Origin of the sequence: Nocardioides sp. (genome assembly GCF_036274455.1) — a bacterium.
GTDB lineage: Bacteria > Actinomycetota > Actinomycetes > Propionibacteriales > Nocardioidaceae > Nocardioides.
This window is the reverse complement of record NZ_DASUFR010000077.1, coordinates 1-44,442: the sequence shown is the minus strand read 5'-3', so window position 1 is coordinate 44,442 and position 44,442 is coordinate 1. Positions and strand designations below refer to the sequence as shown.

The 44,442-nt window shown below is 72.8% G+C and carries 36 protein-coding genes; 29 read left to right on the top strand and 7 right to left on the bottom strand.

Annotated features, from left to right (window positions below):
- Positions 1–125: 125 nt before the first annotated feature.
- The gene (locus tag VFV89_RS07685; protein WP_329705333.1) at positions 126–731 is read left to right on the top strand and encodes a sigma-70 family RNA polymerase sigma factor; all 606 of its coding nucleotides are present in this window, start codon (positions 126–128) and stop codon (positions 729–731) included.
- The gene (locus VFV89_RS07680; protein WP_329705332.1) at positions 715–1,173 is read left to right on the top strand and encodes a hypothetical protein; all 459 of its coding nucleotides are present in this window, start codon (positions 715–717) and stop codon (positions 1,171–1,173) included. Before VFV89_RS07685 ends, VFV89_RS07680 begins: the two co-directional genes overlap by 17 nt.
- Here VFV89_RS07680 and VFV89_RS07675 read toward each other — a convergent pair.
- A complete protein-coding gene (locus VFV89_RS07675; RefSeq protein ID WP_329705331.1) occupies positions 1,164–2,609 on the bottom strand; it encodes a S8/S53 family peptidase in 1,446 nt (481 codons plus the stop codon). The two genes, VFV89_RS07680 and VFV89_RS07675, sit on opposite strands and share 10 nt — an antisense overlap.
- A gap of 78 nt (positions 2,610–2,687) precedes the next feature.
- Between VFV89_RS07675 and VFV89_RS07670 the strand changes: the two genes are divergently transcribed.
- Positions 2,688–5,273 carry a CHAT domain-containing protein gene (locus tag VFV89_RS07670; RefSeq protein WP_329705330.1) on the top strand — a complete coding sequence of 862 codons (2,586 nt, stop codon included), beginning with the start codon at positions 2,688–2,690 and terminating at the stop codon, positions 5,271–5,273.
- Positions 5,274–5,316: 43 nt separating this feature from the next.
- Positions 5,317–7,338, top strand: coding sequence for an acyl-CoA dehydrogenase (locus tag VFV89_RS07665; protein WP_329705329.1), 2,022 nt, complete (start codon positions 5,317–5,319; stop codon positions 7,336–7,338).
- Positions 7,339–8,007: 669 nt separating this feature from the next.
- Here the strand turns inward: VFV89_RS07665 and VFV89_RS07660 are convergent.
- Complete coding sequence (locus VFV89_RS07660) at positions 8,008–9,261, bottom strand: alpha/beta hydrolase (protein WP_329705328.1); 1,254 nt, start codon at positions 9,259–9,261, stop codon at positions 8,008–8,010.
- Between the two features lie 120 nt (positions 9,262–9,381).
- Between VFV89_RS07660 and VFV89_RS07655 the strand changes: the two genes are divergently transcribed.
- The 6 genes from VFV89_RS07655 to VFV89_RS07630 all read left to right on the top strand — a co-directional run bounded on the left by VFV89_RS07655 (position 9,382) and on the right by VFV89_RS07630 (position 14,432).
- Positions 9,382–9,600: a hypothetical protein gene (locus VFV89_RS07655; RefSeq protein WP_329705327.1), complete on the top strand. Its 219-nt coding sequence runs from the start codon at positions 9,382–9,384 to the stop codon at positions 9,598–9,600.
- 40 nt (positions 9,601–9,640) lie between these two features.
- Positions 9,641–11,794 carry an acyl-CoA dehydrogenase gene (locus VFV89_RS07650; protein ID WP_329705326.1) on the top strand — a complete coding sequence of 718 codons (2,154 nt, stop codon included), beginning with the start codon at positions 9,641–9,643 and terminating at the stop codon, positions 11,792–11,794.
- Positions 11,791–12,297 carry an FAS1-like dehydratase domain-containing protein gene (locus tag VFV89_RS07645; protein WP_329705325.1) on the top strand — a complete coding sequence of 169 codons (507 nt, stop codon included), beginning with the start codon at positions 11,791–11,793 and terminating at the stop codon, positions 12,295–12,297. Before VFV89_RS07650 ends, VFV89_RS07645 begins: the two co-directional genes overlap by 4 nt.
- Complete coding sequence (locus tag VFV89_RS07640; RefSeq protein WP_329705324.1) at positions 12,294–12,698, top strand: Zn-ribbon domain-containing OB-fold protein; 405 nt, start codon at positions 12,294–12,296, stop codon at positions 12,696–12,698. The genes VFV89_RS07645 and VFV89_RS07640 overlap by 4 nt, the downstream gene beginning before the upstream one ends.
- A complete protein-coding gene (locus tag VFV89_RS07635) occupies positions 12,695–13,081 on the top strand; it encodes a MaoC family dehydratase (RefSeq protein WP_329705323.1) in 387 nt (128 codons plus the stop codon). The genes VFV89_RS07640 and VFV89_RS07635 overlap by 4 nt, the downstream gene beginning before the upstream one ends.
- 187 nt (positions 13,082–13,268) lie before the next feature.
- Complete coding sequence (locus VFV89_RS07630; protein WP_329705322.1) at positions 13,269–14,432, top strand: lipid-transfer protein; 1,164 nt, start codon at positions 13,269–13,271, stop codon at positions 14,430–14,432.
- Here the strand turns inward: VFV89_RS07630 and VFV89_RS07625 are convergent.
- Together VFV89_RS07625 and VFV89_RS07620 are read right to left on the bottom strand one after the other, a co-directional pair.
- Positions 14,422–15,156, bottom strand: a complete 735-nt coding sequence (locus VFV89_RS07625; RefSeq protein ID WP_329705321.1) for a dienelactone hydrolase family protein — start codon at positions 15,154–15,156, stop codon at positions 14,422–14,424. The two genes, VFV89_RS07630 and VFV89_RS07625, sit on opposite strands and share 11 nt — an antisense overlap.
- A 55-nt stretch (positions 15,157–15,211) precedes the next feature.
- Positions 15,212–18,334, bottom strand: a complete 3,123-nt coding sequence (locus VFV89_RS07620; RefSeq protein ID WP_329705320.1) for a M14 family metallopeptidase — start codon at positions 18,332–18,334, stop codon at positions 15,212–15,214.
- Between the two features lie 137 nt (positions 18,335–18,471).
- Between VFV89_RS07620 and VFV89_RS07615 the strand changes: the two genes are divergently transcribed.
- From VFV89_RS07615 to VFV89_RS07605, 3 genes are read left to right on the top strand one after another with little or no spacing between them, the layout of a single operon-like run.
- Complete coding sequence (locus VFV89_RS07615; RefSeq protein ID WP_329705319.1) at positions 18,472–19,683, top strand: DUF480 domain-containing protein; 1,212 nt, start codon at positions 18,472–18,474, stop codon at positions 19,681–19,683.
- Positions 19,680–20,564 (top strand): alpha/beta hydrolase, encoded by an 885-nt coding sequence (locus tag VFV89_RS07610; RefSeq protein WP_329705318.1) that lies wholly within the window; start codon positions 19,680–19,682, stop codon positions 20,562–20,564. Before VFV89_RS07615 ends, VFV89_RS07610 begins: the two co-directional genes overlap by 4 nt.
- A 32-nt stretch (positions 20,565–20,596) precedes the next feature.
- Positions 20,597–21,730, top strand: coding sequence for a glycosyltransferase (locus tag VFV89_RS07605; protein ID WP_329705317.1), 1,134 nt, complete (start codon positions 20,597–20,599; stop codon positions 21,728–21,730).
- Here the strand turns inward: VFV89_RS07605 and VFV89_RS07600 are convergent.
- Positions 21,723–22,604, bottom strand: a complete 882-nt coding sequence (locus tag VFV89_RS07600; RefSeq protein WP_329705316.1) for a MaoC/PaaZ C-terminal domain-containing protein — start codon at positions 22,602–22,604, stop codon at positions 21,723–21,725. The genes VFV89_RS07605 and VFV89_RS07600 overlap by 8 nt on opposite strands.
- On the bottom strand, positions 22,604–24,301 hold the full coding sequence (kstD, locus tag VFV89_RS07595) for a 3-oxosteroid 1-dehydrogenase (RefSeq protein ID WP_329705315.1): 1,698 nt from the start codon (positions 24,299–24,301) through the stop codon (positions 22,604–22,606). Before kstD ends, VFV89_RS07600 begins: the two co-directional genes overlap by 1 nt.
- A 97-nt stretch (positions 24,302–24,398) precedes the next feature.
- Here kstD and VFV89_RS07590 point away from each other — a divergent pair, with 97 nt between their 5' ends.
- From VFV89_RS07590 to VFV89_RS07575, 4 genes are read left to right on the top strand one after another with little or no spacing between them, the layout of a single operon-like run.
- A complete protein-coding gene (locus VFV89_RS07590; protein WP_329705314.1) occupies positions 24,399–25,160 on the top strand; it encodes an SDR family NAD(P)-dependent oxidoreductase in 762 nt (253 codons plus the stop codon).
- Positions 25,157–26,071 carry a DMT family transporter gene (locus VFV89_RS07585; RefSeq protein ID WP_329705313.1) on the top strand — a complete coding sequence of 305 codons (915 nt, stop codon included), beginning with the start codon at positions 25,157–25,159 and terminating at the stop codon, positions 26,069–26,071. The genes VFV89_RS07590 and VFV89_RS07585 overlap by 4 nt, the downstream gene beginning before the upstream one ends.
- A gap of 43 nt (positions 26,072–26,114) precedes the next feature.
- The gene (locus VFV89_RS07580; RefSeq protein WP_329705312.1) at positions 26,115–26,780 is read left to right on the top strand and encodes a hypothetical protein; all 666 of its coding nucleotides are present in this window, start codon (positions 26,115–26,117) and stop codon (positions 26,778–26,780) included.
- Positions 26,781–26,799: 19 nt separating this feature from the next.
- Positions 26,800–28,809 carry a bifunctional phosphatase PAP2/O-acyltransferase family protein gene (locus VFV89_RS07575; RefSeq protein WP_329705311.1) on the top strand — a complete coding sequence of 670 codons (2,010 nt, stop codon included), beginning with the start codon at positions 26,800–26,802 and terminating at the stop codon, positions 28,807–28,809.
- Here VFV89_RS07575 and VFV89_RS07570 read toward each other — a convergent pair.
- Positions 28,753–29,949, bottom strand: coding sequence for a helix-turn-helix domain-containing protein (locus VFV89_RS07570; RefSeq protein WP_329705310.1), 1,197 nt, complete (start codon positions 29,947–29,949; stop codon positions 28,753–28,755). The two genes, VFV89_RS07575 and VFV89_RS07570, sit on opposite strands and share 57 nt — an antisense overlap.
- A 129-nt stretch (positions 29,950–30,078) precedes the next feature.
- Between VFV89_RS07570 and hpnC the strand changes: the two genes are divergently transcribed.
- From hpnC to hsaC, 12 genes are all read left to right on the top strand, one after another.
- Entirely contained in the window at positions 30,079–30,957 is an 879-nt protein-coding gene (gene hpnC, locus VFV89_RS07565; protein WP_329705309.1) for a squalene synthase HpnC, read from the top strand.
- Positions 30,954–31,832: a presqualene diphosphate synthase HpnD gene (hpnD, locus tag VFV89_RS07560; protein ID WP_329705308.1), complete on the top strand. Its 879-nt coding sequence runs from the start codon at positions 30,954–30,956 to the stop codon at positions 31,830–31,832. Before hpnC ends, hpnD begins: the two co-directional genes overlap by 4 nt.
- A complete protein-coding gene (gene hpnE / locus VFV89_RS07555; protein WP_329705307.1) occupies positions 31,832–33,163 on the top strand; it encodes a hydroxysqualene dehydroxylase HpnE in 1,332 nt (443 codons plus the stop codon). The genes hpnD and hpnE overlap by 1 nt, the downstream gene beginning before the upstream one ends.
- Positions 33,160–34,200: a polyprenyl synthetase family protein gene (locus VFV89_RS07550; RefSeq protein WP_329705306.1), complete on the top strand. Its 1,041-nt coding sequence runs from the start codon at positions 33,160–33,162 to the stop codon at positions 34,198–34,200. The genes hpnE and VFV89_RS07550 overlap by 4 nt, the downstream gene beginning before the upstream one ends.
- Positions 34,197–36,104: a squalene--hopene cyclase gene (gene shc / locus VFV89_RS07545; RefSeq protein WP_329705305.1), complete on the top strand. Its 1,908-nt coding sequence runs from the start codon at positions 34,197–34,199 to the stop codon at positions 36,102–36,104. The genes VFV89_RS07550 and shc overlap by 4 nt, the downstream gene beginning before the upstream one ends.
- Positions 36,101–37,573: a 4-hydroxy-3-methylbut-2-enyl diphosphate reductase gene (gene ispH, locus VFV89_RS07540; RefSeq protein ID WP_329705304.1), complete on the top strand. Its 1,473-nt coding sequence runs from the start codon at positions 36,101–36,103 to the stop codon at positions 37,571–37,573. The genes shc and ispH overlap by 4 nt, the downstream gene beginning before the upstream one ends.
- The gene (gene hpnH, locus VFV89_RS07535) at positions 37,570–38,574 is read left to right on the top strand and encodes an adenosyl-hopene transferase HpnH (protein ID WP_329705303.1); all 1,005 of its coding nucleotides are present in this window, start codon (positions 37,570–37,572) and stop codon (positions 38,572–38,574) included. Before ispH ends, hpnH begins: the two co-directional genes overlap by 4 nt.
- A gap of 3 nt (positions 38,575–38,577) precedes the next feature.
- Complete coding sequence (locus VFV89_RS07530) at positions 38,578–40,353, top strand: 1-deoxy-D-xylulose-5-phosphate synthase (RefSeq protein ID WP_329705302.1); 1,776 nt, start codon at positions 38,578–38,580, stop codon at positions 40,351–40,353.
- A gap of 329 nt (positions 40,354–40,682) precedes the next feature.
- The gene (locus tag VFV89_RS07525) at positions 40,683–41,258 is read left to right on the top strand and encodes a DinB family protein (protein ID WP_329705301.1); all 576 of its coding nucleotides are present in this window, start codon (positions 40,683–40,685) and stop codon (positions 41,256–41,258) included.
- 81 nt (positions 41,259–41,339) lie between these two features.
- A complete protein-coding gene (gene hsaA, locus VFV89_RS07520) occupies positions 41,340–42,518 on the top strand; it encodes a 3-hydroxy-9,10-secoandrosta-1,3,5(10)-triene-9,17-dione monooxygenase oxygenase subunit (protein ID WP_329705300.1) in 1,179 nt (392 codons plus the stop codon).
- A gap of 1 nt (position 42,519) precedes the next feature.
- Positions 42,520–43,395: a 4,5:9,10-diseco-3-hydroxy-5,9,17-trioxoandrosta-1(10),2-diene-4-oate hydrolase gene (hsaD, locus tag VFV89_RS07515; protein WP_329705299.1), complete on the top strand. Its 876-nt coding sequence runs from the start codon at positions 42,520–42,522 to the stop codon at positions 43,393–43,395.
- A complete protein-coding gene (hsaC, locus tag VFV89_RS07510) occupies positions 43,392–44,297 on the top strand; it encodes an iron-dependent extradiol dioxygenase HsaC (RefSeq protein WP_329705298.1) in 906 nt (301 codons plus the stop codon). Before hsaD ends, hsaC begins: the two co-directional genes overlap by 4 nt.
- Positions 44,298–44,442 lie beyond the last annotated feature (145 nt).

Sequence of the window (44,442 nt, the reverse complement as noted above, 5' to 3'; positions counted from 1 at the left end):
GTGATGGGTGTCACCGTGGAGTTGCCTGCGTGGGGGAGGCGAACCTGATGTATCCGGGGGGCGGGTCCGTGCGTCCGTAGGTCATGAACCTCTGCGGAGCCGTCCCAGGCGCGGAGGAGACGCTCATGCCGCAGCCGATCGAGGTGGAGCAGCTCGTCGAGGCCGCGCGCGACGGCGACTCCGCCGCGTGGAACGCCCTGGTGGACCGCTACCTCCCACTCGTGACCGCGGTGATCCGCCGCCTTCGTCTCTCGCCGGCCGACGCCGACGACGTCAACCAGACCGTGTGGCTGCGTCTCGTCGAGCACCTCGACGGGCTGCGCGAGCCCCGGGCCCTGCCGGGCTGGCTGGCCACCACAGCGCGCCACGAGGGGCTGCGGGTGATCAAGCGCCGGGCCCGGGACCTGCCGACCGACCCGGCCGGCCACACCTTCGACACCGCCGAGGTCTTCGACATGGGCGAGTCGCTGGAGGAGGACCTCCGGGCTGCTGCCCTGCGCGAGGCGATGGGGGAGCTGTCGGAGAAGCACCGCGAGCTGCTGCTCATGCTCCTCGTCGACCCGCCCCTGTCCTATGACGACATCAGTGCCCGGCTGGGGATCCCGCGGGGCAGCATCGGACCGACCAGGGCACGAGCCCTGGCCCAGCTGCGCAGGTCTCGGGCGTTGCGCGACTGGGCAGACAACACGCCCGTACGTGAAGGAGGTGCTTTCGATGTCTTCCTCGACTGACGACGAAGGGCTCATGGAGGAGCTGGCCCGGGCGATGGCCCAGGTGAGCGAGGTCCCCGAGCATCGACGGGAGGCTGCGCGAGCCGCCTTCTCGTGGCGCACCATCGACGAGGAGCTGCTGGCCCTGACCCACGACTCGCTGGAGCTCGCGGACGCGGCCGTGCGTGGTGCTCTCGACGTACGCACCCTCGGCTTCGAGACCGACGGGCTCTCGTTGGAGATCGAGGTGGACGGCGACCAGGTGTTCGGGCAGGTCCTCGACGCGGCGGTCGACGAGGTGCTCGTGGAGTCGGTCGGGGAGGGCACGCAGACCAGCCCCGTCGACGCCTCAGGGGTCTTCTCGGTGGTCGTGCCGGCCGGTCCGGTGCGGTTCGGGGTCCGGGTCGACGGCGTGCTGCGGCGTACGCCGTGGATCGTGCTGGTGGCCGGCCCTCAGGGCTGAGCCGGGAATTGAGCGGCGCGGACGGCCGCCACCTTCCTCGCTCTCAGCGAAGGCATCCGTGGCAGCGCGGCGAGCACCGTGTCGCGTGCTCGCTTCGCACTCCGATCCGCAGGCTGCTGCCGGCTGATCTCGGCCGCGATGAGACCGGTGATCAGCGGCGCCGCGAACGAAGTTCCGCTCCAGCGTGCTCGCCAGTTCTCGAACCTCCGCTCGTCACGCTTGTCGGGTGTTTCGTGACAGTGGTAGGTGCCGTTCGGAAACGCGTTCACCAGGTTCCGACCGAGCGCGAAGACGTCCGCCGAGTCGCCCCAGTTGGAGAAGCTCGACACCGACCCGTCGTGGTCGAGTGACCCGACGCCGGTCGCCCACTTGAACGACGCCGGCCAGAACTGCCACGGGCTGGAGTTGTTGCCCGCGGCGGCCACCAGCACCAGGTCCGGCACGGGATCCCGGGACCTCAGCTCAGCACGCCAGTCCTCGAAAGACCGGGACGGCAGGTTCAGCCGGGTCGGACATCCGGCCGACATGTTGATCACGTCGGGGAGCTGCTCGTGGCCCAACGCGTCGTAGAGGTCGTCGACCAGCTGCTGCTCGAACACCCCACCCCCGGGCGCGTTGCGGTCGATGAGCAGGGGAAGCACCCGGATCTCACACTGCGGTGCCATCGATCTGACCACGCCGGCGACGAAGGTGCCATGGCCCGCGTAGGGACGCAGCTCGTGCGTGACTTCGTCGTCCCAAATCCCGTCGGGCTCCGGGTCTCCCACGACGTCCGGGTTGGTCAGCCAGTCCCACGGCAGGTTCTGCGGTATCGGCTGGATCGCATGCGGGTCCGCTGCCGGGTCGTACCACCCCGTGTCGATGACCAGCACGCGGACGCCGGCTCCCGCGTTCAGAGTTCCGGTCTGCGGCGGCCAAAGGCCGATGACGGCGGTCTCCGCCGGCTCAGTGGCTGGACAGATGCTGCCCTTCGGACAGATGTGCATCAGATGGTCGGGGGTCGCGAACCCCGGACCCAGTTCTGGGTCGTCGTCCATCTCGGCCAGCGTGGCGAGCAGGTCCTTACCGTCCGGAGCCGGCTCGGTCCGCGGGGGCAGCGGGAACCGCCGGGAGAGGCCGCCGCGCGGCTGCGGCTCGCGCGCCGGGAGGGCGCCGTAACCCGGGCGGCCCTCGAACCACCGGACCAGGCGGCTCACCGCGTCCTCTTCGTCCTCGTCCGGGCTGTATTCGGGGTCGAACTTGGGACTCTGGGGATCGGCGCGACGGTCGGCAGGCGGGAGCAGCACGTGGTCGGCACTGCACATGAAGTTGAAGTCGGCTGGGTCGTCCGTGTCGACGATGATGCTGTCTCTATGGGCCTTTTGGAGAAGGGCGAACTGGTCACGGGTTCTCTGCCGTGCCGTCTCGATGAGGTCGTCGCCGGGCGTTAGGGTCATGGCTGACTCCCTTTCGCGACAACTCTGGGTTGACTGTGCAAGTTAGCGGTCATGCGGCTGGTGAGGGAAGGGGCCGCCATGCCCAACAGTCTCGAGATCGCGGCGGCAGACGACCTGCTGCGGGTGGCGTTGGCGGACCCGGCCGAGGCCGTGGCCCGCGCACAGGAGCTCGCGACGGTCCACGCCGACCCGTGGACCTTGTCAGTCGTGGGCCAAGCCCGTGGCATCGTGCTTCGCGACGAGGGCCACACTGCCGCGGCGGTCCGGGAGCTGCGGTCCGCACGTGCGCTGGCCAGACGCAGCGGCGACCCGGACCGGCTCGCGGACGTGCGCGCCACCCTCGGGACTGCCCTGGCTCTGGACGGCCAGACACGGTCCGGGCTGAACGAGCTGGACCAGGCCGTGCTCGGAGCGGTGGGTCGGCAGGTGATCGCCCGCTGCCTCATGCGCCGCGGCCACATCCTTGCCGTCGTGCTGGGCCGCCACCGTGAGGCGCTCAGGGACCTCCGCAACGCCCTGCGCACCGCCCGCGCCCTTGGCGACCGGCTTTGGGTGGCGCGGACGCTTGTCACGACTGCATTGCTCCACCTCGACACCGGCGATGTGGTTCGGGCCGAGCGAGCCTTGCATGAGGCCCACGGGATCTTCGAAGACGAGGGCGAAGAGCTGCTCGCGGTGCAGGTCGTGCACGACCAGGGGTACGTCGCGTTCTGCCGCGGAGACCTGCCTGTCGCACTGGCGCTCTTCGACCGCGCGGCCGCTGGGTACGCCCGCTTCGGTGACGTGCCGGTCGAGCTCGGCCAGGACAGGTGCAAAGCGCTCATGGCCGCGGGGCTTCCGGATGAGGCCTGCACAGTGGCGCGCGAACAACTGGCACGAGACGCTGTCCCCCCGGCCAACCGGGCCGAGCTCGAGCTGTCCCTGGCCTTCGCGGAGCTGGCTCGAGGAGACACCGGGGCCTCGTCTCAGGCGGCCCGCTCCGCACGAGACCGGTTCCGGCAGCAGGGGAGGGAAGTGGCCACGGCGCGGGCCCAGTTGGTCGTGCTCGGATCACGCCGCCGTGCCGGCTTCCGGGGGACAACGCTGGCACATGACGCCACCCTCGTCGCCCACCGACTGGAGGCCGCGCGCTCGGAGGACGCGCCGGTCGCCTGGCTCCTGGCCGGTCGCGCGACCGTCGACACCGGGCGCGACGCCACACCGCTCTGGGACGCCGCGGGCCGCTACCGGCGCCATCCGTCCGGCCTCGTGCGCGCGACCGCATGGCTGGCCAGGGCGCTCGACCAACAGCAACGAGGGAGCGACCGTGGCGTCTGGCACGCCTGCCGCCAAGGTCTCGATGCGCTGGATGACTATCGGACCACGCTCGGTAGCACCGAGCTTCGGGCGCTGGCGTCCGTCCAGGGCGACGAGCTCGCGCGCTTGGCGCTGTCCCGTGCGGCGGACTCCCGGCCGCGCGCTCAGCTGTGGTGGTGCGAGCGGTGGCGCGCCTCAGCACTGGCCGCTCCGGGGACACCGCTCCCGAAGGACCGAGAGCTGGCCGGGCTGTTCGCGGCGCTGCGGGCGAACGACCGGAAGCTGGCCGAGGTTCGCGACGAGGAGGAGCCGAAGGAGAAGCTCGAGCGCGAGCGGGCCAGGCTGGAGAAGGCGATCCAGCATCGACGCCGGCTGGTCGGGGCGAGCAATGGCGAGGTGCAGGTCCGAGCCGGCGTGGACGTGGCACGGCTGGTCGACGAGGTCGGTGACGCGGCGTTCGTCGAGCTCTTCGAGGTCGACGGCACGTTGCGCGCCGTCACGGTCACCCGTGGGAAGGTCCGCGCGTTCGTCGTCGGCAGCGCGGCGGAAGCCACTGCCGCGGTCGACTCGGCGCGTTTCGTCCTGCGCCAAGCCGCGCGGGGCAGGCCGGTTCGACTCGCCGACGCCGGAACCCGGCTGCAGGGGGCTCTCCTCGGTCCGGTGGTCAGGCTGCTGGCGTCGGGCCCGGTCGTCGTCTCGCCGTCTGCGGCACTGCACGCGGTGCCCTGGGGACTGCTTCCGGCCTTGGCGGAGCTACCGGTGTCGGTCGTGCCGACGGCGGCGTCCTGGCTGCGAGCCCGCGCGAGCCGCGCCAGACGCTCGGGCCGGGTGCTCGTGGTCGGCCCCGGACTGGTCTCGGGCGGCGCGGAGGTGCCGATCGTGGCGGCGGAGCATCCGGGCGCAGTTGTGCTCCGCGACGGCGCCGCGACCGTGGACGCGTGCCTGCGTGCCATGGACGGAGCGGCGCTGGTGCACGTGGCGGCGCACGGCCGGTTCCGTGCCGACAACCCGATGTTCTCGGCGCTCGAGCTGGACGACGGACCTCTGACCGTCCACGACTTCGAGCGGCTACGCCGTGCGCCGCGACGGTTCGTGCTCTCGGCGTGCGACTCGGGCGTGCTGGTCCCGGTCGGCGCCAACGAGCTCCTGGGCCTGGCCACGGCGCTGATGTCGATGGGCACGGCCGGAGTCCTCTCCAGCGTGGCGCCGGTGAACGACGAGGCCACCGCAGAGCTGATGGTGCACGTGCACTCCGGCCTCGACGACGTCGACGACCTCGGCGTCGTGATGCAGCGGGTCCGCGAGCGCTCGGCCGGCGACGTGGTCAGCCAGGCGACGGCTGCCGCCTTCGTCGCACTGGGAGTCTGAACCAGCTAGAATTGAAACACGTTCTAGTTTCGGAAGGACACGCATGTCGATCGGGATCTCCGAGGAGCATGTCCAGCTCGCGCGCAGCCTGCGCGAGTGGGCCGCCTCGCTCGGCGGCCGCGCGGTCGTCCGGGACGCCGAGGGAGACGCCGAGGCGACCTTCGCCGACACGTGGAAGGCCTGCGTCGAGATGGGCGTGGCGACGATCGGCCTCCCGGAGGAGTACGGCGGCGGAGGTGGCTCGGTCCTCGACCAGGCGGTCGCCCTCGAGGCGTGCGCCCATGAGCTGGTGCCCGGACCGCTGCTGTCGACCGCGGTGGCGAGCCTGGTCGCCCCGGACCCCGGGCTCGGCGCCGGCGCAGCGGTCGCGATCCCGTACCCCTCGGGCGTGGTCGGTGACCTGGCCGGCGCCACGCACGTTCTGGGCCCGGACGGCGCGCTGCGAGAGATCACCTCGGCACAGCCCCGGCTCGGCATCGACCTGAGCCGCAGGTTCGGGTCGGCGACCCCCGCGACCGAGCCCGACGAGCGGCTGCACCGCACGACCCTGACGCTGGCGGCGGCCGAGGCCGCGGGCGTGGCTCGATGGTGCCTGGAGACGGCGGCCGAGCACGCCAAGGTCCGCGAGCAGTTCGGCCAGAAGATCGGGGCCTTCCAGGCGGTCAAGCACCTGTGCGCGGAGATGCTCGAGACCGCGGAGGCCGTGACAGCGGCGGCCTGGGACGTCGCCTCGGCCGCCGGCGGGAGCGACGACGGCCAGTGGGCCTTTGCCGCCGACGTGGCCGCGGTGACCTGCTTCGACGGCGCAGTAGAGGTCGCCAAGTCGTGCATCCAGGTCCTTGGCGGGATCGGGTTCACCTACGAGCACGACGCGCACCTCTACCTGCGGCGGGCCCTGGCCCTGCGCGGGCTGGCCGGCGACGCGGACGCGGCGGCTCTTCGCCTCACCGGCCGAGCGGTCGCGGGCGCGCGACGGCTGGTAGAAGTGGACCTCGGGGGTCGCGACGAGGGCATCCGGCCCGGCGTGCGCGCCAGCGCTGAACGGATCGCGGGCCGGCCCGAGGCCGAGCGCCGGGCCGCGCTGGTCGAGGCCGGCTACCTCACCCCGCACTGGCCCGCGCCGTACGGCCTCGGCGCCGACGCGGTCACCCAGGTCGTCATCGACCAGGAGCTGGCCCGCGCCGGCGTGACGCGGCCGGACATCGTGATCGCAGGCTGGGCTCTGCCGACCATCCTGGAGCACGGCGACGACGCCCAGCGGGAGCGGTTCGTGCTCCCCTCGCTGCGCGGCGAGCTGGTCTGGTGCCAGCTCTTCTCCGAGCCGGGGTCGGGCTCCGACCTGGCGTCGCTGCGCACCCGGGCCGAGCGCGTGCACGGGGGGTGGCGGCTCACCGGGCAGAAGGTGTGGACCTCGGTGGCCCAGCGGGCCGACTGGGGCATCTGCCTGGCCCGGACCGACCCCGACGTGCCGCCGCACAGCGGCATCTCCTACTTCCTGGTCGACATGAGGTCGCCCGGGATCGAGGTCCGGCCGCTGCGCGAGATCACCGGGGAGGCGCTGTTCAACGAGGTGTTCCTCGACGACGTGTTCGTCCCCGACGACTGCCTCGTGGGCGGGCTCGGCGACGGCTGGCGGCTGGCCCGGACCACGCTGGCCAACGAGCGGGTGGCGATGGCGACGACCCGGCTCTCCAGGAGCACCGAGCGGGCCCTCGTCCTGGCCGCGGACCTGGACCTCACCGAGACCCAGCGGGCCCGGGTGGGGCGGGCCGTGGCGCTCTCCACGGTATGCGCGCTGCTCGGCGTCCGGACCACCCTGCGCTCGCTGGCCGGTCGGAGCCCCGGCGCGGAGTCCTCGGTGGCCAAGCTGCTCGGCGTGCGCAACCGCCAGGACAGCGCCGAGCTCGTCGTCGAGCTCCAGGGCGACGGACTCGTGGCCCCGTCCGCCGATCAGCGCGAGGACGTGTGGGAGCTGCTCAACACCCGGTGCCTGTCGATCGCGGGCGGTACGACGCAGATCCTGCGCAACGTGGCCGGCGAGCGGCTCCTCGGGCTGCCGCGCTAGAACCGAGTGAGCACCCCTTGAGCTCGCCGGTACCGGCGGCGGGTGCGGGCGTGGCGCAGGGCGCGGCGCAGGTCGTCGTCTATGAGCGGTCGGATCAGCCGGTTGGTGGTCTCAGGAGACGCAGAGAACGGGGGCATGCGCACAACCTGACGGAGGAGCCACGCCTTCGGCATCGGGGCAACCACCCAGGTGGCGCGGCGGGGACCACGTAGGGCGGTCACCGGGTCACGCCGTGCCGGCGGCCGGCCGGCGCTGGTCTACCGGCGGGCTCGTTGGCGACGGGCGCGAGCGCGGATGCGGGCGTGGTGCCGGGCCCTGGTGAGGCGCTCGTCCTCGGACGGGCCGAGCAGGCGGACGGCCAGGGATGGTGCTGCGGCGAATGGGCTCATGGTTGGAGACTGTTCCTAAGACGTGGTGCGGGGCATCGGGCGCATTCCCTATCGGGAGTGACCGGCATCCTCAGATCCGAGTGAGGATGCGCTGGGTGCGCCTGCGGCGACGGATCCGGGCTCGACGGAGGGCACGCAGGGTGTCGTCGTCGAGGCGCGGTCGAAGCGTCCGGACGGTGACGGGGGCGGGGTCGGCGGAAGGGGTCATGCTCCCGAGGATCCTCCTGAGCTACCCCTAAGCACATCAGGTTTTCACCCGACGCCGACCCTGACGCCCACCTCAGGGCGTGGCCGGGTCGCGCTCGCGGCGGTACTGGTTCCAGTGCCAGTGCAGGTAGCGGTCGATGGCGCGGACGACGTGCGCCGACCGGACCGACGGGAAGATGTCGAAGGCGTGCTGGGCGCCGGGGAGCTCGGCGTAGACCACCGACCGCTTGGACACCTCGCGCAGCCGGGCCACGAACTGCCGGGCCTGGTCGACCGGCACCAGCGTGTCGTGGGCGCCGTGGAGCACGAAGAAGTCGGGTGCGTCCGGGGTGACTCGCAGGATCGGGCTGGCGTCCTCGTAGACCTCCGGGTCGTCCTGCCAGGTCGTCTGCATCACCCACTTCGCCAGGAACAGGTCGCGCAGCTGGGTGGCCGCCTCGGTCCCGGTCGAGCCGGCGAAGTCGTAGACCCCGTAGTGCGGCACGGCGAGCTGGACCGAGGTGTCGGCGTCCTCGAAGCCGGGCTGCCACTCCGGCGCGTTGGGCGTGAGCGCCGTCAGGGCCGCGAGGTGGCCGCCGGCCGAGCCGCCGGTGATCGCGATGTAGTCCGGGTCGCCGCCGTAGGACGCGATGTTGTCGCGGATCCAGTGGATCGCCTTCTTCACGTCGACGACCTGGGCGGGCCACGGGTCGCGCGGTGAGAGGCGGTAGTTGATCGCGACGCAGACCCAGCCCTTGGCGGCCAGGTGCTGCATGAGCGGGATGCCCTGCTCCTCCTTCTTGCCGAGCATCCAGGCGCCTCCGTGGACCTGGAGCAGCACCGGCGCGTTCTCGACGTCCTCGGCCGGCCGGTAGATGTCGAGCTGGTTGCGACGCCCGGCCGGCCCGAACGCGATGCCGCGCTCGACGCGGATCGGGACCCGCGGGTGCCGGAAGGTGTGGAACGGGTTGACCAGGGTCCGCCAGGGCGTCCGCTGGTCGGCGGGGGTCGGCAGCCGGTCGAGCCGTTCGCCGTACTCGGCGCCCAGCGCGGCGGTGAGCGCCGCCTCGGCGGTGTGCTGGTCGCGCTGGGCCTGGTGGATCAGGTAGCCGAGGCCGGCGGCCGTCGCCCCGGCCAGGGTCAGCGCCACCGGGTCACGGCGCTTCTCGGAGAGGTGGGTCGCGGCGTCGGCCGCGGTGACGGCCAGCCAGTGCGGGGCCAGCTCGGTGGTGATCCAGCCCGCGAAGAACGACGGGACCCCGGCCCGGAACCCCGGCAGGGGCCGGATCGCGTTGGCGGTCAGCGCGGCATAGAGCAGTGCCCGAGTCCGGAACGACGGGAATGACACCTGTCAAACCTACCGGCGAGTCACTTGGCGCCTTGTGGAAAACCCCTGCGAGGTGAACCAGGTGGCTGCGATCCTCGTCACAGGGAAGGTGCAGGTCTGTTCCGCGGGGAGGTGGGCGCCATGATGGACGGCACAGCTGCGGACCGCGCGCTCAACGAGCTCGACGCCGTGCGCGACGCCATCGACGCGGGCCGCTTCCGCGAGGCCGCGCTGCGCATCGAGCTGCTCGAGCGGGACATCGCCGGCCGCGACGCCGCGGTCGTCGACATCTGGCAGCGGCTGCTCGCGGCCGAGCGCTCCCGCATCGACCACTCGTCCGGGGAGTCGCGCCCGGCCTGAGGACATGGTCCTCCGATCTAGAACACGTTACAGTTTTTCCGTGCTCGACAAGTCCGTGCTCGACAAGGCGGAGTCGCTCGCGGCAGTGACGTCGGTCCTGGCCGACGTCCTCGACCGCGACGGCGGCTGGGCCGAGCTCGCCGAGGCCGGACTGCTCGGGCTCGCCGTCCCGGCGGCGTACGGCGGAGAGGGGCTCGGCCTCCCCGAGGTCGGCATCCTGCTCCGCGAGACCGGCGCCCGGGCCCGGCACCTCCCGGTCTGGGAGACGCTGTGCTGCAGCGTGCTCACGCTCGCGCGCCACGGCTCCCCCGAGCAACAGGAGCTCCTCCGCGGCGTCGTGACCGGTGACCGGGTCCTGACCGCGGCGGTGCGCGACCTCGGCTCCACGACCTTCGTCGGCGGCACGGTCACCGGCCGCAAGGTCGCGGTGACCTACGCCGCCGAGTCCACCCACCTGCTCGTGACCGCCCAGCAGGACGGCGCGGCCGTCGTCGCTCTCGTCGACCTGAGCGACCCGGGCGTGACCCTGCTCGAGTCGGGCTCGAGCGCCCGGACCACGACCCACACCGTCGTCCTCGACGGCGCGCGGGCCGAGGTGGTCGAGGGAGCAGCCCGGACGCTGCACGACCTGTGGACGGCCGGCCTCTGCCTCACGGCCGCCGGACTCGTCACCGGCGCCCGCGACCTCACCGCGTCCTACGTCAAGGACCGCACCCAGTTCGGCCGTTCGCTCGCCGAGTTCCAGGCGGTCGCGATGCAGATCGCCGAGGTCCACATCGCCTCGCGCACCCTCGACCTTGCTGCAGGCAACGCCGCCTGGCGGATCGACGAGGCGCTCGACGCCGCGGACGACCTCGCGGTGGCGGCGTACTGGACGTGCACCGAGGCCCCGCAGGCGCTGCGGACCTGTCACCACCTGCACGGCGGCGTTGGCGTCGACCAGACCTACCCGCTCCACCACTACTTCAGCTGGGTCACCGACATCACCCACCTCCTCGACGTCCGGGCCGACGCGGTGCCGGTCGAGGACCCGACCAGCAAGAACCTCGAGCTCACCGCCGACCAGCGCCGGCTCAAGCACGAGCTCCGCGCCTACTTCGCCGGCCTCGCCGGCCAGTACGACGAGCAGGAGCTGGCCCTCGACCGGCACGGCGAGAGCTACCAGCGGATCGTGCGGCAGATGGGCCGGGACGGCTGGATGGGCGTCGGCTGGCCGAAGGAGTACGGCGGCCACGGGCTCGGCGAGGTCGAGCAGACGATCTTCGCCAACGAGGCGCACTACGCCGACGTGCACCTGCCCGCGGTGACGCTGCAGACGGTCGGGCCCACGCTGATCAGGTACGGCAGCCAGAAGCAGAAGGACCTGTTCCTCAGGCGGATCCTCGACGGCGAGGTGCACTTCGCGATCGGCTACTCCGAGCCCGAGGCCGGCACGGACCTCGCCTCGCTCCGCACCACCGCGAGGCGCGACGGCGACCACTACGTCGTCAACGGCCAGAAGATGTGGACCACCGGCGGCCACCAGGCCGACTACGTCTGGCTGGCAGCGCGCACCGACCCGGACGCGCCGAAGCACGAGGGCATCTCGATCCTCATCGTCGACACCACCGACCCCGGCTACTCACACACGCCGATCATCACCGCCGACGGCGCCCACCACGTCAACGCGACCTACTACAACGACGTGCGCGTGCCGGCCGACATGGTGGTCGGGGAGGAGAACCGGGGCTGGAAGCTGATCACCACCCAGCTCAACCACGAGCGGGTGATGCTGGGCCCGGCCGGCCGGATCGAGGGACTGCGCGACCGGGTCCTCGACTGGGCCACCAAGGCGGGGGTGAGCGAGCGGCCGGACGTGGTCGAGCTGATGGGCCGGGTCACGGCGGCGTTCCGGGTCAACGAGCTGCTCAACTGGGAGGTGGCGCGCGCGGCCGAGGCGGGCGAGATCTCCGTCGGCGACGCGTCGTCGTCGAAGGTGTTCGCCGCCGACCGGGTGCAGGGGCTGCTCGACGAGCTGACCCGCGTCGTGCACCGCTACGGCGATCCGGCGGACGACGAGACGGGGCGGTTGATGGCCTACCTCGACGGCCAGAAGAAGCGGAACCTGGTCCTCACCTTCGGTGGCGGGGTCCAGGAGGTGCAGCGCGAGCTGATCGCGATGTTCGGGCTCGGCCTCCCGCGGGTGCCCCGGTGACCGACCGGCACGCCCGGATCATGGCCGAGGCCGAGCGGATCAAGGCGCTCGGCGAGGCATCGGAGTCGGTGGCGCCCTACGAGGTCAACCAGGCAACCATCGGGACCTGGCTGGACGCGATGGGCTACGACAACGAGCGGTTCCGGCACGGCGAGGCACCGCCGTCGATGGCGCAGGTGTGGACGATGCCGGGGCTGGGGCGGAGTCGGCCGCCGGAGGACCCGCTGAGCCGGATGACCGAGTTCCTCACCGCGCAGGGCTACCCCGCGGTGCTCGGGACCAACTGCGAGCAGACCTACGAGCGCTACGTCCGCGTCGGCGAGCGGCTCCGGGTCACCAGCGCCCTGGAGTCGGTGACCGGCCCCAAGAGCACCGCGATGGGCGAGGGCTACTTCGTGACCTCGCGCAACACCTGGTACGTCGCGACCCCGGACGGACAGAGCGAGGTGGTCGCGACCATGCTCTTCCGGGTGCTCAAGTTCGTCCCGAGGGACCGCCCATGACCGTGCGGCCGATGGTCAACCGGGACTCGCAGTTCTTCTGGGACGGCACCAGGGTCGGTGAGCTCCGGATCCAGAGGTGCAACGCCTGCGGCGCGAAGCGGTTCCCGCCCGGTCCGGCCTGCCGGTCCTGCTCGGCGTACGACCGCGGCTACGACGTGGCCGCCGGCACCGGGACGGTCTTCTCCTACGTCGTGCACCGCCACCCGCCGGTCCCGGGCAAGGAGCTGCCGATCGTCATCGCCCTGATCGACCTCGACGAGGGTGTGCGGATGGTGGGCGAGGTGGTCGGCGTGGCCGACGACGAGATCGAGATCGGGATGCCGCTGCGGGTCGACTTCAACAAGATCGACGACGAGCTCACCCTGCCGGTCTGGCGCCCGGCGGTCCGGGAGGGGCGATGAGGACGCTCGAGGCGGGCCAGGTGGTCCCGGAGTGGAGCCTGCCGCTGACGCCGACCACGATCGTCAGCACCGCGATCGCCACCCGCGACTGGCAGGACGTCCACCACGACCGCGACGCCGCGCAGGCCGCCGGGTCCAGGGACATCTTCATGAACATCCTGACAACCAACGGGCTGGTCGAGAAGTACGTCGTCGACTGGGCCGGCCACGACGCGGAGCTGAAGGGGATCGCGATCCGGCTCGGCGCGCCCGCGCACCCCTACGACACGCTCACCTTCAGCGGCACCGTCACCTCGGTCGAGGGCGGCATCGCGACCATCGACGTCGTGGGCCGGGTGTCGCTGGGCGACCACGTGACCGGCACCGTGAAGGTGGCGGTGTGACCGAGCATCCGAGGACCTGCCGGGACCGGACTACCGCTCATCGAGCGCGGGGTGAGGTCCGCTGGGGCTGGACCACCGCTCATCGAGCTTGTCGAGATGTCCGCGGGGTCGGCTCCCAGCCTGCGCTGCGGGGGTCTCGACGGGCTCGACAGGCGATGGCTGCGGTCACGAGCCGGGGTGATGGGGCATGACGCTGTCCGGGAAGGCCGCGATCGTCGGCATCGGCGCCACCGAGTTCTCCAAGCACTCCGGCCGCTCGGAGCTCCAGCTCTCGGTCGAGGCGGTGCGGGCGGCCCTGACCGACTGCGGGCTGACGCCGAACGACGTGGACGGGTTCACGACGTTCACCATGGACACGTCGTCGGAGATCGCCGTGGCCCGCGAGCTCGGTGTGCCGGAGCTGCGCTTCTTCAGCCGGGTCAACTTCGGTGGCGGCGGCGCCTGCGCCACCGTCCAGCACGCGGCGATGGCGGTGGCGACCGGCGTCGCCGACGTGGTGGTCTGCTACCGCGGCTTCAACGAGCGGTCGGGGTCCAGGTTCGGGCAGTTCTCCCTCGCCGCGGCCACCCAGGTCAACACCAACGGCCTCGACAACGCGTGGACCTACCCGATGGGGCTCGGGACGCCGGCCGCGACCGTGGCGATGCAGGCCCGGCGCTACATGCACGACTACGGCGCCACCTCCGAGGACTTCGGACGGGTGGCGGTGGCCGACCGGCGCCACGCCGCCACCAACCCCCGCGCGTTCTTCTTCCAGAAGCCGATCACCCTGGAGGACCACCAGGCCTCGCGGATGATCGTGGACCCGCTGCACCTGCTCGACTGCTGCCAGGAGTCCGACGGCGCGGTGGCGCTGGTCGTCACGTCGGTGGAGCGGGCCCGCGACCTGCGTCAGGCACCTGCGGTCGTCACGGCCGCGGCCCAGGGCAGCGGCGCCGACCAGTACGTCATGACGTCCTACTACCGCGACGACATCGGCATCCCGGAGATGGGCGTGGTCGGCCGCGAGCTGTGGCGGCAGTCGATCCTCGCCCCCGACGACATGCCGATGGCGATCCTCTACGACCACTTCACGCCCTACGTCCTGATGCAGCTCGAGGAGCTCGGCTTCTGCGGCCGGGGCGAGGCCAAGGACTTCGTCCGCGACGGCACCATCGAGGTCGATGGCCGGCTGCCGCTCAACACCCACGGCGGCCAGCTCGGCGAGGCCTACATCCACGGCATGAACGGCATCGCCGAGGCGGTCCGCCAGCTCCGGGGTACGTCGGTCAACCAGCTCCCGGACGTGCCGCACGTGCTCGTCACCGCCGGCACCGGCGTCCCGACCAGCGGGCTGATCCTCAGCTCGTGAGCAGCTTCTCCCGGAAGAACGCCAGCACCCGCTCCACGGCCTCGTCCTGGCGGTGCACGGTCAGGGTCGAGTGCTTGCGGCCGGGGAACTCGACGCGGATGAAGGCGTCGCCGATCTCGCGGCTGAGCGTCTCGAACCGGGTGCCCGTCGCCATGTCCTGTGCGTAGCGCAGCCCCAGCACCTGGCAGCCCGCCGCGGCGCGCTCCTTGACCTTGAGCAGGTCGCTGGCGGAGAGGTTGAGGTCCGCGGCCCGGGCCTTGCCGATCGCGAACGGCAGCGACGGCTGGGCCAGCACCGGCGCCGCCACCGCTTCGTCCACCATCATCGCCAGCGCGAAGCCGCCGGTGAGGCACATGCCGAGCGCACCCACACCGGGCCCGCCGAGCTCAGCGTGCAGCTCGCGGGCCAGCGAGCGCAGCCAGTCGGCGATCGGCGAGGTCTGGCGCAGCCTGAGCTTGTTGAACTCCTTGTTGACGCACGCCTGCCGCAGCGACCGCATGGTCGCCACGGCGGAGTCCGGGCTCGGCGCGTGCCCGAACAGGTGCGGCAGGACGACGGTGTGCCCCTGCGCCACCACCTCACCGGCGAAGGTGAGCACGTCCTCGGTGATCCCCGGGAGCTCGGAGATGACGATGACGCCCGGTCCGGTGCCCTTGCGGTACGTCGCGTGCGTGACGCCGCTCGCGGTGTGCTCGCCCGGTTCCCAGCCGTCCATGACGCCCATGCGGCCAGTATTGACCGGGCCGCCCGCTCGGCGTGCGGGCGGCCCGGCTCAAGCGTCAGTCGAGCAGCTGGTCGAGTGCCCGTCCCATCACCGCGTCGCGCTCGTCCGCGGGCACCCCTTCGAGCCCGAAGCCCATCAACAGGGAGTGCGGGGTCGCGATGGTGTTCCCGACCGGGAAGCTGGACGCGTCCGTGGCGATGAAGTTGTTCGCGTTCGGCGCGCTGCCAGTGGGCGGTCCGGTGACCGTCCATCCCTCCAGACCGCTCTCGAACGAGGTGCTGGTGCCGTCGGGGAGCGCGATGTCGTCGAGGAACACCCCGAGGCCCTGGGTGGCCCAGTCGCTGGCGTAGGCGATGGAGATCTCGACGGTCTGGTTGGCGTATGCATCCAGGTCGATGCTCCATTGCTGCCAACCGGCCGAGTTGCCGCTGGTGGCGTTCCACGCGCCTGTGGTGCCGGTGGGCGTGCACGTCGAGAGACCATCCTGGGTCTGGTAGTGGTCCATCTGCGGGTGCAAGGTGCGCCAGCCACCGGAGTTCTCCGCCTTGCAGCTCTCACCGGTGTCCGTCGTCGTGTGCCCGTTGGCGTCCGGCAGCGTCGTCCAGTTGTCCTGGTTCGGCGTCCGGGCCTCCACGAACAGGTGGTCCCATGCCGGCTCGGTGTCGTACGACGTCCAGAACGTCATCGACCCGCCCGCCGCCGGCACCGCGACCTCGCGGGTCAGCCTCTTGTAGGACACATCGGCTATCTGCGAGTAGACGTAGTGGGTTCCGGTGTGCGGCTCGAACGGCCCGCCGGGCTTGTCGTACCGTGCGGACGGCCAGCTCTCGAACTGCTTGAACTCCTCGACCGGGAGGATGCCGCTCGTCGAGATGAACGACGACCGCCGGATGGCGTTCCCTGCCGGGACGGGGTCGTCGAGGCTCCACGAGAGGCCCGCGAACGGGTCGTCGATGCCGATCGAGTCGAACGCGGCACCGTTGTCGTCCAGACCGTCGGCAGGCACGGCCAGGTAGCCGCCGAAGTAGTACTGGAGCACGTCGTGGGTCTGGTCACCACCGCCGAACGAACCCCACAGCGGCAGGCACCGCCGCGGGTCGGTGCCTGGGGGCGGCGCCGGGCTGCATGCGATCTCGCCCTTCGGGTCGTAGACCTGGTTGCCGACGTTGGTGGTGTACTGCTGACCGGCGGAGTCGCCCGCGAAGAGCACCCTGCCGCCCTCGTTCATGTACGAGCGGAACTGCAGGATCTCGTCGAGCGCCAGCAGGTCCACGTTGCCGCCGAGCCGACCGGCCGTGCGAGTCACGAGGTCGTTGCCCGTCTCCCAGATCACCGCGTCGTAGTGGCTGAGCACCCCGAGCGCATCAGGAGCCGAGCGACCGGAGTCGACGTCGTACATGTCGGCGGCCACGCCATTGGCGGCCAGGGCAGCCAGGTAGGTGCCGGCGAAGTGCGGGCCATCGGCCGCCTGTGCCGGCGAGGCGCCGGTGTAGTCCTCGGCGGCCACGACAAGAACGCGGTTTCCGGTCTCCCACACGGCTTGGTAGGTGAAGGAGGCACTTCGCTGACCGCCTCCCTCGAACCAGACCTCGACCGAGTCGCCGGGGTCGGTTCCGGTGACCACACCCCGCATCTGGTGGTAGTAGACGGACGCCGGCTTGTACCTCGACCCGCCCTGCCACTCCGACGTCGGTGCCGACTTCACCGGGCCCCCGTTGATGCGGTAGCGCACCGTCACGGCGCCGAGGCTCCGCTTGGCGATCACGGCGACCGGCTGCGGGTCGCCGTAGGACTTGGTGAAGCTCAACTGGGTGCCCGGGTTGCTCCTCTTGTAGGGGTCCTCGCTGTCGATGTAGAAAGGCTTCGTCGTGATCCCGGTGACCGTCTTCGGGTCGTCAGGGTCGGCCGCCGAACGGGCCACCGACATCGCGAACGGCAGGTTGCGCTCGAACTCGGCCTGGACCAGCGCCTCGTCGTCCGGGAAGACGAAGCTGCAACCGTCGCAGCCCGCGGACAGCTCAGGCGTCCACGCCAGGGTCCCGTCCTTCGCGTGCGCGTAGTCCGTCGTCTCGCCGTTGGTCACGTAGAGCACGTCGGAGCTCAGCCCCGGATGGAACTCGGCGATGGCCGGGTTGTCGAGGTTGCCGGACATTGCGTAGTAGATCGGGTCGTCTGCCGTGGGGGTGCTGGTCTGCCAGCCCTCGGCGTAGAGCAGCCACTGGCCGTTGGAGTGGTAGTTGACCTGGAACTTGAACTTGATCCGGTCGAGCAGCCCGACCATGGCCTGGGTCTCGGGCTCGGACGTGGGCGCAGGGCCGCGGTAGGTGTCGCTCGACGGGATCGACGACGAGCCCTCCTCGTCCCAACCCCAGTGGTTGGGGAAGTTGCGGTTGGGGTCGACGCCGTCGCCGACCTGGGTCACCCCGTCCCCGTTGTTGTCCCGCAGGTTCTTCCGCCACAGCCGCTCGTGGTCGAACGTGTACTGGTAGCCGTCGGGGTTGGCCACGAGGATGAACCAGAACTCGTTCTTCTGGAGCAGCTTCTTGATCTCACGGTCGTTGGCCCGCCACGCGCTGATGAAGTGGTTCATCAGCCGCCGGTCGACCTCGGTGGCGATCCACTCCCGCGCGTGCTGCGTGGCGCTGTACAGGACCGCGGGACGGGCGCCGTCCGGTACCTCTTGCGCACCCTGGGTCAGCTTCACCGCGATGATCTCGCGACCCTGGCCGGTGTGGCCGAGGACCTCGAGCTTCACCAGCTGGGGGTTCTTGCGCGCCACGGCGTAGAGCTGGTCGCGGATGCCTCCGGCCTCGTCGTACGAGCGCCAGACGTTGAAGCCGCCGGCCGCTTGCGCGGCCGCGAACTGCCGGACCGTCTGGCCGCCCTTGATCCGCTTGAGCTTCAGGTCGATGCCGTGTCCCCGGAGCGCCTTGGCCTGGGCCTTGTCCAGGACCATGTCGACCTCGACAGCACCCTCGGTCCGCCGCTGCTCGCTCACGTCGACACCCGCCTGCGTGAGCAGGGACAGCTGGTCCGCCGTCACGGCCGCCGTGTAGACGTCGAGTGGGCCCGGGTCTCTGCCGGCGCTGGGGGACGACGTCCCGGCCGCCGCGGTCAGCCCGGCGCCGAGCGCGACGAGAAGGGCGAGGACGAGGGTGACTAATGACGACCGGCGCATGATCCGACTCTCTGGCAGCAAATTGGCAGGATCCGAGTAACTCACTGTGACATCGCTCACATGTCCCCGCAACGGCGAGATCCGGCGGCGACAGCACCCCGACGAGGTCGAGGTGGGGTTCCTACTAGGTTGACCCCGTGCCTCTCCCCGAGCTCGATGCCGAGGAGCAACGCATCCTGGGGGTGCTCCTCGAGAAGCAGGTGACCGTTCCCACCACCTACCCGATGACGCTGGCCTCCGTCCGCACCGGCTGCAACCAGACCAGCAGCCGCGACCCCGTGGTCGACTACGACGAGGCCACGGTCGAGGCGGCGCTGCGCCGGCTCAAGGACCGCCAGCTGGTCCGGATCGTGTGGTCCGACACCGGCCGGCGGACGTTGAAGTACCACCAGCTGCTGTCCGAGGCGCTGGAGCTGGACGACGCGGAGCGGGCGCTGGTCACCGTGCTGCTGCTGCGTGGGGCCCAGGCACCCGGCGAGCTGAAGACACGCACCGACCGGCTGCACGCGTTCGCCGACCGCGGTGGGGTCGAGGTGGTGCTGGCCGGCCTGGCCGCCCGGCCCGAGCCGCTGGTCCGCGAGCTGCCCCGTCTGCGCGGCCAGCACGACAGCCGCTGGGTCCACCTGCTGGGCGAGGTCCCCGAGGCCGCGGGACCCGTGGCGGTCGCGGCGCCCACCGTCGACCGGGAGAGCGTCCTGTCGTCGGGTGCCGATGCCCGCGACGAGCGGGTGCGGGCCACCTACGACGCGGTCGCGACGGCGTACGCCGACCAGCTCGTCGACGAGCTCGACGGGCTGCCGTTCGAGCGCTGGCTGCTCACCCGCGTCGCTGGTCACGCGGCCGGCGGGCCGGTCGTCGAGGTCGGCTCCGGCCCGGGCCACGTCACGGCGTTCCTCGCCGACCTCGGCGCCGACGCCCAGGGCATCGACATCTCGCCCGCGATGGTCGAGGAGGCGCGGCGGCGGTTCCCGGACGGCGCCTACCAGGTGGGCGACCTGCGCAAGCTGATGCGGCCGACCTCCGCGCCCGGCTGGTCGGCGGTGCTCGCGTGGTACTCCCTGATCCACCTGGCCGCCTCGGAGCTGCCCGACGCCCTGGCCGCGCTGGCCCGCCCACTCGCCGCCGGCGGCTGGCTCATCGTCGCCCTGCACGCCGGCGCCGAGGTGCGTCACGTCGACGAGTGGTTCGGTGTCCCGGTCGACCACGACGTGGTGCAGCACGACCCCGCCGACGTGGCGGCGCTGGCCGAGGCCGCCGGCCTGCGGGACATCGAGTGGTACGTCCGCGGCCCGGTCTCCACCCGCGGAGAGAGCACCCAGCGGCTCTACGTCGTCGGGCGGCGCCCGTGACCGTCACGCACGTCGAGGCCGACGACGGCACCCGGCTCGCCCTCCACCTGCACGGCGAGCCGGACGACACAGGGCCGGACGACGCGGGGCCGGACGACGCAGGGCCGCTGCTCTGCCTGCCCGGCGGACCGATGCTCGACTCCGCCTACCTGCGCGACCTCGGCGGCCTGGCCGAGCAGCGGGCTTTCGCCCGGCTCGACCTCCGTGGCACCGGTGCCTCCGGCGTGCCCGCCGACCCGGCGTCGTACCGCTGCGACCGGCAGGTCGCCGACATCGACGCCGTGCGCCGCGAGCTCGGTCTCGAGCGGCTCGACCTGATGGCACACTCGGCCGGCGCCAACCTCGCCTACCGCTACGCCGAGCTGCGCCCGGAGCGGGTCAGGCGGCTGCTGCTCGTGACCCCCAGTCCTCGGGGGGTCGGCATCGAGACCACCGACGAGGCGCGCACCGCGATGGCCCGGCGTCGCTCGGGGGAACCGTGGTACGCCGAGGCCGCGGCCGCGCTGGAGCGGGTCCAGGCCGGCTCGGTGGACGAGGCCGACTGGCGCGGGATCTCGGCGCTGATGTACGGCCGTTGGGACGACGAGGCGCGTGCGTACGAGGCCTGGATGGATGAGCGGCGGCTGGAGGAGCCGGCCACGGTCTGGGGCGCCGACGGTGCCTTCGAGCCCGGGGCCACCCGACGTGCGCTCGCCGCCCTCGACGTCCCGGTGCTGGTGCTGGCCGGCGGCTGCGACACCGGGAACCCGACTCCGGTGATGGCCGAGGTGGCAGCGCTGTTCCCGCGCGGCGAGCTGGCCGTGCAGGAGGGTGCCGGCCACTTCCCGTGGGTCGACGACCCGGCCGGGTTCGTGGACCTCGTGGCACCGTTCGTGCGGTAGTCACCGCGCTCGCACCTCTGACACAGTGCCTCATGCGCGTGCTGTTCTCCTCGACCAGCGGCCTCGGCCACGTCATCCCCATGCTCCAGCTCGCCACTGCGTTCCGGGACGCCGGCCACGAGGTGCTCTTCGCCACGGCCGCGCAGGCGACGCCGCTGGTCAAGGAGGCCGGGATCGACGCGGTCGCAGCCGGCGCGCACGGCGCGGAGGAGAAGGCGCTCCGCGCCGAGGTGCTCGGCCCGGCCGAGGCCCTCCCCGGCGCCGAGCGTCCGCCGTTCGTCTTCCCCCGGATGTTCGGGTCGGCGCTGACCCCGCGGATGGTCGAGGACCTGCTCCCGCTCGCCCGCGAGTGGCAGCCGGACCTGCTCGTCCACGAGCACGCCGAGCTGGCCGCACCACTGGTCGGGGCGCTCTGCTCGGTGCCGAGCGTCACCCACTCGTTCGGCACCGCGGTGCCGGTCGGCATCCTCGACGACACCCGCGAGCGCCTGGGCGGCCTGTGGCGGGCGCACGGTCTCGACGCGCTGCCGTACGCCGGCTGCTTCCGAAACGGCTACCTCGACATCTGCCCGGCGTCGGTCCAGGCCACCCCGGTCGGCCACATCGCCGAGGTGCACCCGTTGCGGCCAGTGACCGCGTCCGCCTCCCCACGGCCGGCCGAACCGCTCGTCTACGTCACGTTGGGGACGGTGCACAACCGGCCCGGCCTGCTGCGCGAGGTCGTCGCCGGAGTCGCCGGGCTCGGGGTGCCGACCCTGGTCGCCGTCGGACCCGGGGTCGACCCCGCGTCGCTGGGGGACCAGCCCCGCCATGTGCAGGTCGCGGCCTGGGTCGACCAGGCCGAGGTGCTCACCAGGTGCACCGCGGTCGTCTCGCACGGCGGCTCCGGGACCTTCCTGGGTGCTCTGGCGCAAGGCGTCCCCCAGCTCTGCCTACCGCAGGCGGCGGACCAGTTCCGCAACGCGGAGGGCGGTCTCCGGGCCGGGGCCGTCGTGGTGCTGCGACCCGAGGAGTCCACGGCGACGACGGTGCGCGGCGCCGTGGAGCGGGTGCTGTCCGACGACACGCTGCGACGGGGCACGGAGAAGGTCGCGAGCGAGATCGCCGTGATGCCCTCCCCGGCCGCGGTGGCCGGGGCGCTCGCCGACCGGTTCGGGCCTACCTGAGGGTGAGCACGACGTCGCCGAGCACGGGCGCGCCGTCGCGCTCGCCGTCGGCCGCGACCGTGGCGTCGCCGACGACCCGGTCGCCGTCCCGCCAGCCCCGCACCCGGATCGTCTCGCCGGGGTGGACGACACCGGTGAACCTCGCCGCGAACCCGGCCACCCCGGTCGCATCACCACCGAGCAGCGCGGTGGTGAGCTCGCGCAGCACGATGCCGTAGGAGCACAGCCCGTGCAGGATCGGCGCCGGGAAGCCGGCCGCCTCGGCGAAGGCCGGGTCGGAGTGCAGCGGGTTCCGGTCGCCACACAGGCGGTAGAGCAGCGCCTGCTGCGGGGTGATGTCGTAGGCCGTCTCCGCGTCCGGTCCCCGGTCCGGCAGCTCGACGCGCTCGGATGACCCGCGCGGTCCGCCCCACCCGCCCTCGCCGCGCACGAAGATCGACGACCGGGTGCTCCACAGCTCCTCGCCCGACTCCGAGGTGGCGACCCCTTCCTGCCAGATCACCGCAGCAGTGCCCTTGTCCCACACGTCGGTGAGCGTCGTCCGGACCGTCGCCGAGCCGGACGTCGGCAGCGGCGCGTGCACCGTGATCGCCTGCGAGCCGTGCACCACCTGGGACAGGCCGATGTCGCAGCCGGGGAGGTCCAGCGCCGGCGGGTCGGCCTCGTGGAACGTCGGCGCCACCACGCCGAACGACGGCAGCACCTGGAGCCCGGCGCCGTCCGTGGTCCACCGCAGGGCCGCGCTGTCGACGTGGTCGCCGGGACGGGACCCGGCACCGATCGCGAGGTGGTAGAGCAGCACGTCGCTCGACGTCCACGAGAACGACCGCTCGCCGACGGGTGCGCCGATGGCCGCTTCCGGGTCGATCGGCATCAGGCGGTCTCCTGGTGGGCGGCCCGGGAAGCTCCTTGGGCGATGTCCTCCGCGGCCAGGTAGCCGAACGCGAGCGCCGGACCGATCGTCGCCCCGGGGCCGGCGTAGGTGTGGCCCATCACCGCGGCCGAGGCGTTGCCGGCGGCGTACAGCCCCTCGATCACCGAGCCGTCGGGCCGCAGCACGCGTGCCCGCTCGTCGGTGACCAGCCCGCCCTTGGTGCCGAGGTCGCCCGGGACGATCTTGACCGCGTAGAACGGCGCCTTGTCGATGACGTGCAGGGAGGGGTTCGGCTTCACCGTGGGGTCGGAGTAGTACTTGTCGTAGGCCGACTCGCCCCGGTGGAAGTCCTCGTCGACGCCGCGCCGTGCGAAGTCGTTGAACCGCTCGACGGTCTCCCTCAGCGACTCGGCCGGTACGCCGATCCCGGCGGCCAGCGCCTCGATGGTCGACGCCTTCCTGACCACGCCGTGCTCGAGCCAGTGCCCCGGGAAGGGCTGCCGGGGCGACAGGCCGGCGAAGAGGTAGCGGTTGCGGTAGCGCTGGTCGATCACCATCCAGCTGGGCACGTGGCCGACGCCGGTGGCCTCGCCGGCGTGCATCGCGTGCACGGCCTCGACGTAGGGCAGCGCCTCATTCATGAAGCGGAGCCCGGCCTGGTTGACGATGATCGAGCCGGGCAGGTTGCGCTCGGACAGGCAGAACCACGGTCCGTTGGGCAGCGGGATCGTCGGGCCCCACCACGCGTCGTCCATGAGGTCGGTCTGCGCGCCCGCCGCGATGCCCGCGAGGATGCCGCCGCCGGAGTTGAACTGCGAGCCGGTCGTCCAGTCGACCGAGACCGGGTGCGGCTGGTACTTCACCCTCAGCTCGAGGTTCTTCTCGAAGCCGCCGCTGCCGAGGATCACCCCGCGGCGCGCCCGGATCTCGCCGGGCCGGTCGTCGTGGGTGACCCGGACACCGTTCACCCGGCCGTCCTCGAGGACCAGGCCGGTCAGCTCGGTGTCGTAGAGGACCGGCACGCCGGCCTCGAGGAGCCCCTTGCGCAGGCCGATCGCGATCGCGTTGCCCATCGCGTACATCCGCCGCCGGAGCAGGCTGCTCGCCACTCGGTTGAGGAAAACCTTGAGCACGGTCACCGGGCCGCGCCAGGTGCGCAGGCCCAGGCTGAGCTTGCGGAAGTCTGCCTGCGTCACGATCAGGTTCGCCGGCGCCTTGGTGTACTGCGGGTGCAGCCGGCCGAGCTCGGCACCGAGGAACCGCGCGTCCAGCGGGACCGGCTCGCAGGAGCGGCCGGCGGCGCGGCCACCGGGCGCCTCGGGGTGGTAGTCGGAGTAGCCGGGCACCCACCGGAACCGCACCGGCGTGCTCGCCTCGATGAAGTCGAGCACCTCCGGACCGCGGTCGATGTAGGTGTCCCGGCGGACCTTCGGCACGTCGTCGCCGACGATCGAGTCCAGGTAGAGGCGGGCCTGCTCCAGGTCGTCGGGGGAGACCTGTCCGGCCTTGCGCAGCGCGGTGTTGCCGGGCATCCAGACCCCGCCGCCGCTGCGGGCCGTCGAACCGCCGAAGTAGCCGCTGCGCTCCACCAGGACGACGTCCAGCCCCTGCTTGGCCGCGGCCAGGGCGGCGCACATGCCGGCCCCACCCGCGCCCACCACGACGACGTCGGCCTCGTCCGGGAGAGGGCCGCTCATGCCGCGAAACTGTAACAGGTTCTAGTATCGTCGACGCCTTGGAGCCGGGAGTCTCCTAGAGTCGGCAGTGGTGAACGTGCGCGGGAGAGTCGCCCTGGTGACGGGTGCTTCGTCCGGGATCGGCAGAGCGGTGGCGCTGCGGCTGGCCGCCGAGGGAGCGCAGGTCCTGGTGCACGGCCGCGACGCCGCCCGCACCGAGGAGGTCGCCCGGCTGACCGGCGGCAGCCCACTGGTAGCGGACCTGGCCGTGCCCGGCAGCCACGGCGACCTCGCCGACCGGGCCCTCGCGGTGGACGGCAGGATCGACATCCTCGTGGCCGGCGCGGGCGCCGGGTGGTCCGGGCCGTTCGCCGGCATGGGCGACGGTGAGCTGCGGAGGCTGGTCGAGCTCGACCTGGTCGCCCCGCTCGCCCTCACCCGGGCGGTGCTTCCCGGCATGGTCGCGAGGAACTGCGGGCAGATCGTCCTGGTGGGCTCGGTGGCCGGCCGGACCGGCGTGGCCGGCGAGGCGGTGTACGCCGCCGCGAAGGCCGGCCTGGACGCCTTCGCCGAGAGCCTGCGGCTGGAGCTGGTGGGCTCGGGCGTGTCGGTCAGCGTGGTCGTGCCCGGTGCGGTGCGGACCTCGTTCTTCGACAACCGGGGCCGGCCCTACGGCCGCCGCTTCCCCAGACCGGTCGATCCCGAGCGGGTCGCCGCCGTGACGCTGGACGTGGTGCGGCACGGAAGGCCGGAGGCCTGGGTGCCGCGCTGGCTGGCGGTCGCGCCGAGCGTGCGTGCGCTGGCGCCGCGGGCCTTCCGGAGGCTGTCCGCGCGGTTCGGGGAACAAGTCCGGTCGGGAGGCGTTGAGGGACCACCATGAGCACCCAGGGAGTGGCCACGGTTCTCGGCGTGCTGGCCTCGTTCCTGCTCGCCCTGGCCGCATTCCTCCAGCAGCGCGCGGCGCGGACCACGACCCGCCGCGGCAGGTCGCTGCTGGGCAGTCTCGCCAGGCTGATGGGAAGCCTGGTCCGGCACCCGACCTGGCTGATGGGCTGGCTGGTCAACCTGGTCGGGTTCTTCGTGCAGGCGCTCGCGCTGCACCTCGGGTCGGTGGCGTCGGTGCAGCCCCTGCTGGCCACGCAGCTGCTCTTCGCGCTGCCGATGGCCTCTCTCGAGCGGCGTCGCTGGCCGCGGCCGCGGGACTGGGTGTCGGCCGCCCTGATCTGTGCCGGGCTGGTGCTGCTGCTCGGCGTCGTCCAGGTCACCGACCTGGACGGTGCGGCGTCGCGCGCGCGGGTGGTTCTGGCCGTCGTGGCCGTGGTCGCGGTGATCGTGGTGGCGATCCCGCTGGCCGCGCGGCTCGGCTCGCCGAAGGCCGTGCTCCTCGTCGCGGGCAGCTGCTCGGGTCTGTGCTTCGCGATGACCGCGGTGTTCATCAAGCTCACCGCCACCGACCTCGTCGACCACGGCGTCGGCTACACCGCACGGGACTGGGTCGGCTACGCCCTGGCCGCGTCGACGCTCGTCGGTCTGGTCCTCGAGCAGGTCGCCTTCGCCAACGGCCCGCTGCCCTGGGCGGTGGCCACCAAGGAGGCGGTCAACCCGCTGGCCAGCTACGCCATCGGGGTCCTCGCCTTCCCGGTGGTGTTCCCGACCGACCCGGGCACCCTGGCGGCGGTCTCAGGCGCGGGCCTGCTCATCGTCCTCGGAGCCTGGGGGTTGGGCGGGTCGACATCGGTCCGTGACTGGCTGGTCCGCGAGGAGGACCGGCACGAGTACGCGAAGATCTGACGAGGATCTGACGCTGCCGCGATCCGGTGTTTTACTGGTCGGCATGGCCGCGGAAGCCGAGCACGTCATCGATCTCGGCCACCTCCCCGGAGCCGCCCGGCGGGGCCTCCGGCTGCTCCTCGAGACCGTGGTCGTGCCCACGCTCCTGCTCTACGTCTTCATGGTGACCGTGAGCGGCGTAGCCGGGCTGGCCGCCGTGCTCGGGTGGTGCGCGGTGACGGTCGCCGTGCGGATCGCGACCGTCGACCGGGTCCCCGGCGTGCTCCTGCTGGCGATCACCATGCTGGTCGGCCGGACCGTGGTCGCGCTGGCGCTGTCGAGCGTCTACGTCTACCTCCTGCAGCCGGTCCTCGGGTCGGTGTTCATGGCGACGCTGTTCATCGGCAGTGCACTCGTCGGCCGCCCGATCACGCTGCGGCTCGCCCAGGACTTCGTGCACCTGCCGGTGCTGATGACCGAGGACCGGCGGGTCCGCCGGATGTTCGTCCAGGTCTCGCTCCTGTGGGGCGTCTCGCGGCTGCTCGACGCCGGAATGAGCCTCGGGGTGCTCCACTGGGGCGTCGCGGCCGGGGTCTTCTCGCGCGGCCTGTTCAGCGGCCTGCTCACCGCGCTCTCGGTGGCCGCATGCGCCTACTGGGGCTGGTCGCGGCTGCGCCAGATCGAGGGGTTGCGCTTCAGCTTCGGCCACCGCGCGGTGACCGCCACCTGAAGCGTGCTATGACAAACAGGTGAGCTCTGCCGGGTCCGGGAGCAGGGCCGATCGGCCCGGGCTGGCCGGTCAGGTCGTCCTCGGGCTGGCCCTCTTCGGGGTCTACGTCCTCGTGGACTCACTCGAGTCGCCCGAGCGGAGTGCCGCTGCCCGTCACCACGGCCAGCAGCTGCTGCGGCTCGAGGGCCGGCTCCACATCGACATCGAGCACCGGCTCAACGACGCCCTCGCCCCGCACCACGTGCTGTCGACGCTGGCCAACTACGAGTACGCCTGGACCTACCTGCTCAGCACCCTCGCGCTGCTGGCGTGGATCTGGGTGCGCCACCCTCACCTGTGGCGGCCCGTCCGTGACGTTTTCGTCGTGGTCAACCTGCTGGCGATCGCGGTCTTCTGGCTGTGGCCCACCATGCCGCCCCGCCTCCTCGGCGAGGGGTACGTCGACACGGTGGTCCGGGGCACCATCGGGTCGTGGGGGACCGGGGTCGTGGACGCCTCGAACCAGCTCGCCGCCATGCCGTCACTCCACCTCGGCTGGGCGATCTTCGTCAGCTACGGACTGGCCCGGGCCGGCGCGCCGCGGTGGCTGCAGTGGGTGAGCGCGGCACACGTGCTGCTCACGGCGTACGTCATCTTCGCGACCGGCAACCACTACGTGCTCGACGCCGCGGCCGCGTTCGTGCCCGTCTGGGCCGGCGCGGCCTTCGCCTGGTGGCGCTGGTTCGCGCCGGCCGCCCAGGGCGAGGTGGTGCCCGCGAGCGACGCCTTCTTCCTCCACGTCGAGGAGACCGGGGCTCCCCAGCACGTCGGCGGCGTCGTCGTCTTCGAGACCCCGTCGCAACCGGTGCCCACCATGGACGAGTGGCGGACCCTGGTCGCCGAGGCACTGGTGCCCCGGCGCCGGTTCGCCCAGCGTCTCGCGCCACCGACCCGGTGGCGGCGACCCCGTTGGGTCGACACCGAGGTCGACCTCGATTGGCACGTGGTCGAGCGGCACACCGGCGACGGCGAGGCCGGGCTGCGCCGGCTGGTCGCCGAGACGGCGGCGGAGCCGCTCCCGCGCGACCGGCCGCTGTGGCGGTTCGTGGTCGTGCGCGACATCGGCGACGGCCGCCCGGCGGTCTACGTCGTGGTCCACCACGCGATGGCCGACGGCCTCGCCACGGTCGCCCACACGCTGCGCCTGTTCCAGCCCATCCTCGAGCTCCCTCGCCCGCCGTCGCAGCCGGGGGGAGTACGCCGCACGCTCGAGCGGACGGCAGCCACCGTCGTCGGCCTGGCGCAGCTGGCCACGGACGGCGGCGCCCGGAAGCTGCCCTCGGGCTCGGCCCGCCGGCAGTTCGGCGCCTCCTCGGTCGGGTTCGACGACGTGCGCGAGGTGGCCCGGGCCTACGGCGTCCGGGTCACCGACGTTGTCCTCACCCTGGTCGGCGAGGGCATCCGGCAGGCCGCTCCCGCGGCGACCGACCGGCTCGGCGGGAGGCTCCGCGTCGCACTCACCCAGGCGCTGCCGGTGTCCGGCGAGTCCGGGCAGGGCAACGCCACGGGCTCGGTGATGGTCGACGTACCCGTCGACGACAGGCCGCTGGCCGAGCGGCTGGCGGACGTCGCCCGCGCCACGCAGCGCCGGCGCCGGCCGACGAGGCTGGTCGCCTCGCGGTTCGTGGTCTCCACCGGGCTCCGCCTGGCTCCCGAGCCCGCCGCGGCCTGGTTCGCGCGCAGGGTCTACGGCAGCCGGTTCTTCCACGCCGTGGTCTCGAACCTGCCCGGCCCGCCGGCGGCGCTGACGATGCTGGGCATCGAGACCCGGCACGTGCTGCCGATCCTTCCGGTGGCGCCCGGCGCGATGACGTCGATCGGTGCCCTGGCCTGGTCGGGACGGCTCGGGTTCGGGATCGCCGCGGACCCGGCTCTGCTCGACGCGGACGCCGTCGCCGCCGCCGTTCCCAGGGCGCTGGCCGAGCTGCGCGCCTCAGCGCGGGAGTGGCCAGCCGAGGACCAGGAACAGGCGAGCGCGGTCTCGCGGTGAGTCGAGCGCGTCGCCGAAGTGCTCGCGGAGCTGGCCCAGCCGGTAGCGCACGGTCTGGGGGTGGATGCTCAGCTCCTCGGCGACCGCCTGCACGTCGCCCTGGTGGTGCAGCCAGCTGCGCAGGGTGGTGACGAGCCGGTCACGGACGCCGGGCGACACCTCGTCGAGCGGCGCCAGCACCTGCTCACGAAGCACGTTGGTGACCGCCTGGTCCCGCCACACGATGATCGTGTCGAGGTGCTGGTCGACGAAGGCCGGGTCCCCGTGGAGGAGCCCCGCGCCGTGCAGCTCGAGCGCGGTCCGGGTGACCTCGACGGTGCGCGGCAGTGCGTCAGGGGCCACCGGGTAGCCGACCACCGCGCGGGCCCCGCGCAGCTCGCGGCGCAGGTGCTCCCGGTCGGCCGCCGAGCCGTCGTAGGGGACCACGGCGCCGTGCAGCTGCTTCTTGCGGATCGGCAGGACCTCTGCGCCCAGGTGGTCCACGATCCGCCGGGCGGCCTCGTCGTCGGGATCGACGACCGCGATCGCGAGGCGGTCGGGGATGGCCCACCCGGCACGTACGGCGGCCGCGCGGGTCGCCGGGGTGCCGGCCCGGCCGGACAGCAGCAGGTCGGCGAGCGCCTCGCGGTTGCGCTCGAGGGCGCGGGCGTCGTCGAGCTGGGCGGCGAGGTAGCCGCGGGCCGCGGCGAACGAGAGCTGGTTGACGAAGCCGAAGACCGCATCGGCCAGGGTGGCCAGTGACTCGGGCCGCAGGCCGAGCTCCAGCCCGGTGGCCGAGACGTGGCGCCACGCGACGCGGGCGCCGAGCTGGAAGGCCGTGAGCAGCCGGGTGAGGTCGTTGCCCGCCCGCATCTCGCGGCGGCCGATCTGCTCGAAGACCAGCTGCACGGTCGGGTCCTCGGGGCCGATCCCGCGGCCGTCCGGGCCCGGCGACCCCTGCGGCGGCTGTCCGGAGAGCTCGGCCAGCCAGCGAACGAAGATGCCGGCGGCCTCGACCACCCCGGTCCGGTCGGTGGCCAGGAACTCCGAGTAGTCCGGCCAGTTGGTCGCCAGCCCGGCGCTCACCTCGTCGAGGAGACCCGGCAGCCGCGCCAGGAGAGCGCTCTCGAGGCGGTCGCGGTCGACGTCGGTTACGGTCACGAGCTCCATCACCTACGGCTCGGGCGGCCCGGTCCGCCCACCAGAACTGTACGTCGGTGACAAATCCGGCCGACGATCGCTTGCTCCCGGGGCACAGACTCGGCCGCCGGCACAGGCCACGATGAAAAGGTGGTTGTCTCTGCACGGTCCCGGGCCGGCCGGGACGAGGCCCGGCTCGCCCTCGATCGCTTCGAGAGGCAGGAGAACTTCCCGGTCGCGCTCCGGGTGCTTCCGGCCCGGTACCGCCGCGACCTGCGTGCCCTCTACGCGTTCGCCCGGACCGTGGACGAGCTCGGCGACTCCGCGGCGGGCGACCGGACGGTGCAGCTGCAGGAGCTCGATGCCGAGCTGAGCCGGATCTGGACCGGCGGCGCCGTGACCGACCCGGTGCTGGCCGGACTGGCGATCACGGTGCGCGCCCACGACCTGCCGGCCAAGCCCTTCCACGACCTGGTGGCCGCCAACCTGATGGATCAGACGGTCAACCGCTACGAGACCTTCGAGGAGCTGCGCGGCTACTGCCGGCTCTCGGCCGACCCCGTCGGCCGGCTGGTCCTCGGTGTCTTCGACCAGGCCTCGGACGCGCTGACCCTGGCGCTGTCCGACCGGGTGTGCACCGCCCTGCAGCTGCTCGAGCACTGGCAGGACGTGGGCGAGGACCGGCGGGCCGGCCGGATCTACCTGCCCCAGGAGGACCTGCGCCGCCATGGGGTCCCCGAGACCGACCTCGACGCCGCGTCCGCGAGCCCCGCGTTGCGCGCCCTGGTCCGCGAGGAGGTCGAGCAGGCCGCCGAGCTGCTGGAGTCGGGGGCCGGCATCGTCGACCGGGTGCAGGGCTGGGCCCGGCCCTGCGTGGCGGGCTTCGTCGCCGGCGGACGGGCGACGGCGGCCGCGCTCCGGCGTACCGACGGCGACGTGCTGGCCCGCAGCGCCCGTGCTTCCAGGCCGGGCACGGCCGCGCGGCTCGTCGTCCTGCTGGGCCGCAGCCTGGTCGGGAGGCCGCGATGAGCGTCACGGGCACGGTCGCCGGGACCGTCGGCGAGGCGTACGAGCGATGCCGGGAGATCACGCGGACCGAGGCGAAGAACTTCTTCTACGGGATCCGGCTGCTGCCCCCCGACCGTCGCGACGCGCTGTGCGCCCTCTACGCACTGGCCCGGCGGATCGACGACATCGGCGACGGCGACCTGCCGGTGGCCGACAAACGCGCGGCCCTGGAGCAGGTCCGCAAGGACCTCGTCGCCCTCGACGACTCCGACGACCCGGTCCTCGTCGCGGTCGCGGACGCGGCCCGCCGCTTCCCGGTCCCGCTCAGCGCCTTCGAGGAGCTCGTCGAGGGCGTCGGGATGGACGTGGCCGGCCCGGTGCGGATCGCCGACGTGGAGGAGCTCGTGCGCTACTGCCGCTGCGTGGCCGGCTCGGTGGGCCGGCTCTGCCTGTCGATCTTCGGCAGCGACGACCACGTGGCCGCCCCGCAGTATGCCGACCAGCTCGGGATCGCGCTGCAGCAGACCAACATCCTGCGCGACGTCCGCGAGGACCTCGGCAACGACCGGGTCTACCTGCCCGCCGACGAGCTCGCGAGGTACGGCGTCGAGCTGTGCCTCGACGAGATCGGTGCGCTGGCCGACCCGGAGGCCAGGCTGGCGGGGTACCTCAGGTTCGCGGCCGCCCGGGCCGAGGACTGGTACTCCCTCGGCCTGCGGCTGGTCCCGCACCTCGACCGGCGCAGTGCGGCGTCCTGCCGGGCGATGGCCGGGATCTACCACCGGCTGCTGGCCCGGATCGAGGCCGACCCCACGATCGTCTACGACCGCCGGCTCTCGCTCAGCGTCGGCGAGAAGGCCCGGGTCGCCCTCACCTCGCTGGCGGGGGTCGGCTGATGGCGGGTGGCACGGTGCTCGTCGTCGGGGGAGGGCTGGCCGGGATCACCGCCGCCCTCGGGCTGGCCGACGCCGGCCGCTCGGTCACGCTGGTCGAGGCGCGGCCCCGGCTCGGCGGCCTCACCCACTCCTTCCGCCGCTCGTCCCGGGCCGGCGACCTGTGGGTCGACAACGGTCAGCACGTCTTCCTCCGCTGCTGCACGTCCTACCGCCGGCTGCTCGACCGGCTCGGGGTGTCCGACCTGGTCTCCCTGCAGCCGCGGATGGACATCCCGGTGCGCAGCGGCGCCTCACCGCGGGTGGCCCGGCTGCGCCGCTCGGCCCTCCCCGCGCCCTTGCACCTGGCGGGTGCGCTGGCGGCGTACCGCTGGCTGCCGCCGGCTGCCCGGGTCTCCGCGGCCCGCGCCGCGCTCGCGCTGGGATCGGTGGACCCCGACGACCCGGCGGTCGACGAGGAGTCGTTCGGCCGCTGGCTGGCCCGGCGCGGCCAGGGTCCGAGGGCGGTCGAGGCGTTGTGGGACCTGGTCGGGGTGGCGACGCTGAACGCGCCGGCCGAGCGTGCCTCGCTGGCCCTCGCCGCGACGGTCTTCCAGCTGGGGCTGCTGGAGTCGAACGACGCCGGCGACATCGGCTGGGTGCGGGTCCCGCTGCAGCGGCTGCACGGTGACGCCGCGGCGCGGGCCCTCGCGGCCGCCGGGGTCCGGGTCGAGCTCCGCACCCGGGTGGGCCGCCTGCCGACGACCTACGACGACGTCGTCGTGGCCACAGGGCCCGCCGTGTCAGAGGACCTGCTGCCCGGGGACGCCCTGGACCTGGCACCGGGCTGGTCCGCGCGGCTGGGCAGCAGCCCGATCGTCAACGTCCACGTCGTGCTCGACAGCGCGGTGCTCGACGAGCCGTTCGTGGCCGCGGTGGACAGCCCGCTGCAGTGGGTCTTCGACCGGACCGCCGGCTCGGGGCTGGACCCCGCCACCGGTCAGTACCTCGCACTCTCGCTCTCCGCGGCCGAGGAGCTGCTCGGCCGATCGGTGGCCGAGCTGCGCGAGTGGACGCTGCCCGAGCTCGGCCGGCTGCTGCCCCGGTCGAGGTCGGCGCGGGTGCTCGACTTCTTCGTCACTCGGGAGCCGCAGGCGACGTTCCGGGCCGCGCCGGGCTCGCGGAAGTGGCGGCCGGCCACGGCGACCCGGCTGCCCGGCCTGCACCTGGCCGGTGCGTGGACCGACACTGGCTGGCCCGCGACCATGGAGGGCGCGGTCCGTAGCGGCGAGGCCGCGGTCGCCTCCGTGCTGGGCCGCCGGACCGAGCGCACGGCGCTGGGGGCAACCGCATGACCGCCCAGCTCACGGGCCGAACCACCGTCACCAGCCTCGGCCGGGGCCGTGAGCTGCTCGACCCGGCGCTGCGCCGGGCCGTGGCGCGGCTCGACGAGCACACCCGGCTGGTCGCGTCCTACCACCTCGGCTGGTGCACCCGCGACGGCGAGCCGGTGTCGGCCAACCCGGGCAAGGCGCTGCGGCCGAGCCTGGTCATGCTCGCCGCCGAGGCGGTCGGCGGGACCGCCGAGGACGCACTGGCCGGCGCGGTGGCCGTGGAGCTGGTGCACAACTTCTCGCTGGTCCACGACGACCTCATGGACCGCGACACCGAGCGCCGGCACCGCGAGACCGTCTGGTCGGTGTGGGGCGAGGCAACCGCCGTGCTGGTCGGCGACGCGATGCTGTCCCTGGCCCACGAGGTGCTCGACGAGTCGCCGTCGCCGAGGGCCGCCCGGTCCTCGCGGGTGCTGGCCCGGGCCACCCGGGAGCTGATCCGGGGCCAGGTCCTCGACATGTCCTTCGAGACCCGGACCCGGGTCACCCTGGCCGAGGGGTTGGAGATGGTGGCCGGCAAGACCGGTGCCCTGATCGCCGCGAGCGCGGAGCTCGGCGCCCTGCTGGGCGGGGCCGGCCCGCGCACGGTCGCCGCGCTGCGCGACTACGGCGCCCAGGTCGGCGTGGCCTTCCAGGTCGTCGACGACCTGCTCGGGATCTGGGGCTGGCCCGAGCGGACCGGCAAGCCGGTCTTCTCCGACCTCCGCTCCCGCAAGCGCACCCTGCCCGTCGTCTGGGCGGTCGAGCACGGCAGCACGGCCGGTCGCGAGCTGGCCGCCTGGCTGGCCACCGCGCCACCTCCCGGCGGCGACCCGGAGCCGAGCCTGCGCGCGGCCGCCGGGCTGGTCGAGCGCGCGGGCGGCCGGGCCTGGGCGGTCCAGGAGGCGCGTGACCGGGTGCGTCGGGCGCTGCGCGCCCTCGACGGCGCGGAGCTCGACCCGGTCCACCGCACCGAGCTCGCCGAGCTCGCCGAGTTCGTCGTGGAGCGTGACCTGTGACCCTGGAGCAGCCACTGGTGGAGAGCCGGCTCGATGCCGAGGCCGGGCTGGCGGCCGCCGTCGGCCACCTGAGGTCGCTGCAGCATCCGAGCGGCTACTGGAAGGGCGACCTCGTCACCAACGTGACGATGGACGCCGAGGACCTGATGCTCCGGCACTTCCTCGGCATCGCCACCGCGCGGACCGACGAGGAGACCGCCCGCTGGATCCGCTCCCAACAGGCCGAGGACGGCTCCTGGGCCACCTTCCACGGCGGTCCGGGCGACCTGTCGACCACCGTCGAGGCCTGGGTGGCGCTCCGGATGGCCGGCGACGACGCTCGGGCCGAGCACCTGCAGCGCGCCGCACGCTTCGTGCGCGGCGCGGGTGGCGTCGAGCAGGCGCGGGTCTTCACCCACATGTGGCTCTCGCTGTTCGGCCTGTGGTCGTGGGACGACTGCCCGGACCTGCCGCCGGAGATCGTGTTCCTGCCCTCGTGGGCCCCGCTGAACATCTACAACTGGGGCTGCTGGGCCCGGCAGACGATCGTGCCGCTGACGATCGTGAGCGCGCTGCGACCCGTGCGTCCGGCCGACATCGACACCGCCGAGCTGCGCACGGGGGCACGGCCGGCCCGGTCGTCGGTCACCTCCCTGGCGGGGGTCTTCGAGCGGCTGGACGCCGTCCTGCATGCCTACACCCGGCGCCCGGTCCGCTGGCTGCGCGAGGCCGCGATGCGGCGCGCGACCGAGTGGATCCTGGCCCGGCAGGAGGCCGACGGCGGGTGGGGCGGGATCCAGCCGCCCTGGGTCTACTCGCTGATCGCGCTGCACCTGATGGGCTACCCGCTGGACCACCCGGCGATGCGGGCCGGGATCGAGGGCCTCGACGGCTTCACCGTGCACGAGCAGACACCCGAAGGACCGGTCCGCTGGCTCGAGGCCTGCCAGTCGCCGGTCTGGGACACCGGGCTGGCCGTCGCCGCGTTGCTCGACGCCGGCGTCCCCGGCGACGACCCGGCCGTGCTCGCCGCCACCGACTGGCTGCTGGATGAGCAGATCACCGCCGGCGGCGACTGGCAGGTACGTCGCCCCGACCTGCCCGGTGGCGGCTGGGCCTTCGAGTTCGCCAACGACACCTACCCCGACACCGACGACACCGCCGAGATCGTCCTGGCGCTGCGCCGCGTCCGCCACCCCGACCAGCCGCGACTGGACGCCGCCCTCGACCGGGCGGTCGCGTGGACCACCGGCATGCAGTCCAAGGACGGCGGCTGGGGCGCCTTCGACGCCGACAACACCCACACGCTGGCCGAGAAGCTGCCGTTCTGCGACTTCGGCGCCGTCATCGACCCGCCGTCGGCCGACGTCACGGCGCACGTGGTCGAGATGCTCGCGGCCGAGGGGCGGGCCGCCGACGAGCCCTGCGGGCGGGGCGTCCGCTGGCTGCTCGACGGCCAGGAGGCCGACGGCTCCTGGTTCGGGCGGTGGGGCGCCAACCACGTCTACGGGACCGGTGCGGTGGTCCCGGCCCTCGTGGCCGCCGGCGTCGACCCTCGCACCGCAGCGATCCGGCGTGCGGTCCGCTGGCTCGAGGAGCACCAGAACGCCGACGGCGGCTGGGGCGAGGACCTCCGCTCCTACCGCGACCCGGCCCGGGTGGGCCGCGGCGCGTCGACGCCGTCCCAGACGGCCTGGGCGCTGCTCGCCCTGCTGGCCGCCGGCGAGGACTCGGCCGCGGTCGAGACCGGGGTCCGGCACCTGCTGCGCACCCAGCGCGAGGACGGCGGCTGGGAGGAGCTGCTCTACACAGGCACCGGCTTCCCCGGCGACTTCTACATCTCCTACCGGCTCTACAGGATCGTCTTCCCGATCTGGGCGCTCGGCCGCTACGTGGCCCGTGAGCGGGGCGGGGGCCGGCCATGACCGCCCCCGTCGTCCGGACGCCGCTGTGGACCGAGTGGCTGGCCCTCCGCGGCCGCCTCGACGTCCCCGTGGTCCGCACCGGCCGCTCCCGCGGCGCGTCCCTGCCCGTGCCGGACCTGGTCGCCGGCCTGGCCGGCGCCCTCACCTCGGACGTCGCCCCCGGCGACCTGGTCGTGGCCGGCGAGGTGCGCGGCGAGCGCGGCCCGATGCCCAGCCACGCCGCGCCCCTCGTGGCCGGCGAGCTGCGCCGGGCGGGGCTCCGGGTCCACGTCGGTCCGGTCGTGACCACGCGCCGGGTCGTCGACTCCACCCAGGACCGGGCCGCGCTCGCGGCGCGGGGCGCGGTCGCCGTGGACACCGAGTCCGCGCTGCTCGCCTCGCCGGACGGGACCACCGTGGTGGTGAGGGTCGTCACCGACACCCCACGGCAGCGGCTGCTGTCGCCGGCGCTGCCCGCGCGAGCCGTCCGTGCCCTCGCGACGCTCCGGCGCACCGCGCCGGTCCTCGACCGGTGGGCCGCGGCGGTGGGGGAGCGTGAGGTGGTCCTGGCGACGCCGCGGTCCTTCTGCGCGGGCGTCGAGCGGGCGATCCACGTGGTCGAGTCGGCGCTCGACCGGTTCGGTGCGCCGGTCCACGTCCGCCGCCAGATCGTCCACAACCGGCACGTCGTGGAGGAGCTCGAGCGGCGTGGCGCGGTCTTCGTGGAGGAGGCCGACGAGGTGCCCGAGGGCGGCGTTGTGGTGTTCTCCGCGCACGGGGTCGCTCCGGCCGTCCGCCGTACGGCGGAGGAGCGCGGCCTCCGGGTCATCGACGCGACCTGCCCGCTGGTCTGGAAGGTGCACCGGGAGGTAGGCCGGTTCGCCGCCGCCGACCGGACCGTGCTCCTCATCGGCCACCACGACCACGAGGAAGTCGTCGGCACCCGCGGCGAGGCGCCCGACCACGTGGTGGTCGTGGCCGACCCGGAGGAGGCGGCCCGGGTGAGCGTGCCCGACCCCGAGCGGGTCTCCTACGTCATGCAGACCACGCTGGCCGTCGACGACGCCGCCGAGACCGCGGCCGTGCTGCGCGAGCGGTTCCCGGCACTCGCCGGACCGCACACCGACGACATCTGCTACGCCACGACCAACCGGCAGCAGGCGGTCCGCGAGGTCGCGGCCCGTACCGAACTCGTGATCGTGGTCGGGTCCCCGAACTCCAGCAACTCCCAGCGCCTGGTCGAGGTGGCCGAGGCCGCCGGCACGCCGGCCCACCTCGTCGACGACGTCTCGGAGGTCGAGCTGTCGTGGCTGGCCGGCGTCCGCCGGGTCGGGATCACCGCCGGCGCCTCCGCGCCCCCGGCCCTGGTGGACGACGTGGTCCAGAGCCTGGCCGGCCTCGGGCCGGTGCACGTCCGCGAGCACGGCGACGTCGTGGAGGACATCGCGTTCGCGGTGCCGAAGGAGCTCTCGAGAGAGGTGGTCACATGAGCATGCCCGTGCGTCAGTCGATGCGGCTGGGGACCTACCTGCTGAAGCAGAAGCTGCTCGGGCGCGAGAAGTTCCCGCTGCTGGTGGAGCTCGAGCCCCTCTACGCCTGCAACCTGTCCTGCGCGGGCTGCGGCAAGATCCAGCACCCGGCGAGCATCCTCAAGCAGCGGATGACGGTCGAGCAGGCCGTCGGCGCCATCGAGGAGTGCGGGGCCCCGATGGTCTCGATCGCCGGCGGCGAGCCCCTCATGCACAAGCAGGTCGACGAGATCGTCCGCCAGCTCCTGGCGCGGAAGAAGATCGTCTTCCTCTGCACCAACGCGGTGCTGCTGCCCAAGCACCTCCACCGGTTCCGGCCGCACCGCAACTTCGCCTGGATGGTCCACATCGACGGGCTGCGCGAACGGCACGACGCCTCGGTCTGCAAGGACGGCGTCTTCGACCAGGCGGTGGCCGCCATCAAGCAGGCGCAGGCCGCCGGCTTCCGGGTGATGACCAACACCACGTTCTTCGACACCGACACCCCGCAGGACGTCATCGACGTCCTCGACTACCTCAACGACGAGCTCGGCGTGGACAACATGCAGATCTCGCCCGGGTTCGCCTACGAGAAGGCCCCCGACCAGGAGCACTGGCTCGGTCCGGAGGAGACCCGCGAGCTGTTCCGCAAGGCCTTCGCGGACGGCCGGCGCAAGAAGTGGCGGCTCAACCACTCACCGCTCTACCTCGACTTCCTCGAGGGGAGGATCGACTTCGCCTGCACGGCGTGGGCGATCCCGTCGTACTCCCTCAAGGGCTGGCAGCGCCCCTGCTACCTGATGGAGGACGGCTGGGTCCCGACCTACAAGGAGCTGATCGAGACCACCGACTGGGACGCCTACGGACGTGGCAAGGACGAGCGCTGCGCCAACTGCATGGCCCACTGCGGCTACGAGCCCACGGCGGTGATCGCCACCATGGGCTCGCTGCGCGAGACGGCGCGGGCCGCGGTCGGAGCGTGAGCCATGACCCAGGTCGAGTCCCGTGCCGCACCGCTGCTCGCGTCGGTCTCCGGACCGGAGGAGCTGCGCCGGCTCCCGCGCCACCTGCTGCCCGGCCTGGCCCAGGAGCTGCGTACCGAGCTCGTGCGCAGCGTGCTCCGGACCGGCGGTCACCTCGGGCCGAACCTCGGCGTGGTCGAGCTCACGATCGCCCTGCACCGGGTCTTCGAGTCCCCCCGCGACGTGCTGCTGTGGGACGTCGGCCACCAGGCCTACGTGCACAAGATGCTCACCGGCCGGCTCGCGTCGTTCGGTTCGCTGCGCCGCGAGGGCGGCCTGTCCGGCTACCCGTGCCGCGCCGAGAGCGAGCACGACGTGGTGGAAAACAGCCACGCCTCCACGGCCCTGTCGTACGCCGACGGGCTGGCCAAGGCCTTCGCCCTCACCGGCCGCCGGGACCGTCGGGTGGTGGCGGTGGTCGGGGACGGCGCACTGACCGGCGGCCTGTGCTGGGAGGCCCTGAACAACCTCGGCGCCGCTCCGGACCGGCCCGTGGTCGTGGTGCTCAACGACAACGGCCGCTCCTACGACGAGACCGCCGGCCGGCTGCCGCAGCACTTGCGCGAGCTGCGTGAGGGGTCGGCGCACGGCAACCTCTTCGAGAGCCTCGGCCTGTGCTACCTCGGCCCGGTCGACGGCCACGACGTCGACGCCGTGGAGCGGGCCCTGCGGGCGGCCGCCGCCCTGCAACAGCCGGTCGTCGTCCATGTCGTCACCCGCAAGGGCCGAGGCCACGTGGCGGCCGAGCTCGACGAGGCCGACCGGATGCACACCGTGGCCCCCCACGGATCGGTGTACGACGTGCCGTCGCGGTCGATCCCCCCGTGGACCGAGGTGTTCGGCGACGAGCTGGCCCTGCTGGGGGACACCTACCCCGAGCTGGTGGCGATCACCGCCGCGATGCTGCGCCCCACGGGGCTGCTCGCCTTCTCCCGGCGCCACCCCGACCGGACCTTCGACGTCGGCATCGCCGAGCAGCACGCCGTCGCCTCCGCCGCAGGGCTGGCCGCCGCCGGGTTGCACCCGGTGGTCGCGATCTACTCGACGTTCCTCAACCGGGCCTTCGACCAGGTGCTGATGGACGTCGCGCTCCACCGGAGCCCCGTCACCTTCGTGCTCGACCGGGCCGGGATCACCGGGCCCGATGGACCCAGCCACCACGGCATGTGGGACCTCGGCCTCCTCGGCCTGGTGCCCGGGCTCAGGCTGGCCGCTCCGCGGGACGCCCGGCAGCTCCGGGCGCTCCTGGGCGAGTGCGTGCGCCACGACGGGCCGACCGCGATCAGGTTCCCGCGAGGCACCCCGCCGGCACCGATGGCCGCGGCGAGCCGCTGGGGCACGGCGCACGTGCTGGTCCGCGGCGACGGTGACGTGCTCGTCGTCGCCCTCGGCCCGCTGGCGGCGCCGGCCGTCGACGCGGCTCGCGCGCTGCACCGGGAGGGCATCAGGGCCACGGTCGTCGACCCGCGGTGGGTCTCGCCGCTCGACCCCGCGCTGGTGGAGCGCGCGGGCCGGCACCGGCTGGTGGTGACCGTCGAGGACAACGCCCCCGCAGGCGGTCTGGGTGACATGCTCGCGCGCGCCCTGGGACCGGGCTCGCCGGCTCCCGGCCACCTCGCCCTGGCGCTGCCGGACTCGGCGTTCGTGCGGGCCGGTGATCGCTCGGGCCTGCTGCGCGCACACGGCCTCGACGCCGAGGGCATCTGCCGGGCCGTCCGCAAGCACGTCTGCGCCCGGTGAGGGACACCGGCGGTCATGGGTCGAGGGTTCTGTAGCGACCCATCCGCTTCTGTGCCGAGATCTCGGTACAGAAGCTCAGGGGTCACCGGATATCCGGTGACCCTGACGCTGCCGTGGGTGGGTGGCCGCCATCTGCATCTCTGCTCACACCGCCGGAGACAAGTCCGGTCCCGGTGAGCGATCGGGCTGGTGGGGCGAAGGGGCTGCCCGGCCGCTCGAAGACGGGCCGCGACGAGCTCGCCGAGGCACTTGGCAGGAAGTAGCCGGTCGTCCGGCACCAGCCGCAATGCGGTGGCTGTGACCGAGGTCGCGGTGACAGGGTCGGTGGGATGCAGCCACCGAAGGAAACGCTGATCGAGTACCTCCAGTCCGCCCGCGACGCGATGGTGTGGAAGGTCGAGGGGCTGAGCGAGTACGACGCCCGCCGGCCGATGACCCCGACCGGCACCAACCTGCTCGGGCTGGTCAAGCACCTTGCCAGCGTCGAGCTCGGCTACTTCGGCGACACCTTCGGCCGGCCCAGCGGGATCGCGCTGCCCTGGCACGCCGACGACGCCGACCCCAACGACGACCTCTACCTCACCGCCGACGAGACGAGGGAGTGGGTGCTCGACCTCTACCGGACCGCCTGGGCGCACGCCGCGACGACCTTCGAGGAGTGCGACCTCGACACCCCCGGCCGGGTGCCGTGGTGGGGCGACCGGGGAGAGGTCACGCTCCACCAGATCCTCGTGCACATGACCACCGAGACGTACCGGCACGCCGGCCACGCCGACATCGTGGGGGAGATGATCGACGGCCGCGCCGGCCGCCGGCCCGGGGACCCCAACATGGACGACGGCTACGACTGGCCGGCCTACGTGGCCAAGGTCGAGGAGGCGGCGCGCTCGGCCGCCGGTCGCTGACGGTCGCGCCGGCGCTGTCATCGACACCAGACTAGAACGTGTTCTAGTATTGGCCCCGCACCCCACGAGGAGGAGAGCGGGATGTCCCAGACCGCGGCTGAGTCGGTTCTTGGCGGGGTCCGAGACCTGCTGCCAACGTTCCGTGACCGGGCCGACGAGGCCGAGCGCCTGCGGGTGGTCCCGGAGGCGTCGGTCAAGGAGCTGGAGGAGGTCGGGTTCTTCCGGCTCCTCCAGCCCCAGCGGTTCGACGGCCTCGAGGCCGACCCGGTCACCTTCTACACAGCGGTCCGCGACATCGCGAGCGCCTGCGGCTCGACCGGCTGGGTGGCCAGTGTGGTCGGGGTCCACCCGTGGCAGGTGGCGTTGTTCGCCGACGAGGCGCAGCAGGCGGTCTGGGGCGAGGACACCAACACGCGGCTGAGCTCGTCGTACGCGCCGACGGGCAAGGCCACGGTGACCGAGGGCGGCTACCGACTGAGCGGGAAGTGGAGCTTCAGCTCGGGCTGCGACCACTGCACGTGGGTGCTGCTCGGCGGGCTGGTCTTCGACGAGGCGGGCAACGTTGTCGACTTCAAGACCTTCATGCTGCCGCGCCGGGACTACACCATCGTCGATGTCTGGCACATGATCGGCCTCTCGGGCACCGGCTCCAACGACATCGTCGTGGACGACGTGTTCGTCCCCGAGGCGTTCACCCTCAGCATGGGCGAGACCGGCCAGTGCAGGGGCCCGGGCCAGGCAGTGAACCCGTCCGACCTCTACAAGCTGCCGTTCCACTCCATCTTCACCACCACGATCTGCACGCCGATCATCGGCATGGCGATGGGCGCCTACCAGGACCACGTCGAGATGCAGCAGACGCGCACGCGGGCGGCCTACCTCGGCGAGAAGGCCTCCCTCGACCCGTTCGCCGCGGTCCGCATCGCGCGCGCGAGCAGCGAGATCGACGCGGCCTGGGCGCTCAGCATGCACAACATCCGCGAGGAGCAGGAGCTCGTGGCCCGGGGGGAGCAGATCCCGCTCAAGGTCCGGCTCAAGGTCCGCCGCGACCAGGTGCTCGGCACCCAGCGCGCCATCGACGCGATCGACTCGCTCTTCGAGGCCTCCGGCGGCCGCGCCCTCACCGAGGGCACGCCGCTGCAGCGCGCCTGGCGCGACGCCCACGCCGGCCGGGTGCACGCGGCCAACGACCCGGAGCGGGCCCTGCAGATGTACGGCGCCCACGAGTTCGGCCACAAGATCGACCCCGGGATGTACTGACGTGGAGCACCCCCTCCAGCAACACAGTGCCAAGGCGGGCGACCTCACCCTCACCTACTACGACGAGGGCGTGGCCCGGCCCGAGGTCGGCGCCGGGCTACCGCTCGTGCTCCTGCACGGCGGAGGGCCGGGCGCGTCGGCGCGCTCCAACTTCGAGCAGGCGATCCCGAGGTTCGCCTCGTCGTTCCGCACGATCGCCGTCGACATGCCGGGCTTCGGCAGCTCGGACAAGCCCCCGGTGGCCGGCAACTACTTCCGGTTCGCCGCCGACCACGTCGTACGGCTGCTCGACGAGCTCGGCATCGAGCGGGTGCACCTGCTCGGCAACAGCCTCGGCGGCGGCACCGCGACCCGGCTCGCCATCGAGCACCCCGACCGGGTGGGCCGGCTGGTCCTGATGGGCCCGGGCGGCCTCTCGCTCAACCTCTTCCACGCGGACCCGACCGAGGGCGTGAGACGGCTGACCGAGTTCAACCTGGAGCCCTCGCGCGAGGCGCTACGCGCGTTCATCTCCACGATGGTGGTCGACCAGAACCTGGTGACCGACGAGCTGGTCGAGCTCCGGTACGCCGACGCCACTGCCCCCGGCGCGCGCGAGGCGATGATCTCGATGGGCATGTCCTTCTTCGACCCGGCATCCGCCGAGGACGGGATGCTCTGGCGCGAGGCGCACCGGATCAAGCACGACACGCTCCTCACCTGGGGCCGCGAGGACCGCGTCAACCCGCTCGACGGGGCCCTGGTCGCCCTGAAGTCGATCAAGCGGGCACGGCTCCACGTCTTCCCCAACTGCGGCCACTGGGCGCAGATCGAGGCGGCGGAGGAGTTCGCCGAGGTCACCACGGCGTTCCTCGCGGCCCACCGGGAGCGCACATGACCATCGACATCAGGAGCATGGGCTACGTCAGGGTCGCCAGCACCGACCTCGAGCAGTGGCAGCTGTTCGCGGGGAAGGTGCTCGGCCTGGCCGAGGGCCGCGGCCCCGACCCGGACCACCAGTACTGGCGGATCGACCAGGTCTCGGCCCGGCTCGTGGTCTTCCCCTCCGACGCCGACCGGCTCGACTGCGTCGGCTGGGAGCTGGCCGACCACGCCGCCCTGCGGGAGGCGCGTGAGCACCTGGAGAAGGCCGGCGTCGAGGTCGAGGAGGGCACCCGCGAGGAGCTCGACGAGCGGCGGGTCCAGGAGATGGTCCGGTTCCGGGACCCGTTCGACAACGTCTTCGAGCTGTTCCACGGCATCACCTACGAGTCCCGGCCGGTCGTGACGCCGTACGCCGCGACCTTCGTCACCGGCGACCAGGGGATGGGCCACGTCGTGCTCCCGGTGACCGACGACGTGGAGGCCCTGGCGTTCTACCGGGACACCCTGGGGTTCCGGCTGCGCGACTCGATGTCGATGCCCGGGGAGTTCGTCGGCAAGGAGCCCGGCACCAAGGTCTGGCTGCGGTTCCTGGGCGTCAACCCGCGGCACCACTCGCTGGCGTTCCTGCCGATGCCCAACCCGTCGAAGTGCGTGCACATCATGGTCGAGGTCGACAAGCTCGACGACGTCGGCCGTGCGCTGGAGCGGGTGCGGAAGCACAAGGTTCCCCTCAGTGCGACCCTGGGTAGGCACATGAACGACCAGATGGTCTCGTTCTACGTGAAGTCGCCGGGAGGGTTCGACGTTGAGTACGGCTGCGAGGGGCTCACCGTCGACGACCAGAAGTGGGTCGCCCGCGAGTCCACCGCCGTCTCGTACTGGGGGCACGACTTCGGCGTCGGCGCAGGAGGCTAGCGTGGGGGCCATGCCGTCGCTCGAGGGGTCGTCCGCGGGAGCCCGCCCGGACCCGGTCGACGCCGACGACCTGTCGGTCCCGGAGGGGATGAGCCCCGACGCGCGCGAGACCTGGCCGAGCCCCGAGCTGATCAGCTCGTGGCTG

Bases quoted from the DNA above. Each gene is read 5' to 3' on its own strand.
- VFV89_RS07685 (WP_329705333.1), top strand. From the start codon at position 126: ATGCCGCAGCCGATCGAGGTGGAGCAGCTCGTCGAGGCCGCGCGCGAC.
- VFV89_RS07680 (WP_329705332.1), top strand. From the start codon at position 715: ATGTCTTCCTCGACTGACGACGAAGGGCTCATGGAGGAGCTGGCCCGG.
- VFV89_RS07675 (WP_329705331.1), bottom strand. From the start codon at position 2,609: ATGACCCTAACGCCCGGCGACGACCTCATCGAGACGGCACGGCAGAGA.
- VFV89_RS07670 (WP_329705330.1), top strand. From the start codon at position 2,688: ATGCCCAACAGTCTCGAGATCGCGGCGGCAGACGACCTGCTGCGGGTG.
- VFV89_RS07665 (WP_329705329.1), top strand. From the start codon at position 5,317: ATGTCGATCGGGATCTCCGAGGAGCATGTCCAGCTCGCGCGCAGCCTG.
- VFV89_RS07655 (WP_329705327.1), top strand. From the start codon at position 9,382: ATGATGGACGGCACAGCTGCGGACCGCGCGCTCAACGAGCTCGACGCC.
- VFV89_RS07640 (WP_329705324.1), top strand. From the start codon at position 12,294: ATGACCGTGCGGCCGATGGTCAACCGGGACTCGCAGTTCTTCTGGGAC.
- VFV89_RS07635 (WP_329705323.1), top strand. From the start codon at position 12,695: ATGAGGACGCTCGAGGCGGGCCAGGTGGTCCCGGAGTGGAGCCTGCCG.
- VFV89_RS07630 (WP_329705322.1), top strand. From the start codon at position 13,269: ATGACGCTGTCCGGGAAGGCCGCGATCGTCGGCATCGGCGCCACCGAG.
- VFV89_RS07625 (WP_329705321.1), bottom strand. From the start codon at position 15,156: ATGGGCGTCATGGACGGCTGGGAACCGGGCGAGCACACCGCGAGCGGC.
- VFV89_RS07620 (WP_329705320.1), bottom strand. From the start codon at position 18,334: ATGCGCCGGTCGTCATTAGTCACCCTCGTCCTCGCCCTTCTCGTCGCG.
- VFV89_RS07605 (WP_329705317.1), top strand. From the start codon at position 20,597: ATGCGCGTGCTGTTCTCCTCGACCAGCGGCCTCGGCCACGTCATCCCC.
- VFV89_RS07600 (WP_329705316.1), bottom strand. From the start codon at position 22,604: ATGCCGATCGACCCGGAAGCGGCCATCGGCGCACCCGTCGGCGAGCGG.
- kstD (WP_329705315.1), bottom strand. From the start codon at position 24,301: ATGAGCGGCCCTCTCCCGGACGAGGCCGACGTCGTCGTGGTGGGCGCG.
- VFV89_RS07585 (WP_329705313.1), top strand. From the start codon at position 25,157: ATGAGCACCCAGGGAGTGGCCACGGTTCTCGGCGTGCTGGCCTCGTTC.
- VFV89_RS07580 (WP_329705312.1), top strand. From the start codon at position 26,115: ATGGCCGCGGAAGCCGAGCACGTCATCGATCTCGGCCACCTCCCCGGA.
- hpnD (WP_329705308.1), top strand. From the start codon at position 30,954: ATGAGCGTCACGGGCACGGTCGCCGGGACCGTCGGCGAGGCGTACGAG.
- hpnE (WP_329705307.1), top strand. From the start codon at position 31,832: ATGGCGGGTGGCACGGTGCTCGTCGTCGGGGGAGGGCTGGCCGGGATC.
- VFV89_RS07550 (WP_329705306.1), top strand. From the start codon at position 33,160: ATGACCGCCCAGCTCACGGGCCGAACCACCGTCACCAGCCTCGGCCGG.
- ispH (WP_329705304.1), top strand. From the start codon at position 36,101: ATGACCGCCCCCGTCGTCCGGACGCCGCTGTGGACCGAGTGGCTGGCC.
- hpnH (WP_329705303.1), top strand. From the start codon at position 37,570: ATGAGCATGCCCGTGCGTCAGTCGATGCGGCTGGGGACCTACCTGCTG.
- VFV89_RS07530 (WP_329705302.1), top strand. From the start codon at position 38,578: ATGACCCAGGTCGAGTCCCGTGCCGCACCGCTGCTCGCGTCGGTCTCC.
- VFV89_RS07525 (WP_329705301.1), top strand. From the start codon at position 40,683: ATGCAGCCACCGAAGGAAACGCTGATCGAGTACCTCCAGTCCGCCCGC.
- hsaA (WP_329705300.1), top strand. From the start codon at position 41,340: ATGTCCCAGACCGCGGCTGAGTCGGTTCTTGGCGGGGTCCGAGACCTG.
- hsaC (WP_329705298.1), top strand. From the start codon at position 43,392: ATGACCATCGACATCAGGAGCATGGGCTACGTCAGGGTCGCCAGCACC.